The sequence below is a fragment of the Streptomyces sp. NPDC052496 genome (genome assembly GCF_040679095.1).
Classification (GTDB): Bacteria; Actinomycetota; Actinomycetes; order Streptomycetales; family Streptomycetaceae; genus Streptomyces.
On the sequence record NZ_JBFAUH010000046.1, the window covers coordinates 1 to 44,005 of the forward strand.

Annotated in this window: 39 protein-coding genes and 5 pseudogenes; 25 read left to right on the forward strand and 19 right to left on the reverse strand. The window is 70.3% G+C overall.

What is annotated here, in order from left to right; translation table 11 throughout:
* The 11 genes from AB0L45_RS37240 to AB0L45_RS37290 all read left to right on the forward strand — a co-directional run.
* Nucleotides 1-431: aminotransferase class III-fold pyridoxal phosphate-dependent enzyme (locus AB0L45_RS37240; protein WP_365848180.1), on the forward strand; the 431-nt coding region annotated here is incomplete at its 5' end.
* Nucleotides 432-463: 32 nt separating this feature from the next.
* Nucleotides 464-736 (forward strand): hypothetical protein, encoded by a 273-nt coding sequence (locus tag AB0L45_RS37245; protein ID WP_365848182.1) that lies wholly within the window; start codon nucleotides 464-466, stop codon nucleotides 734-736.
* Between the two features lies 1 nt (nucleotide 737).
* Nucleotides 738-2,234: a class I adenylate-forming enzyme family protein gene (locus AB0L45_RS37250; RefSeq protein ID WP_365848184.1), complete on the forward strand. Its 1,497-nt coding sequence runs from the start codon at nucleotides 738-740 to the stop codon at nucleotides 2,232-2,234.
* Complete coding sequence (locus tag AB0L45_RS37255; RefSeq protein WP_365848186.1) at nucleotides 2,227-3,468, forward strand: type III PLP-dependent enzyme; 1,242 nt, start codon at nucleotides 2,227-2,229, stop codon at nucleotides 3,466-3,468. Before AB0L45_RS37250 ends, AB0L45_RS37255 begins: the two co-directional genes overlap by 8 nt.
* Nucleotides 3,469-3,491: 23 nt before the next feature.
* On the forward strand, nucleotides 3,492-3,740 hold the full coding sequence (locus tag AB0L45_RS37260) for a phosphopantetheine-binding protein (RefSeq protein WP_365848188.1): 249 nt from the start codon (nucleotides 3,492-3,494) through the stop codon (nucleotides 3,738-3,740).
* Nucleotides 3,737-4,948 carry an acyl-CoA dehydrogenase family protein gene (locus AB0L45_RS37265; protein WP_365848190.1) on the forward strand — a complete coding sequence of 404 codons (1,212 nt, stop codon included), beginning with the start codon at nucleotides 3,737-3,739 and terminating at the stop codon, nucleotides 4,946-4,948. The genes AB0L45_RS37260 and AB0L45_RS37265 overlap by 4 nt, the downstream gene beginning before the upstream one ends.
* Nucleotides 4,941-6,086, forward strand: a complete 1,146-nt coding sequence (locus AB0L45_RS37270) for an acyl-CoA dehydrogenase family protein (RefSeq protein WP_365848192.1) — start codon at nucleotides 4,941-4,943, stop codon at nucleotides 6,084-6,086. Before AB0L45_RS37265 ends, AB0L45_RS37270 begins: the two co-directional genes overlap by 8 nt.
* The gene (locus tag AB0L45_RS37275) at nucleotides 6,083-6,769 is read left to right on the forward strand and encodes a 4'-phosphopantetheinyl transferase superfamily protein (protein WP_365848194.1); all 687 of its coding nucleotides are present in this window, start codon (nucleotides 6,083-6,085) and stop codon (nucleotides 6,767-6,769) included. The genes AB0L45_RS37270 and AB0L45_RS37275 overlap by 4 nt, the downstream gene beginning before the upstream one ends.
* Nucleotides 6,712-7,806, forward strand: coding sequence for a hypothetical protein (locus AB0L45_RS37280; RefSeq protein WP_365848196.1), 1,095 nt, complete (start codon nucleotides 6,712-6,714; stop codon nucleotides 7,804-7,806). Before AB0L45_RS37275 ends, AB0L45_RS37280 begins: the two co-directional genes overlap by 58 nt.
* Nucleotides 7,713-9,284, forward strand: a complete 1,572-nt coding sequence (locus tag AB0L45_RS37285) for an amino acid adenylation domain-containing protein (RefSeq protein WP_365848198.1) — start codon at nucleotides 7,713-7,715, stop codon at nucleotides 9,282-9,284. Before AB0L45_RS37280 ends, AB0L45_RS37285 begins: the two co-directional genes overlap by 94 nt.
* Nucleotides 9,262-9,768: a flavin reductase family protein gene (locus tag AB0L45_RS37290; protein ID WP_365848200.1), complete on the forward strand. Its 507-nt coding sequence runs from the start codon at nucleotides 9,262-9,264 to the stop codon at nucleotides 9,766-9,768. The genes AB0L45_RS37285 and AB0L45_RS37290 overlap by 23 nt, the downstream gene beginning before the upstream one ends.
* Nucleotides 9,769-9,782: 14 nt before the next feature.
* Here the strand turns inward: AB0L45_RS37290 and AB0L45_RS37295 are convergent, their stop codons facing one another.
* Nucleotides 9,783-10,715 carry a LysR family transcriptional regulator gene (locus tag AB0L45_RS37295; RefSeq protein ID WP_365848202.1) on the reverse strand — a complete coding sequence of 311 codons (933 nt, stop codon included), beginning with the start codon at nucleotides 10,713-10,715 and terminating at the stop codon, nucleotides 9,783-9,785.
* Nucleotides 10,716-10,780: 65 nt separating this feature from the next.
* Here AB0L45_RS37295 and thpD point away from each other — a divergent pair, with 65 nt between their 5' ends.
* Complete coding sequence (gene thpD, locus AB0L45_RS37300) at nucleotides 10,781-11,686, forward strand: ectoine hydroxylase (protein ID WP_365848204.1); 906 nt, start codon at nucleotides 10,781-10,783, stop codon at nucleotides 11,684-11,686.
* Nucleotides 11,687-11,733: 47 nt separating this feature from the next.
* On the opposite strand, the gene AB0L45_RS37305 is transcribed toward thpD, so the two are convergent.
* Nucleotides 11,734-12,651 (reverse strand): EamA family transporter, encoded by a 918-nt coding sequence (locus tag AB0L45_RS37305; protein WP_365848206.1) that lies wholly within the window; start codon nucleotides 12,649-12,651, stop codon nucleotides 11,734-11,736.
* A 575-nt stretch (nucleotides 12,652-13,226) separates the two neighbouring features.
* Between AB0L45_RS37305 and AB0L45_RS37310 the strand changes: the two genes are divergently transcribed.
* On the forward strand, nucleotides 13,227-13,397 hold the full coding sequence (locus AB0L45_RS37310; protein ID WP_365848208.1) for a hypothetical protein: 171 nt from the start codon (nucleotides 13,227-13,229) through the stop codon (nucleotides 13,395-13,397).
* A 185-nt stretch (nucleotides 13,398-13,582) separates the two neighbouring features.
* Here the strand turns inward: AB0L45_RS37310 and AB0L45_RS37315 are convergent, their stop codons facing one another.
* Nucleotides 13,583-14,389 carry an SDR family NAD(P)-dependent oxidoreductase gene (locus AB0L45_RS37315; protein ID WP_365848210.1) on the reverse strand — a complete coding sequence of 269 codons (807 nt, stop codon included), beginning with the start codon at nucleotides 14,387-14,389 and terminating at the stop codon, nucleotides 13,583-13,585.
* 63 nt (nucleotides 14,390-14,452) lie between these two features.
* On the opposite strand from AB0L45_RS37315, the gene AB0L45_RS37320 reads away from it, so the two are divergent.
* The gene (locus AB0L45_RS37320; RefSeq protein WP_365848212.1) at nucleotides 14,453-15,238 is read left to right on the forward strand and encodes a helix-turn-helix transcriptional regulator; all 786 of its coding nucleotides are present in this window, start codon (nucleotides 14,453-14,455) and stop codon (nucleotides 15,236-15,238) included.
* A 176-nt stretch (nucleotides 15,239-15,414) separates the two neighbouring features.
* On the opposite strand, the gene AB0L45_RS37325 is transcribed toward AB0L45_RS37320, so the two are convergent.
* Complete coding sequence (locus AB0L45_RS37325) at nucleotides 15,415-15,582, reverse strand: hypothetical protein (protein WP_365848214.1); 168 nt, start codon at nucleotides 15,580-15,582, stop codon at nucleotides 15,415-15,417.
* A gap of 697 nt (nucleotides 15,583-16,279) precedes the next feature.
* On the reverse strand, nucleotides 16,280-16,582 hold the full coding sequence (locus AB0L45_RS37330) for a helix-turn-helix transcriptional regulator (protein ID WP_365848216.1): 303 nt from the start codon (nucleotides 16,580-16,582) through the stop codon (nucleotides 16,280-16,282).
* Between the two features lie 65 nt (nucleotides 16,583-16,647).
* Between AB0L45_RS37330 and map the strand changes: the two genes are divergently transcribed.
* The gene (gene map / locus AB0L45_RS37335) at nucleotides 16,648-17,430 is read left to right on the forward strand and encodes a type I methionyl aminopeptidase (protein WP_365848218.1); all 783 of its coding nucleotides are present in this window, start codon (nucleotides 16,648-16,650) and stop codon (nucleotides 17,428-17,430) included.
* 761 nt (nucleotides 17,431-18,191) lie between these two features.
* Here the strand turns inward: map and AB0L45_RS37340 are convergent.
* The gene (locus AB0L45_RS37340; RefSeq protein WP_365848220.1) at nucleotides 18,192-18,761 is read right to left on the reverse strand and encodes a helix-turn-helix domain-containing protein; all 570 of its coding nucleotides are present in this window, start codon (nucleotides 18,759-18,761) and stop codon (nucleotides 18,192-18,194) included.
* 83 nt (nucleotides 18,762-18,844) lie between these two features.
* Here AB0L45_RS37340 and AB0L45_RS37345 point away from each other — a divergent pair, with 83 nt between their 5' ends.
* Nucleotides 18,845-19,765: an NADP-dependent oxidoreductase gene (locus tag AB0L45_RS37345; RefSeq protein ID WP_365848222.1), complete on the forward strand. Its 921-nt coding sequence runs from the start codon at nucleotides 18,845-18,847 to the stop codon at nucleotides 19,763-19,765.
* Nucleotides 19,766-20,383: 618 nt separating this feature from the next.
* Here the strand turns inward: AB0L45_RS37345 and AB0L45_RS37350 are convergent.
* Together AB0L45_RS37350 and AB0L45_RS37355 are read right to left on the reverse strand one after the other, a co-directional pair.
* Nucleotides 20,384-20,536 (reverse strand): annotated as a pseudogene (locus AB0L45_RS37350) (IS5/IS1182 family transposase); the annotation flags it as partial.
* Nucleotides 20,537-21,050: 514 nt separating this feature from the next.
* Nucleotides 21,051-21,983, reverse strand: a complete 933-nt coding sequence (locus AB0L45_RS37355) for a DMT family transporter (RefSeq protein ID WP_365848224.1) — start codon at nucleotides 21,981-21,983, stop codon at nucleotides 21,051-21,053.
* Between the two features lie 102 nt (nucleotides 21,984-22,085).
* Between AB0L45_RS37355 and AB0L45_RS37360 the strand changes: the two genes are divergently transcribed.
* The 6 genes and pseudogenes from AB0L45_RS37360 (at nucleotide 22,086) to AB0L45_RS37385 (ending at nucleotide 24,766) form a co-directional block, all read left to right on the forward strand.
* Nucleotides 22,086-22,661: a helix-turn-helix domain-containing protein gene (locus AB0L45_RS37360; RefSeq protein WP_365848225.1), complete on the forward strand. Its 576-nt coding sequence runs from the start codon at nucleotides 22,086-22,088 to the stop codon at nucleotides 22,659-22,661.
* 314 nt (nucleotides 22,662-22,975) lie between these two features.
* Nucleotides 22,976-23,212: pseudogene (locus AB0L45_RS37365) on the forward strand (DJ-1/PfpI family protein); the annotation flags it as partial.
* A gap of 64 nt (nucleotides 23,213-23,276) precedes the next feature.
* A pseudogene (locus AB0L45_RS37370) lies at nucleotides 23,277-23,589 on the forward strand (hypothetical protein).
* A complete protein-coding gene (locus AB0L45_RS37375; RefSeq protein WP_365848227.1) occupies nucleotides 23,586-24,062 on the forward strand; it encodes a hypothetical protein in 477 nt (158 codons plus the stop codon). The pseudogene AB0L45_RS37370 and the gene AB0L45_RS37375 overlap by 4 nt, the downstream one beginning before the upstream one ends.
* On the forward strand, nucleotides 24,059-24,361 hold the full coding sequence (locus AB0L45_RS37380) for a DUF3817 domain-containing protein (RefSeq protein WP_365848229.1): 303 nt from the start codon (nucleotides 24,059-24,061) through the stop codon (nucleotides 24,359-24,361). Before AB0L45_RS37375 ends, AB0L45_RS37380 begins: the two co-directional genes overlap by 4 nt.
* Nucleotides 24,358-24,766: pseudogene (locus AB0L45_RS37385) on the forward strand (DUF6010 family protein). Before AB0L45_RS37380 ends, AB0L45_RS37385 begins: the two are co-directional and overlap by 4 nt.
* A gap of 332 nt (nucleotides 24,767-25,098) precedes the next feature.
* On the opposite strand, the pseudogene AB0L45_RS37390 reads toward AB0L45_RS37385, so the two are convergent.
* The 3 genes and pseudogenes from AB0L45_RS37390 to AB0L45_RS37400 all read right to left on the reverse strand — a co-directional run.
* A pseudogene (locus AB0L45_RS37390) lies at nucleotides 25,099-25,763 on the reverse strand (Tn3 family transposase); the annotation flags it as partial.
* A gap of 174 nt (nucleotides 25,764-25,937) precedes the next feature.
* The gene (locus tag AB0L45_RS37395) at nucleotides 25,938-26,600 is read right to left on the reverse strand and encodes a rhodanese-like domain-containing protein (RefSeq protein WP_365848231.1); all 663 of its coding nucleotides are present in this window, start codon (nucleotides 26,598-26,600) and stop codon (nucleotides 25,938-25,940) included.
* A 1,046-nt stretch (nucleotides 26,601-27,646) separates the two neighbouring features.
* Nucleotides 27,647-28,129, reverse strand: coding sequence for a DUF2283 domain-containing protein (locus AB0L45_RS37400; RefSeq protein ID WP_365848233.1), 483 nt, complete (start codon nucleotides 28,127-28,129; stop codon nucleotides 27,647-27,649).
* Between the two features lie 1,293 nt (nucleotides 28,130-29,422).
* Here AB0L45_RS37400 and AB0L45_RS37405 point away from each other — a divergent pair.
* The 3 genes from AB0L45_RS37405 to AB0L45_RS37415 all read left to right on the forward strand — a co-directional run bounded on the left by AB0L45_RS37405 (nucleotide 29,423) and on the right by AB0L45_RS37415 (nucleotide 32,634).
* Nucleotides 29,423-30,343 carry a hypothetical protein gene (locus AB0L45_RS37405; protein WP_365848235.1) on the forward strand — a complete coding sequence of 307 codons (921 nt, stop codon included), beginning with the start codon at nucleotides 29,423-29,425 and terminating at the stop codon, nucleotides 30,341-30,343.
* A 767-nt stretch (nucleotides 30,344-31,110) separates the two neighbouring features.
* Nucleotides 31,111-32,106 (forward strand): ATP-binding protein, encoded by a 996-nt coding sequence (locus tag AB0L45_RS37410; protein ID WP_365848237.1) that lies wholly within the window; start codon nucleotides 31,111-31,113, stop codon nucleotides 32,104-32,106.
* A gap of 36 nt (nucleotides 32,107-32,142) precedes the next feature.
* Nucleotides 32,143-32,634, forward strand: a complete 492-nt coding sequence (locus AB0L45_RS37415) for a hypothetical protein (protein WP_365848238.1) — start codon at nucleotides 32,143-32,145, stop codon at nucleotides 32,632-32,634.
* A gap of 768 nt (nucleotides 32,635-33,402) precedes the next feature.
* Here AB0L45_RS37415 and AB0L45_RS37420 read toward each other — a convergent pair.
* From AB0L45_RS37420 to AB0L45_RS37455, 8 genes are all read right to left on the reverse strand, one after another.
* Nucleotides 33,403-34,356, reverse strand: a complete 954-nt coding sequence (locus AB0L45_RS37420; RefSeq protein WP_365848239.1) for a TniQ family protein — start codon at nucleotides 34,354-34,356, stop codon at nucleotides 33,403-33,405.
* Nucleotides 34,353-35,339 (reverse strand): ATP-binding protein, encoded by a 987-nt coding sequence (locus tag AB0L45_RS37425; protein ID WP_365848240.1) that lies wholly within the window; start codon nucleotides 35,337-35,339, stop codon nucleotides 34,353-34,355. Before AB0L45_RS37425 ends, AB0L45_RS37420 begins: the two co-directional genes overlap by 4 nt.
* A gap of 116 nt (nucleotides 35,340-35,455) precedes the next feature.
* Entirely contained in the window at nucleotides 35,456-37,612 is a 2,157-nt protein-coding gene (locus AB0L45_RS37430; protein WP_365848241.1) for a transposase, read from the reverse strand.
* A gap of 5 nt (nucleotides 37,613-37,617) precedes the next feature.
* On the reverse strand, nucleotides 37,618-38,424 hold the full coding sequence (locus tag AB0L45_RS37435) for a TnsA-like heteromeric transposase endonuclease subunit (protein ID WP_365848242.1): 807 nt from the start codon (nucleotides 38,422-38,424) through the stop codon (nucleotides 37,618-37,620).
* Between the two features lie 358 nt (nucleotides 38,425-38,782).
* The gene (locus tag AB0L45_RS37440; RefSeq protein WP_365848243.1) at nucleotides 38,783-41,620 is read right to left on the reverse strand and encodes a Helicase associated domain protein; all 2,838 of its coding nucleotides are present in this window, start codon (nucleotides 41,618-41,620) and stop codon (nucleotides 38,783-38,785) included.
* 96 nt (nucleotides 41,621-41,716) lie between these two features.
* Nucleotides 41,717-42,406, reverse strand: a complete 690-nt coding sequence (locus AB0L45_RS37445; protein WP_365848244.1) for a hypothetical protein — start codon at nucleotides 42,404-42,406, stop codon at nucleotides 41,717-41,719.
* Entirely contained in the window at nucleotides 42,403-42,771 is a 369-nt protein-coding gene (locus AB0L45_RS37450) for a hypothetical protein (RefSeq protein WP_365848245.1), read from the reverse strand. The genes AB0L45_RS37445 and AB0L45_RS37450 overlap by 4 nt, the downstream gene beginning before the upstream one ends.
* On the reverse strand, nucleotides 42,756-43,205 hold the full coding sequence (locus tag AB0L45_RS37455) for a hypothetical protein (protein ID WP_365848246.1): 450 nt from the start codon (nucleotides 43,203-43,205) through the stop codon (nucleotides 42,756-42,758). Before AB0L45_RS37455 ends, AB0L45_RS37450 begins: the two co-directional genes overlap by 16 nt.
* Nucleotides 43,206-44,005: the final 800 nt, after the last annotated feature.

Sequence of the window (44,005 nt, forward strand, 5' to 3'; positions counted from 1 at the left end):
TCGCGCTCACCCTGTTCAAGCCGGAGCTGGACGTGTGGGAGCCGGGCGAGCACAACGGCACCTTCCGCGGCAACAACCCCGCCTTCGTCACCGCCACCGCCGCGCTCAAGGCGTACTGGGCCGACGACCAGCTGGAGAAGCAGGTCAAGGTCCGCGGCGAGCAGATCGAACAGGCCCTGCTGGCCCTCTGCGACGAGAGCGCCGCCGAAGGAGCGCGTCACCGCGGCCGCGGGATGGTCTGGGGCTTGGAGTTCGCCCGTGCGGAGCGAGCCACCGAAGTCTGCCGGCGCGCCTTCGAACTGGGACTGCTGCTCGAATCGTCGGGCCCCCGCAGCAAAGTCGTCAAACTGCTGCCACCTCTCACCATCACCTCCGGCGAAGTGAACGACGGACTGCGCACGCTCGCCCGTGCCGTCCGCGAGACCGCCTGAAGCACGATCCACCCACCCCTTGAGGGAGTTTCATGCCTGACCATGCACGGGTGCGCGACGTCGTACTCGATCACACGGCACGCGTCCTCGAAGTGGAACCGGAAGATCTGCGTGACCAGCCCGCCCTGGACGCCCACCCCACCTTCAGCTCCTTTCGCATGGTCGACCTCGTCGAAGAGCTCGAACACCACCTGGGCGTCTGCTTCGACGCGGCCGACCTCACCATCGACAACCTGCGTCACCTCGACCGCCTGACGGACCTCGCCGCACGCGCCGTCGCGGCCCGCACGACGCAGGCGGCCTGACATGGAGCCGACACTGCTGCACCACCTGCTGGACCACCCGCGGACGGCCGCTGTCCGGCCGGCGCTGACAGCGGGCAGGACCACACTCACCCACGAGCAGCTCGTCGCGGCCAGTCACCGCATGAGCCATGTCCTGCACGACCGCGGCCTGCGCCGCGGGGACCGCCTCGTCGTGACCGGCACCTGCGACGTACATCTGCCGGCCCTTCTGTTCGCGGCCTCCCGCCTGGGAGTCATCTTCTCGGTGATCCACGAGGAGGTGCGCGGTGAGATCCTGGCCCACATCCTGAACGACAGCGGACCGCGGCTGTTCGTCACCGGCGACACCCACGTCAACGGCGCGGACGCAGCGCACGGAGTCCCCACCGTCCGCCTAGGCCGCCTGACGCACGCGGCAACGACCGCCCCCGAGTCGCCGGTCGGGGCGGAACAGCCCCTGCCCGTGGACCCGGCCTGTCTGATCTACACCTCGGGCACCACGGCCATGCCGAAAGCCGTCGTCTCCACGCACGGCCAGAGCGTCTTCGCGACCCGCGCCATCGCACGGCGACTCCGCTACACCTCGGACGACGTCATCTACAGCCCGTTGCCCTTGTCCTTCGACTACGGCCTCTACCAGGTGTTCCTCGCCGCGGAAGCCGGCGCCCACCTGCAGCTCGCCCCGGCCGAGGCAGCCGGTCCGAGTCTCCTGAAGAACCTGAACGCGGCAGGCGCCACGGTGCTGCCGGCCGTGCCGCCCGTAGCCGCGGGACTGCTGCGCCTCCTCCAGCGCCAGGCCCGTGAACGGCCTGCTCTGCGCCTGATGACCAACACCGGGGCAGCGATGCCGGCGGAGGTGCTGACCGGTCTCCGGCAGCTCCTGCCGAGCCTGAGAGTGCAGTTGATGTACGGCCTGACCGAGTGCAAACGTGTCTCCATCCTCGAACCCGACGAGGACCTGCGGAAACCCGAGACCGTCGGCCGCCCCTTGGACGGGACGGAAGTCTTCACCGTCGACGCGGACGGGGCACGCCTGCCCGCCGGCTGTCCGGGAGAGATCACCGTGCGGGGCCCCCACGTGATGGCCGGCTACTGGAGGCGTCCCGACCTGACCGCCGAGCGCTTCGTCCGCCGCGACGGCCTCTTCCCCGAGCTGCGCACCGGTGACTACGGCTTCGTCGACGCGGACGGCCACCTGCACTTCGACGGACGCCGCGACGACGTCTACAAGCAACAGGGTTTCCGGGTGAGCGCCATCGAGGTGGAGGCGGCGGCCCGCCGGATTCCCGGCGTCGACACGGCGGCCGTCCTGGTGCCCACGGCCGAGCGGCCCGAAGCCCTGCTGGTCATCAGCGGTACGGCCGAACCGCACGACGTACTGCAACGGCTCGGTGAGCGCATCGAGACCTACAAGGTGCCCGCACGGTGCCACCGGATGGCGCTCCTGCCGACGAACGCGAACGGAAAGATCGACAAGAAGCGCCTCGCCGAGCTGGCCGGGGAGTCCGTCCATGTCTGATCTGCGCGACGCGGCCGGCTACCAGGGGCCCACCCCCGCCTACGTCTACGACATGGCGTCCGTACGGACCGCCTGCGACCAGCTGCGGGCCCAGCTGCCCGCCCCCAGCGACCTCTACTACTCCCTCAAGGCCAACCCCCACCCGGCCGTGGTCGCCGCCCTGCACGCGCGCGGCTGCCGCGCGGAGATCAGCTCCGTGGGGGAACTCGAAGCCGCGCTGGCCGCCGGCGTCCCACCGCGGGACATCCTGTACTCCGGACCCGGCAAGCGCGACAGCGACCTGGACGCGGCCCTGGCCGCGGGGGTGCGGGGCTTCTCCCTCGACTCGGCGCACGCGGCGTACCAGCTGGACGCGGCCGCCCGGCGCAACAACACGGTGGCACGTTTCCTGCTGCGGGTGAACACCGATCTGGCCGCTCCCGGAGCGGGACTGGCGATGACCGGCCTGCCCTCACCCTTCGGCGCCGAAGTGGCGGCCGTCGAGGCGGACCCCGCCGCTTTCACCCAGCGGTCCTGTGCCCGCTTCGAGGGGCTGCACCTCTACCTCGCCACCAACCTCATGGGCGAGGCCGCCCTGGTGAAGCAGTTCACCGTGGCCATCGACACCGCCGAGCACGTCCAACGCCTGCTGGACACACCACTGCGGGTGCTGGACCTCGGCGGCGGCTTCGGCGCCCCCTACGCGCGCGAGGGCCGACTGCCCCTCTTCCCGGACCTGGCCGACCAGCTCGCCGGAAGACTCGACAGTGCCTTTCCCGGCTGGCGCCAAGGGCAGCCCGCCGTCGCCTTCGAGTCGGGGCGCCACCTCGCTGCCACGTGCGGCCGCCTGTACACCCGCGTCCTCGACGTCAAACAGGCCCACGGCCGGCGAGTGGTCGTCCTGGACACCGGCATCCACCACCTCGGCGGCATGTCGGGACTGCGCCGCGTCCCGGCCATCCGGCCGCAGCTGCACCGACACCCGGCCACTCCGGAAACGGCGGAGCAGACACCCACGATGGTGTGCGGGCCCCTCTGCACCCCCCTGGACACCTGGGCCCAGTCCGCGCCCATGGCCGCTGTCGCCCCCGGCGACCTGCTGAGCGTTCCCAACGTCGGCGCCTACGGCCTGCACGCCAGCCTCGTCCTGTTCCTGGGGCATCCGCTCCCGGTCGAAGTCGTCGTGGACGGCCCGGCCCCCGCGGACAGCAGTCAGCTGCGCCTCCACCGCACCGCCGTCAGCCCATCCGCCTGACCCACAGGGAAAGGGTTCCTCCCATGGACAGCTCCTTCACCGACCTGCTCCGCCGCCACCTGCGGTTCCTGCCCGCCGATCAGCCCCTTGAGACGACCGCCCCGTTGCGCGACCTCGGCCTGACCTCCATGCAGGCCATCGAGGTGATGTTCGACATCGAGGACCTTTACGGGGTCAGTCTGGACGACGACCAGCTCAACGACACCACCTTCTCCACGGCCGGACACCTCTGGCAGGCCGTCGACGACGCGCGCAGCCGGGCGGCGGCATGAGCGCGACGACCACCGGCGACCGCACCGGCCTCCTGCCCCGGAACGCTCCCGCGCAGCCCACCACGGCGGCGTCCCTGGAAACGGTCCTGGCCACGGTGCGCCGGCACGCCGCCCGCACCGACCACGAGGCGGCCTTCCCCGCCGCGGCCCTGGCCGAAATCCGGCGCAGCCGCCTGCTGGGGCTCCTCGTCCCCACCACCTACGGCGGCTCGGGCGGAACCCTGCCGGACATGCTGGACGTCGCCTCCCGCCTCTCGCGTGAGTGCATGTCCGTCGGCATGGTCTTCGCCATGCACTGCCAGCAGGTCGCCGCCGTCGTCCACCACGGTGGCGACCGCCTGCGCGACGAGCTGCTGCCCGCCGTCGCGCGCGGCGACCTGTACCTGGCCTCCGTCACCACGGAAGCCGGCACCGGCGGCCACCTCCTGACCTCCGAGACCGCCCTCACCGGTGGCCCCGAGCACCTCCACATCGACCGGACCGCGCCGGTCGTCACGGGAGGATCACACGCCGACGGCTTCCTCATCACCACTCAGGCCCCCGACGCCACCTCGCCCCACCAGGTCTCCCTCATCTACGCCCACCGGTCCCAGATCGACGTGACGCCCACCGGGAACTGGAACCCACTCGGCATGCGCGGCACCGACAGCCGGCCCCTGCGCCTGGTGGGCTCCGTACCGGCCCATCAGGTCGTCGGGAAGCACGGCGGCTTCCGCGACATCACGGTGCGCACCTTCGCCCCGCTCGCCCACCTGGGCTGGTCCTCCTGCTGGCTGGGAACGGCGACCGGCGCCCTGTCCCGTACGCTGGCCTGGCTGCGCAGCCCCGGCGAACGCCGTCGGCGGGACCTGCGGAGCGAACTGCTGCTCGGCCGGCTCGCCACCGTACGGCAGCGGCTGGAGACCACCCACGCCCTGATCCGGCACGCCGCCGACGTCTACCGGGCGGGCGACCGCGACCCGACGACGCCTGCCGTGCAGACACTGCTGAACACCGTCAAGGTGACGGCCTCCGAACAGTGCTTCGCCGCGGTCGACGAACTCGTCGAACTCGCCGGCCTGCGCCACGGATACCAGCGCGACGCACCCCTGGCGCTGGAACGGGCCTGGCGCGACCTGCGCTCGGCCTCGCTCAACTACAGCAACGACAGGCTCCGGCTGGCCAACGGCACCCTCACCCTCATGGACCAGGAAGTCAGCTATGCCTGAGACGCTGACCGCCGACCCCGCCGCCCCCGATCTCGACGCGGTCCTGGCCCGCCTGCGCACGGAACCGGCCCCGTCCGCACGGACGGTCTGGCACACGCTCGCCGCCTCCGGCACCGTCGGCGCCCTCTACGACGACCCGGCCCCGGACACCCGCTGGGGGCTCGACCCACGGCGCCTGCGGACCGTGCTGACCGCTCTCGACACGGCGTTCCCCCTGGGCACCACGCTCAGCTTCTGCGTCCAGGCCGCCACCGCCCTGCCCCTGCTGCGGGACGCGCCGCCCGACAGCCCGGCCGGGCACACCGCGGCACAGGCGCTGGCCGGCCACGCCACCCTGGCCCTGGCCGTCACCGACACCGCTGCCGCCGGCTCGGACCTGACCGCCATGGACACCCGCATCGAGCAGGAGGGCGGCACGCTCGTCCTCACCGGAGGCAAACGCTGGATCGTCAACGCCACCACGGCCGACCACGCCCTGGTCCTGGCACGCCGCCGGCCGGGGGACCACTTCAGCCACTTCTGCCTGCTGCTCGTACCGCTCACCGCTCCCGGTGTGCGTGCGGAGCCGGCCGACACCCTGTGGTTCGACGGCGCCGGCATCGGCTCCCTGCACTTCGACGGGGTACGGCTGCCCGCCGACCACCTCATCGGCTCCCCGTCACGGGGGCTCGCCGCCTTCGCCCGCCGTATCAGCACCGAGCGCCTGGCCAGCGGCCTGTGGGCCGACGCCCTGACCTCCCGTGTCCTCACCCGGACACACCGCGCGCTCACCCGGCGCCGCATCGCCGGAGCCCCGCAGTGGGACAACGCCGCGGTGCGCCAGGAGTTCGCCGCGGCCCTGATCGACCAGCAGCGGCTGCGCGCCCTGTGCGACACGGTGTGCGCACCGGCACCGGACGGCCCGCCGCCCGCGGTTGCCGCCGCCCTGCTCAAAGCGGCCGGGGCCGACACCCTCGAACGGGTCCTGACCCTCTGCGCGCGTCTACAGGGGGCCGAAGCCTTCGAACGTGGCGGCCTGCACCAACTGCGGACGGAAGCCGCGATGTTCGGCATCGCCGGCGGCACCGGCCACACCCTGCGGGACGTGGTCGCCGACCACACCGAAGTCCTGCTGGACGCCCGCCGTACCGCCTCATGATCAGGCCCGTCGCCCCGCATCCGGGCCTGCGTCTCGCCGTGGCGTCCGTGGACGAGGCCCTCACCGCCCTGCGGCCGGGCGACATCGGCCCGGCCGCACGCACCATGCCGGCCTGGCGGGCCCGCGAACACCTGGCGGGCCGCGCCCTCGCGCGCACCCTCCTGACCGGGCTGGGGCTCGACCCGGCCACCCCCGTGTGCACCCGCGACACCGGTCAGCCCCACCTGCCCGGCCACCCCCACCTCTGGCTCAGCATCTCCCACAGCGAGGAGACGGTCGCCGCGGCCGTCGCCGACCATCCGGTGGGCATCGACGTACAGGTCCCCGTCCCACCGAGCGCGGCCCTGCTGCGCCGGTGCTGCTCTCCCGCGACCGCCGCGGCACTGCGCCGGCTGCCGCCGGCCGAGCAGGCCCGGCACTTCGCGTACATCTGGACGGCGCAGGAGGCGTGCAGCAAGGCCGCCGGCACCGGGCTGGCCGGCGCACCGTGGCGTATCCGCGTCGATGTCCACGCACGGGAGGGCCGCTGGCGCGACTACACCTGGCGCCACCTCACCGGCACGGCCAGCCCTTACCCGCTCTGCCTGGCCCGCACCAGCCTGCCCGCCGACAGGAAGGAGACGACATGGCCGACCCGTACGACGCCCCCGCACCGGTCACGACCGCGGCCGGCGCAGGTCTGAGCTGCTACACCAGCGCCGTCCTCGCGTACCTGGCCCGAGAGGACGCCACCGCCCACGCCCGTGTCGCACACGCCACACGCCTGGCGATCCGGCCCGCCGCCCCGCCCGGCCCGCCCGCCTTCCGCCACCACGACACCGCCCTGGACCGGCTGCCCGACGGCACCGCACTGCGGCCGAGGGGCGCGCGACAGCTCGGGCCGGCACTGGAAGCGCTCGCCGAAGAGATCGAGGCGTACGGCCAGGTCCTGTTCACCGCCGACGCGGCCCGGCTGCCCTGGGCCCCGCCGGGCCGGCCGCCGGCCCCCCACTTCCTGGTGGCGACCGGTCACCGCGGCGGGCAGTGGTACCTCGACGACCACTTCAGCGGCCTGTTCCCCGACGGACACGAGCAGGTTCCCTTCAGCGGCTGGGTGTCGTCCGCCGACATGGCGGCGCTGTTCACCACGGACGACTCCTTCACCCCGGTGCAGCGCCGACGCGGCCGTGAGGTGTTCGGCCGCACCGCGGCCGCCCCGCCGGAGGGAAGCCGCCAGTGGTTCATCCGGGTGCCGGCCCACGGCACCGATGACGGGCCGGACGACGATGGGTGGATCACCGCCCCGGACCGTGTCGGCAACCGCCTCAAGGAGCATCTGGACGCCGTCTGCGCGCAAGAAGGTGAGCCCGCGGTCCTGGAGGACCTCTGGGCCGCTGCCCGCCACCACCGCTACAAATACCGCTATTTCCTGGCCGCACCCGGCCAGGACCCGCCCCCGGAACGGGAACATGCCCTGCGCCGCGCCGAGTCCTGCTGGTCCGGCCTCCCCAAAACCATGCGCTTCGCCGTCAACTCGGCCCGCCGCGGCCGCCCACGGACGTCCCTCGTCGACACCACCCTGCGCGACCTCGCAGCGGCCGAAACCGAGGCCCGCGGCTTCCTCGGCCAGGAGAACAAGGAGCACCTGTGGTCAGTCACCACCTCGTCCCCGACCACTTCCGACGAACAGCGCACACCCACCCGCACCACGAGGCCCTGCGCACCGGCCCGTACCGCCTGACCTACGCCCGGCTGCTGGCCGCCGCGGAACACATCGCCCGCACCTTGCTGGCCGAAGGGGCAGCCGCCGGGGCGAGGGTCGGGCTGCCCGCCGACCGGACCGTCACCAGCTACGCGGGTTACCTGGGCATCCAGATGGCCGGCGCCACGGTCGTTCCCCTCAACCCGTCCTTCCCGGCGGCACGCAACACCGCCATCGCCGCCGCTGCCGGCCTCACCGCCGTCGTCGCGGACGAGACAGCGGGCGACGAAGCGCGCTTCGGGGTGCCCGTCCTGCGCTTCGCCGGGGAGTTCCTGTCCTCCGCCGCGCCCGACGGCCCGTCCACCCCCGCGCCGGTGAGTCCGGACGGCCTCGCGTACCTCCTCTTCACCTCGGGCTCCACCGGCACACCGAAAGGCGTGCCGGTCACCCACCGCAATGTCGCCGCCTACGTCCGGCACATACGGGACCGTTACGGCATCGGGCCCGGCAGCCGGATCTCCCAGACTTTCGACCTGACCTTCGACCCGTCGGTCTTCGACATGTTCAGTGCCTGGACCACGGGAGCGACGCTCGTCGTGCCCAGCCGCACCGAGGTACTGGACCCTGTCCGCTTCGTCAACGCCCACGCCCTCAGCCACTGGTTCTCCGTGCCGTCGCTGATCTCCCTCGCCGCGCGCCTGCGCACCCTGTCCCCGTCGGCCATGCCGTCCCTGCGCCACAGCCTGTTCGCTGGCGAGGCCCTGACGCTCGGCCAGGCACGTGCCTGGCAGGACGCCGCACCGCACAGCGGGATCGTGAACCTGTACGGCCCCACCGAGATGACCGTCACCTGTACGGAATACCGCCTGCCGGCCGACCCGGCCGACTGGCCGGCCACGCCCAACGGCACGGTGCCCATCGGGAGGCCACACCCGGACCACGACATCGCCGTACTCGGCGGGGACCTGCGGCCCGCGGACGAAGGCGAACTCGTCATCCGCGGCCCGCAGCGTTTCCCCGGCTATCTCGACCCGGCAGCCGACACCGGGCGCTTCGCCGACCCCGGCCGGGCCCGCCTCTTCCGAGGCGACGGGGCGCCTGGAGAAGACTGGTACTACCGCACCGGGGACCGCGTCCGGTGGCACGACGGCGCCCTCCTGCACCTGGGCCGTCTCGACGAGCAGGTGAAGATCCACGGCTACCGGGTCGAACTCGGGGAGATCGAGGCGGCCCTCCGCGAGCAGCCAGGCATCCACGACGCCATCGTGGTGAGCGTGCAAGGCACCGCCGCGCGCACCGAGCTGCGGGCAGCGTACGTCGGAGAGGCCGACTCCCGCGCCGCCCGCGAGCGGCTACGGCAGCGACTGCCCGCGTACATGGTGCCGTCGGCCGTGACACGGCTCGACACCCTCCCGCTCAACGCCAACGGCAAGGTCGACCGCCGGGCGATCGCCACCACCCTGAACCCCGGCGCCCAGACGAGGAAGGCCACGTGTGACCGCTCCACTTCGCACTGACCCATCGGCCCCGGCCGCGCACGAGTTCCGCCGCGCCATGGCCCATCTGCCCACCTCCGTGACCGTCGTCACCACCAGGGACACCGAACCGGTCGGCTGCACCGCCAGCGCCGTACTGTCCCTGTCGACGGACCCGCCCGGCATGCTGGTCTCCCTGGCCGCCACCAGCCACACGGCCCAGCGCATCAGACACCGGGGCGCCTTCGCCGTCAACGCCCTGAGCTGGCAACAGCGCAAGCTGACACAGCAGTTCGCGAGCGGCGACCCGCACCGGCGCTTCCACGGTGTGGCGCACACACTGCGCCACGGACAGCCCGTGCTGGCCGACGCCGCCGTAGGCGTGGTCTGCACGCTCGAAACCGTCCACCACGCACTCGACCACCTCCTGCTGGTCGGCCGTGTCATCTGGTGCAGCCACCGGACCGAGTGCACCCCGCTCGTCTACCACCAGCACCGCACACACCCCGGACCCGCGGCCTCATGACCACCGCACAGCACTCACCCGGAGCACAGCACGGTGATGTCACTGCGCGAGGCGGCTGCCCGGCGCAGTGCCGCCAGGCCGCGTGCCACCGCCGGCTGCCCGTGACTGCCCTTGCGGATACAGGTCACCAGGCGCCTGACCGGCACAGGAGAACCGCGCAACGCGACGCGGACGACCGGCACACCAGGGGGAATGGGGGCCAGCCGGGGCAGCAGACTCACCCCGAAGCCGTGCGCGACCAGCGACAGGATGGCGTTCCACTCCTGCGCGCGGTGCTCGATGTGCGGCGAGAAGCCGGCTGCCTGGCACGCGGCCAGGATCAGCTGGTGCTGGTCGATACTGCCCGGAGCGGCGATGAAGGACTCGGTCGCCGCCTGCGACAGCTCGACCGGGCCCCGGCCCGCCAGACGGTGCCCCTCGGGCACGATGAGGTCCTGCGGGTCATCGGCGAGCGGCTGCTGGTCGAAGCGCTGATCCATCGGCGTCGGGCTGCCGGGCAGCGGCACCACCACCGCGATGTCGATACGGTCGCCCAGCAGCAGATCGAAGCACTGCGACGACTCCGCTTCGCTCATCTCGACGCGCATCGCCGGAAACTCCTCGCGGATGGACCGCGTGGCCGGCACCAGCAAGGCCGACAACGCCGTCGCGAAGGCGCTCACCCGTACCAGGCCGCCCGAGCCCCGCCCGTAATCGGCGAGTTCGGCGGTGGCTTCCTCCCACTTGGCATACAGGACATCGGCATGTCCCAGCAGCGCGTGCGCGGCCTGCGTCAACCGCACCCGCCGCCCGTCGCGCTCCAGCAACCCGACCTGGAGATCCCTGGAGAGCGCCTGGATCTGCTGCGAGACGGCCGACGGCGTCAGATGCAGTGCCCCCGCCGCGTCCGTGACCGTGCCGTGCTGGTGAACAGCCCGCAGAACCTGCAGTCGCCGTAAATCGATCATGACTCAACTAGTACACGACGCCGGGCCCGGTCTCCAGACCGCGACGCCCGCCCATGGAGGACGACGTGACCACGACCACCCCGCGACGGCCCGACCTCTATCCCACGCGTACCGTCTCCGAGCCCCGGCCCCAGCGCCGCGAGGACCCGACCGTGTGGTCCACCGCCCCCGGCCCGCTCGACCCGGACCAGCTCAGCCGCTACGACCGGGACGGCTACCTCGTCCTGGACGCCCTCCTGACTCCCGAGGAAGTGGAGCACTACCGCGCCGAACTGCGGCGCCTGGGCCAGGACCCGCAGCTCCGCGCGACCGACCGCGTCATACGGGAACCCGACTCCGACGAGATCCGGTCGGTGTTCGAAGCGCAGAAGGTCAGCGCCGTCTTCGCCGAACTCATCCACTCACCCAGGCTGGCCGACATCGCCCGACAGGTCCTCGGCTCGGACGTGTACGTGCACCAGAGCCGGGTGAACTACAAGCCGGCGTTCGGCGGAGCCGAGTTCGACTGGCACTCGGACTTCGAGACGTGGCACTCCGAGGACGGCATGCCCCGGCCCAGGGCCTTCAGCATCTCCGTCGGGCTGACGGACAACCACCCCTTCAACGGACCTCTCATGGTCATGCCCGGCTCGCACAAGACCTTCATCCCGTCCGTCGGCGAGACCCCGCCCGACTACCACAAGGAGTCCTTGCAGGTCCACCGACTCACCGTGGGCTCCGTCGACCACGACAGCCTGACCCGCATGGCGAACGAGCACGGTATCCACCAGGTGACCGGTCCGGCGGGCTCGGCCGTCATGTTCGACTGCAACATCCTGCACGGCTCCAACGGCAACATCACGCCGTACCCCCGTTCCAACATCTTCATCGTCTACAACAGCACCGAGAACACCCTGGAGGAGCCGTACGCCGCTCCGCGGCCCCGGCCGCTGTACCTCGGCAACCGTGACTTCACCCCCATCCCGCGATAGACGAGCGGCAGGCGTGCCGTCCCGGCACGCCTGCCGCCGCGGCATGCTCACCGCTTCGGTTTCTGCTTCCGCGGCGTGTACACGGCACCGACCGACGCGGCGACCACACAGCCGATGGCCAGCCACTGCACCCCGGTGAGGATCTCGCCCAGCACCACCATGGCGGCCAGGCCCGCGACCGCCGGTTCCAGGCTCTCCAGCACGGCCACGGTCCGCGGTGGCAGACGGCGCAGGGCAGCCATGTCCAGGGTGTAGGGAATGGCGGCCGACAGCAGCGCGACGCCGAGCCCCGCCGCCAGCACCCATGGGTCGAGCAGCGCCGTACCGCCCTCCCAGACACCGGTCGGCAACGAAAGAACCGCCGCCCATGCGACGGCGTACGCCAGATAGCTGCCGTCGGACGTCTTCGCCCCGGCCCGCTTGTTCAGCACGACATAGGTCGCCATCGAAGCGCCGGACACCAGGGCGAAGACCGTCCCGGCCAGGGTGAGCCCGCCTCCGCCGCCGGGGTTCGCGAACAGGAACACCCCGACCCAGGCCAGCACGGCCCACAGGAAGTCCAGGAGCCGCCGGGAGCCGATCAGGGCCAGGACCAACGGCCCCAGGAACTGCAACGTGACGGCCACGCCCACGTCGAGCCGCTCCAGCGCCAGGTAGATGACGTTCATACCGGCGATCGCGGTGCCCAGCGCCATGATCAGCCCCCGGTCCCGCCAGCTCTTGGGCAAGGACGGACGCCACACCAGACCCAGCACCACCGCGGTCAGGGCCAGCCTGAGGAAGACGACCCCCAAAGCCCCCACGGCCCCGAACAGGTGCTTGCCGAATGCCTGCCCGACCTGGATGCTCACCACACTGCCCACCACGAGGAGCGGGGCGGGAACCCGTGCGGTGACGGGCTGTTTCTGCCGTGCTGCCTGCGCCGGGTGTTCGCGATGGTGGTCAGGTGCCGTATGTGTGCCCATACCGGGCGCTTCCCCGGCGGGCGGCCTGAGCAATCTCTGAAGTCTATGCATGGAATCGTTTAGTTCTGGCTGAATGATCCTGCTGGAACGGTCTCCGTTCGGCTGTACGGAGCTGGAGCCGGAGTTGCCGGATGACGGCGGCCACCCTGCTGGGCACTGGGCCGAGAGGGGGAGGGGACCGGTACGTACGCACGGAGCGACGGGAAGCTCCCCGGCCGGAGTGGTCGTGGTGACGGGAAGTTCGGACCGGGTCGGAACGGCCCCGCCCGCGGCCGGCCGACGGGTCCGCGGTGTGGGCCGGGCGTCCGGACGTTGGAAGGATCTCGTGGGGCCCTGCGCGACCGGTCCGTGCCGCTGGCCGCACTGCCGTCGGCCGACGTCCTGACCCATGCCGCCGCGCTGCACGCCCCGCACATCGGGCGCCAGGCCGAGCAGATGTCTCGCGCCGTGAACGTCGACGCGACGGCGGCCCCGCTCGCCGACGCCGTCCGCCGCGGCGTCCGGAGGGTCGTCCACGTGCGCAGTACGAGTGTCTACGGGCACGCGCTGGTCCCCACGAACCGCGCGGTGTTTCGATGGTCACTCGCCCGACTTCGGCGGCGGCACCAGCGGTCAACGGACCGCCCCCTGACCAGGCCCTGCTGGTGCAGCAGCCCCAGGCGCTCGGCCTCCTGGTGGACGTCCACGGCATCGTCCCTCAAGAACGCCAGCAGCCGGGCCAGGGACCGTTCGCCGTCAGGTTCTGAGCCGAAGCGCGGCAGCTGTCACATGGGCGGGCTTGTTGTCACCGAGCTGTACGGCGCCCTGTTCCTGTCACGTCGGCGCGGGCGGGTCCACCGGCTGCCGTCGAAGCGTCCCGTACTCGATGCCGGTGGCACGTGCAGCAGGTGACGCGCAAAGGCCCGGGACGCCGCGGGGTGCTCCGTACCGCTCACGCGCGGGAGGCGAGGGGCCGCCATTGGTTCCACATGTCGAGCCGCTTGCGATAGGCCGCCTCGACAACCGGGTAGGGGTAGGTGCCGAGGAAGAGCCGCAGGGGTGGTTCGTCGGTGTCGACGAGTTCGAGGACAACGGCGGCGGTGTCTCGCGCGTCCTGGGGCGTGCGGGCGGACGCACCGGCCCGGCGCGCGGCGCGGACGGGTTCGTAGGCGGAAAGCGGCTCGGTGTGCACCGCGGAGGCGCCCGACCAGTCGGTGCCGTAGGGGCCGGGTTCAACGAGGGTCACGTTGATCCCGAACGGAGCGACCTCCTGGGCCAGGGCCTCGCTCATCCCCTCCAGGGCCCACTTGGAGGCGTTGTACAGCCCGAGCGTGGGGAAGGCGGCGAGGCCGCCGAGGCTGGAAACCTGCAGGATGTGGCCGCTGCCTTGGGCCCGCAGGTACGGCAGGGCCGCCTGCGTCACCCACAGCGGGCCGAACAGGTTGGTGTCGAGCTGCGCGCGGGCTTCTTCCTCGGTGGTCTCCTCGACCATGCCGAACAGGCCGTATCCCGCGTTGTTGACGATCACGTCGAGGTGGCCGAAGGCCTCGGCGGCCCGCTGCACCGCGGCGTTCGCGGCGGTGCGATCGGTCACGTCGAGGCGGAGCGGAAGGGCGTCGTCTCCGTAGGCGTCAAGGAGAGGGCGCAGGGTCTGGGGATCGCGTGCGGTGGCGGCGACGCGGTCGCCGCGTTCGAGAGCGGCTTCGGCCCAGATACGGCCGAAGCCGCGGGACGCGCCGGTGATGAACCAGGTCTTCATGGCATCGAGCCTGCGGCCTCTGCGCCTGGGCAGCCAGCACCCTTGCAGGGTTACCCTCGCATGATGGCGGCCGACAATCTTCTGGGAGATTTCCTCAAGGCCCGGCGCGCACGGGTCGATCCGGCGGACGTGGCGGTACCCGCCGGCGGACGTCGCCGGGTGGCAGGGCTGCGCCGGGAAGAACTGGCCCGGCTCGCCGGAATCAGTGAGCCGTACCTGGTCCGGCTCGAACAGGGCATCGACCGGCACCCTTCGCCCCAGGTGCTGCGCTCCCTCGCGCGCGCCCTGGAGCTGGACGCTGACGCCTTCGCTCACCTGCACGCCCTCGTCGATCCCGCTCCTGTGCCGCCGTCGCGGACCGAGGTCTCCGCGGACGTGCACCGGCTGCTCGACGCGTGGACGGACCGCCCTGCCTACGTCCGCGACCGGTGCTTCGACGTGCTGGCGGCGAACAAGCAGGCCCGTGCGCTCGCCCCGATGTACGAGCCCGGGAGCAACCTGGTCCGAGCGGTGTTCCTCGACCCGACGTCCCGCCGGCTCTTCCCCGACTGGGCGGAGGTAGCCGCACAGACCGCAGCGGCCCTGCGCGCCGAAGCCGACCCACGCGACCCCAGAACCGTCCGCCTGGTCGCCGAGCTGGACAGGGACGAGGAGTTCCGACGTCTGTGGACGCGGCACGAGACGCGGCCCGCCCGTGACGAACTCAAGCGCTTCGCGCATCCGGTCGTCGGCAGCCTCGCTCTGCGCAGGCAGGCGCTCACCGTCGGCGGCGCCGAGCAACAGGTGATCATCGTGTACCAGGCGATCGCCGGGAGTCCGTCCGAAGCGGCTCTGGCGCGTCTTTTGTGACGCCCCGGGCATCCGCCGTCGGCCAGCAAGTCCCGACCGACGGTGCGGTGACAGAGGGCTTGCTGAGAGAGGTCTCGTGACAAGTCGGGTGCCTCGTTCGTGACAACCGGACCGCTTCGGTCGTTCCCATACGCCGGCTCACCCGGCTCTACCGATGACAACTCCTGTGCTTCGGCTCAGAAGTCCTCGTCGTCCTCACCGTCGCCGGTAACAGGGTCGTTGCGGTCGGCTGCGTCCTGGGCGTGGTCGTCGAATCCGGAGGTGGCGGTGGCGCTGTCCGGGGGCTCGGCGGCGTCGGCGATCCGGTCGGCGGATTCGTGGTCCATCGGTGCGGAGCGTCCCATGGCTCCAGCGTCGGGCAACCCGTCTGAGCCGCAACCGGAGTCGGCGACCTGTCATCGTCGGCACCCCTGCCGGTCCTACGGGCCGACGGGCTCCGGACGGATCCTCCCTGGCCTGACCGTGACTGCTGCGGCGCAGGGGAGCGGTCGTGGCGGGCGGGCGGCTGCGTACCGCACGTAATGCGCTGTGCACGGCTGATGCCGAGCTCAAGGCGGCGTGACGGCGCCTTGATGAGGCTCGGCGGCATCTGCGGAGCCCGGGCTCGGTGCGGCGGGCGCCGCCGGTACGGTCGTCGTCACGGCGCTGTGTACGGTGCGCGCAACCGGGCCAAGAAGGCTCATGGGCATGGAGAACGGGTCGCAGCACACCACGTGGGGCGAGTGACGACGGCACGGCCGGTCCGGGAGCGAAGTGCAGCGTGTGCGCGACCGGTAGCGCCCCAGCGAGTGCCCCACGTGCCAGGCAGCCACGGGGCGCGCCTGCCGCACGGGCAACGGCCGCCCGACCGGCCACCACCGTGCCCTCCGCGACGCTGCCGGAATGCCCGCGTACGAACAGCAGGTGTAGGGCGAAGCCGCTGAGGACGGGCGGCTGGCCGGCGTCGACTGCATCGATCCCGGCAGCGAGGGTGACGCCGAGGCGGCCGGTGAGGATTCCGCCGGCCCGTCCGGTCTCCCTGTGCGGTGGTGGGACGGAGGCTTACGCGGTCAGCTGCTCACGTGCGCGGTGATCAGCGTTGGCCGGCGCCACGGCACGGCCGCACTGGCTGATCTCGGCCCACACCGCGTCGAGGGAGAGGCCGAGGACGTCGGCGATCGCCGCGATGGTCGGGAAGGCGGGGGTGGCCACCCGGCCCGACTCGATCTTCCGGAGGGTCTCGGGCGAGACCCCCGCGTCGAGCGCGACGTCGAGCATGGAGCGCTCCCCTCTGGCCAGGCGCAGGAGGGCGCCGAGGCGCTGTCCGCGTTCGATCTCTTCGGGTGTGAGCGGCAACCTGACCATGACGACGATTCTAGTACCGGTATAGTAATGCCGGTATAGTTATTGGAGTGCGAGAAGGGCACCGCGTGATCGAGATCCTGAACCCCACCCTGCTGGCCCGGGCGAAAGACTCCGGCGCCCTGGTCGCCGACATCCTGCAGACACTGAAGAGCCGCAGCACGGTCGGCACGAACCTGCTGGAGATCGACCGGTGGGCCGAGAAAATGATCGTCGAGGCGGGAGCACAGTCCTGTTACGTCGACTACGCGCCGTCCTTCGGACGCGGCCCGTTCGGCCACTACATATGCACGGCCGTCAACGACGCCGTACTTCACGGGCGGCCGTACGACTACACGCTGGCCGACGGCGATCTGCTGACGCTCGACCTCGCCGTTTCCAGGGCCGGTATCGCCGCGGACGCCGCCATCAGCTTCATCGTGGGTGACACGCGGCCTCCGGAGAGCGTCGCGATGATCGCTGCGACCGAACGCGCACTGGCTGCGGGGATCGCCGCCGCCGGGCCCGGGGCCCGCGTCGGCGACATCTCCCACGCCATCGGCACGGTCCTCAGCGAGGCCGGGTACCCCATCAACACCGAGTTCGGGGGCCATGGCATCGGATCGACGATGCACCAGGACCCGCACGTGGCGAACACCGGGCGGCCCGGCCGCGGATACACACTGCGCCCCGGACTGCTGCTGGCCCTGGAGCCGTGGATCATGGCGGACACCGCCGAACTCGTCACCGATGCCGACGGGTGGACGCTGCGGAGCGCGACGGGCTGCCGGACGGCACACAGCGAGCACACGATCGCCATCACCGAGGACGGGGCCGACATCCTCACGCTGCCCAAGCCGTCGCAGCCGTAAGGCTTGAAGCCCCGTGCTCGTCTTCCCGCTGAGGTGGGCGCCTCCGGCAGGGGAGCGGCCCGCACCCGTCGCGCTCCGATGGTGTGCAGGGGGCCTGGCCGTCAGACCGTGCGCGTGAGCAGTTCGAGAGCTGTTTGCAGCAGCAGGGAGCGGCTGCCGAGCCGAAGGCGAGGTAGTTGCGTTGTCTGGTTCCCGTGCGCGGCGGTGGTCAAGAGGGCGTCGTGTGGCGCTGTCTGTGGCGATCGGAACCGAAGTCGCCGGGCCGGCCTGCGGCCCGGTTCTCCTTCTTCCGGTTGGCCAACTGGTCGGCTTTCTCCGGGACTGCCGCACTGATGCGGTGCCGGCGCAGGCGGAAGGGTTCGTACGGGGGAGTGGGCCTGGTCTGCGGCCGCGGCGTCCGGCCGGGTGCGGGGGGAGCCGGCCGACCGGTTCGGAGACGCGCATCTCGTCCAGCACGGTCGGCCGGGCGCTGGGCGCCGCCGGCCCAGGCTTTGCCCATCGAATGCTCTCCTCAGCCAGGGCTGCGAAGACAGGCGGGGTACGGGTCAGCCTCAGCACCACCTGTCACTGGGGCGCGTATTGAGTCGTGATCGGCGGGCACCTCGGGGGAGGCCCTTGAGCCGGATCATCGAGGTGCGAAGGCGGAGGCCGGCAAGGTGGCTCGCGGGGCATTGCCGTGCCTGTGCCGCGCGCAGCGGTCTACCGGATCAGGCCTTGGCGCACGGGCAGACGCACAGAACGATCGTGACGCGATACGCGCCTCAGCTCACGGCTGAGGCCGCGCGTACTTCGGCGAGCGCTTGCCGTGCCAGCGGGCCGAAGCCCTCGCTGTCGTCGGTGCCGACCCACCGGTCGAAGGCGATCTCCCAGACCAGCGTGCCCAGTTTCGCGGCCACGCGCGCGGTCAGGCCCGGGACTCCGCGGCGGTTGAGGGCCTCGATCATCGAGGCGGTGAGGTCGATCCTTTTCAGGGCTTCGCGTTCCCGCAGTTCCGTGTGGGCGTTCAGCACGGCCTGGCGCCGGGCGCTGAACTCGCGGCGGTCGGCGGTGAAGAACGTCCGGCCGAGCGCGTCGAGGGCGTCCGCCACCGCGTCGAGCGGCCCGGCCTCCGGCGGCGCCGAGGCGATCCCTTCGACGAGCAGACCGGTCACCGTGCCCCCGCCGAAGAGCACCTCGCGCTTGTCCGGGAAGTGCCGGAAGAACGTGCTCTTGGTGAGCCCCGCCCGTTCCGCGATCTCGATCACGGTCGTGTTCTCGTAGCCGTTCTCCTCGAAGAGGTCGAGGGCGGCGGCGGCGAGTCGTCCGGGTGCGTCGGGTTGCCAGCGAGCCATGGGAGCAGTGTACGGGACTTGGTCCCATCGCTGATGTAGGGTCGATGAGACCAAGTCCCATCACTGGTCAGGAGAGGTCACCGATGAGTAGAGCTGTCCGTTACCGGCGCTTCGGCGGTCCCGAAGTCCTCGAACTGCAGGAGATACCCGAGCCGCACGCCGCACCGGACGAGGTGCGCGTCCGGGTCACGGCCGCCGGGCTGAACCCGATGGACTGGCAGATCACCACACAGCCCGACATGGCGGCGCGGTTCGGCATCACCTTGCCGGCCGGGTTCGGCAGCGACTTCGCCGGCGTGGTGGACGAGGTGGGCCCCGAAGCCACGGGATTCGCGGCCGGCGACCGGGTCTACGGGGCGGCGATCGGCCGGTCCGTCGCCGATTTCGTGCTGGTCAAGTCACCTGCGGCAACACTGTGGCCCACCCCGGAGGGCATCGGCGACCAGGTGGCGAGCGTGCTTCCGGTGTCCGGTCTGACGGCCTCCGCCGCGCTCGCCGCGATCGGGCTCCGCGCCGGGGACACCGTCCTGATCGGTGGGGCGGCGGGTGGCGTGGGCATCTTCGCCGTACAGCTGGCGAAGCTCGCGGGTGCCCGGGTGCTCGGCACCGCCTCCGAGGGCACGTTCGGATTCCTGCGCGGGCTCGGCGCCGAACCCGTGGCCTACGGCCCCGGCCTGGCGGACCGGGTGCGGGCCCTGGCGCCCGAGGGGATCACTGCCGCGACCGACCTGTTCGCAAGGGAGGCGGCCGAGACCGCGCTCAAGCTCGGCGTGGCACCCGAGCGGATCTCCGTCGTGGCTGACGGCCCCGCCCCGCCGCCCGGTGTGCGCAAGACGGGCGCCCTCGATGCGGGCCCGGGCGCCCTGGAACGGATCGCCGACGCGATCCGTTCCGGCCGGATCACGGTACCGATCGCGGCGACCTTCCCGGTCGAGCAGATTCGCGAAGCCGTCACGACACAGGCCGAGAGGCATGTTCACGGCAAAATCGTGATCGCGCTGTGAACCGGCACGAGGTGGACCCGGTGACCAGGGCGAGGGCGTGTAGCGCGTCGTGAACGTTCTGTGGGTTCGTCTGCGCTCCGCGGCCTGATCCGGTAGACCGCTGGGCGTGACACGAGTACATCGGTGGCCCTGCGTCGGGTGAACACTGCTCGAAGTCCGGCTTCGACGTCCAGGGGGTGGAGGCCGACCACGTTCCCTGGTGATGCTCTGCGAGCCAGCTGTTCACCCTTGACCGCGGTCCCCGCTCCTCCGTCCCTGGACTTCTTCACGGACGCGGCGTCCCCACAGGCCAGCGCCGGGGCGTTCCGCGTTGTCCCAGCCAGGCGGTGCTTACGGAGCGCCGCGAACCCGACCAGGCCATGTCGGTGCCGCCATCACCGAGGGGCACGGGACGGAGGTGCGACGTCTGTCTGTCTCCTGTCCGGGACGGAAGTCGCGCCATGATCGCAATGAAGCGGCCGGCGCTTTCGGCGGCGGAGAACATGACGCTCTTCGCATATGTGCTGGTTACCGGCTGTGCGTGAGAATTTGGCCGCCGACGAGCTCCCCGCCGTTCCCTGAAGGGTGCCGAAGAAGGTCGTGATGTCGCAGGTCGGGGCGGTGTGCGGGGCTGTGCGGTCATACGGCGAGGGCGAGGTTGTGCATGCGGGCGACGGCTTGGGCGGCGTGGTGGAGGCCGTCGCCACACTGCCGGCAGCCGCGGAGGAGCTTGCAGTTCTTCATCCGGGAGAAGGCGCGCTCGATCCGGGCGCGGACCGTGCGGTGGCGGCGCTGTCCTCCTCCTCGCCCTTCAGCAGCGGACCGAGACGAGGAGGCCGTCCACTCGGCCCGTAACCGAACGGCTTTGCCATCTGATGCCCGAGTACCTCGAGTTCTGCGGCAAGCGCGCCCACCTGGTCCTGGGCGGCCGTGCTGTGCTGTCGCCTCCACGGCTCGCCGAGCTCTTTCGGCGCCTCGCCGGACAGCCCCAGCTGCGGCCGCAGTTCTCGCAAGCTCCCCAGGACATCGGCGGCTCTTTCCGGGCATGGTCGCGGGTAAGCCGACGTCGACGCACGGCATGACGTAGAAGCTGAGCCGTCACGGTATTCCGGCTCGCGCCGCGCAACGCGGCGCTGGCCGCGCTCGCTGCTGATCCTTCCGGTCCGATCCTCGCCGACGTGACCGGGAGGCGCCGCCACACCGCGCTCCGCCGGGTGGCCTACGCCCAGGCGCGACGGGGCCGAGTACCTGGCGGCCCGGGCCGCGGACGACGAGGAAGCTCCTCCTCTCCGACGCGGCAGGGGTGTCAGGCGCCGTACTTGGCTGGCCTCGCGGGCTCGCCCGTGCCCGTATCCCGCGCGCACACCTTGGTGGATGAGGTGTCGCCACGATGGACGATGACGACTGCTGCGAGACCGACGGCCAGGCCGACAGCGGTATGCGGACCGAACGGTTCGCCGAACATGAGGGTTCCCCAGACTGCCGTGACCGGGGCCATGAGGAACATGAGCGTGTTGACCTTGGTGACTCCCGAGCGCCTCAGGATGAGCCAGTACAGCCCGTATCCGCCGAAGGTCGACAAGGCTACGAGCCAGGTGATCGCTGCCCAGAATGAGAGCTCAGCGGGTGGCTTCGCGGCTCCGGCGCTGACGGCGAGTGCCGTGAAGATGACGGCGCTGGTGGCGCAGTGGACGGTCAGCGACACTGCGGGTGCGACCCGTACGTGGGAGCGGCTTTCGAGGAACGTGGCCGCCACCAGCGAGAACATGCCCAGGAAGGGGATGAGATAGGCCCACCAAGCCGCACCGGTGCCGGCCGCGGCATCGGCCATGGTGACGATGGTGGCGCCGCTCACCCCCAGGCACAGGCCGATCCACTGCTTGCGCGAGACGTATTGACGCAACAACGGTCCGGCAAGCGCTCCGGCGACGAGGGGCTGGACGCCGTCGATCAGAGCTGTGGTGCCGCTGGAGACCCCGAGTTGGATCGCGTAGTAGACGGTGAGCAGGTAGCCACTCTGCGACAGTACGCCGATCATGGCCTGCCGGGCCACATCCCGCACCGTGAGGCCCCGCCACGCCGTTCCGGAGACGGTGGCAACGACGATCAGGATGACGGCCAGCGGCAGGAACCGCCACATCAGGATCGTGATCGCAGACGCACTGCCCGCACCGAGCTTGGCTCCGATGAACCCGGAACTCCAGCAGATCACGAAGGCGATCGAGAGCAGTAATTTCACGCCTCACCCTCCACTAAACAGATCGGTATACCTGTCGGCTCACTATACAGATCGGTATACTTCAGAGGTATGGGCCCTACCGAGAGACCGCGACGGATCACGATGACGCCTGCCGCACGGCGCGTCCTGGAAGCCGCCGCGAGGCTGTTCTACGAGCGCGGCATCCATGCCGTCGGGGTGGACCTGATCGCCGCCGAGGCCGGGGTGACGAAGAAGACCCTCTACGACCGGTTCGGCTCCAAGGAGCAGATCGTCGTGGAGTACCTCGCGGACCGTGATGAACGCTGGCGGGCCTTCCTCGCCCAGTGCCTCGACGCCGCGCAGCCGGTGCCGGCGGCGCGCGTCCTGGCCGTCTTCGATGCCTCACGCGCGTGGTCGGCGAAGAACAGCTCCAAGGGGTGCGGCATGGTCAACGCTCACGCCGAGATCAGCGATCCGTCCCACCCGGCCTACCCGGTCATCACCGGGCAAAAGCAGTGGATGCTCGCCCTGTTCACCGACCTCGCCAGGGACATCACCCCGGACGGGGCCGGCCATCTTGGCCGGACACTCATGCTGCTGCACGAAGGAGCGCTCGTCGCCCACGGCCTGCACATCTTCGCGGACCCCCTCAGCCATGCCCGCAATCAGGCCCAAGCTCTCCTTGCCGCCACCGGGGACACCGTAGCGAAATGGTGAGGCGACACCTGAAAGATCACTGCGAGCCACAAAGAGCGGGAATGGCGCACGGTCGGAACAAGCCCCTCCCGTTCGTCCGCCACCAGGGGGCCGCCTGTGATGCTGCCGGACGGGCAGACGGTTCGGGCGGTGGTCACCCGGCGCCGCCGCGACCGCTCCGGCACCTGCTGGTACGGCTACCAGCTCACGCTGCCCGGCCAGGTGACGCCGCACCCGACCCGATCCAGCAGCCGCACGTCGTCGAGCTCAGTACTGCACCCCCGCCGAGGCGCGGCCCTACTCCGCGAAACGGGCCTCGCACACGATGAGGACACCATCACCTGGGCCTCGACATGCTCAACGCCACCGGCGCCCACGCGGTCCGCGCCGGCATCGTGGACGACGGCGATCTGATCACCGGCGCGGGCGTCACCTCCGGGCTCGATCTGGCCCTGTATCTGCTGGAGCGCGAGATCGGCCCCCGCGTCGCGCACGCCGTCGAAGAGCTCTTCTGCCACGAGCGGCGCGGCACCGTCTGGCGCGCCCAGGGCCCGACGCCTACCCCCCTCTGAGCACTCGGCCCTTCGCAGGTCCGTCGCTCACCATCCCCCTTGCACAGTCAGGAAGAGCACCAGCATGTCCGTCCAAGGCACCCGGAACCTGTCCGTCACCACCCCCATCGGCAAGATCAGGCCGTGGCTGAACTCCGTGAGCAGGACGGCACCCTGACCGGCGTCGCCCACGCACCCGGCGAGCACCACTCGGCGACATCACCCTCGACGGCGACCGGCTCACCTGGAAGCAGGCCGTCACCAAGCCCCTGCCGCTGAACCTGGCGTTCGACGTGACAGTCGACGGCGACACCGTCCAGGGCATCTCCAAGGCGGGCCGCCTTCCGTCTTCGAAAGCCACCGGCGAGCGTCAGACCGCCCCGGAGTACCGGGCGTGACCAAGCTCCTTCTGCCCTTGCATGTCCTGGCCGCCGCCGTCGCCGTCGGCCCGGTCACGGTCGCCGCGAGCATGCTCCCTGCGACGCTGCGCCGCGCCCTCGGCGACTTTGGCGACGGCGACGCCCGCACGACCCTGCGGACACCGCACCGCATCTGCCGGGTCTACGCGGGCATCGGCCTCGCCGTTCCCCTCTTCGGCTTCGCCACGGCCGGCAGTCTCGGCGTCCTCGGCGACACCTGGCTGATCACCTCGATCCTGCTGACGGCGGCGGCCGCCGGCGTCCTGGCCCTGCTGACCCTGCCCGCGCAGGACCGTGCGCTGGCCAAGACAACGCGTTCCGCCTCGCCGTTGCCGGTGCCGACCCCCTTGGCACCGGGCCGTCTCGCCCTGCTCACCGGCATCTTCAACCTGCTCTGGACCGCGGTCACCGTACTGGTGATCATCCGGCCCGGCTCCACCACAAGGGTGTGACCACATACCTCCGATCTCCGCGCCACCTGCGCATCGCGGCTCACGCCGAGCTGATCTCCCTGATCGTGATGCCGGCCAACGTGTTCACCGTCCACCTCAAGCCCATTTCATCCTTGATGGGCCCCGCCCATGGCTGCGCCTACCCTGTTCGTCGTGATCGCGACCTGGCGCCTCGAGCAGCCCCGGCCGCTGCCAAGACCCTGGCCGTCGTTCCGGGCATCGGCGGACTGCTCGCGCTGCGACAGCTCGACCGCGTCGATACGGCCCGCGCCCAGCCGGAAGAAGTCATGCCCTCATGAACCTGGTGCCACCGGTGATCGTCGGCATCGTCTACTGCCTGCTGATGTCCCTGATCAAAGAACCGCACCGACGCCGCTTCAACGCGATGATGGTGGCCGGAGCCGGAGCCGGAGCCGCATAGCTGAGCGGGGGCGGATTGGCCCGTGGGAGCTCCCGTTCGTCGCGCTCATGGCCTACGTTGCCTACCGCGGACTGGAGCCGGGGCCTTCATCGGCATCGGCTGGCTGCTCCACACCGCATGGGGCATGGCCCACCACCTCAAGGGCAATCCGATCCTGCCGTCCTCCCACGACTTGTCCCTGGCATGCGCCACCTGCGATCCGGTCATCGCCCTGTGGTGCTCCCGCGGAGGACCTTCCCTGATCGCGCTCGTCCGCCGCTGGTTAGGCCCAGCCGGACAGTAGACCATGCGCACGATCACGCCTCGGTCCTTCCTGTCCAGCCTGACCAGAGTGCACCGGCACCTGACGATCGATGAGATCGCGGTAGGCGCGGGCGTAGACGCACGCCCGCCCGGGCGAAGTCCTCGAGCACCTAAGACTGGGTGCCCAGGTAGCCCTCGATCGTGGCGCCCCGGATCCGCTCCGCAGCTCCTGGCCAATGCCCTTGGCCTCCACTTCCCCGTAACAGGGTTGCCGAACTCGTCCAGACCCTCGTCCAGCCGCTCGGGAGCACGGACCCGGTCGGTCCACACCAGCGCCTCCTGGTGCGCCAGGTCGGCGGGCATCGGACCGTGTCACCGCTCGTTGTCCTCATCCTCATCCTCATCCTCATCCGCGTCCTTATCATCCGCGTCCGCGTCCGCGCCGCCGGCGGTCGCGTCGCGCGGTAGGCGCAGGCCGCCACCTGCCGGAACGGATGCGCGGAAGCCGTAACGGCCCAGGTAGTTGAGGTTCGCGTGGCGCAGCAGAGACAGGCGGGCGGCGTCCTCGTCTGGGACGTCGCCCGCCTGCTCCTCGGCGGGCAAAGGCCGCAGCTGGATGACGGCGGCATCCGGGCGGCGGGTCGTCCGTAGCGCCGCGGCGTTCAGGATGAGGCCGAGTGCGCCAAGCTGATCCTCCTCCTGCCTCTCCCGGTGCGCTTGCATGATCTGCTCGCGCTTTCCGTGGCAGGTGGCCCTCGTTGGCTTGTGGCGGGGTCCTTGCACTGTGAGCTGCTGGTTCATCTGCCTGCGGTAGGTACTGTCGTCCGGGTCGGCCACCCTCGGCAGGTGCAGCGTGTTGGCGATCCGCCCGTGCTCGGCGGGCGCCTGCCCTCTCGGCCTCGGGCGTCCTTCGCGTCCGAACATTGCAGCAGGCCGCAGGCGTGGAGTTGCCCGCACGCCGGGGAGCCGGCCATCCGCAGCATGGCCGGCCAGTGCGTGAACGACTTGTCCGGGTTCACCCGGTTGCGCGCCAGGTCTCCAGGGCCCCGGCGACTTTGCGGCCCGGCCGTGACGCGGGTGCCGGCTGCGGCACCTTCAGCGTCCCTTTGTACTGACTCAGTTGCAGGTGGCGGGCAGGGAGTCGCGGGACACGTCTGTGCGCCGGCAGTACGCGGCGATCAGCATGCGCACCATAGGGGCCCGTTGCCAGGTCAGCACTGCGCCCGGTCACCGTTGGCCGCCGCGTCCTCGCGGCCGGGGAGGGTGATCGGCAGCCCCGTCGCTTCCCATGCTCCCAGGCCGCCCGCCACGGTGTAGACGCAAGTCCGTCCCGCGCGGATCGCCTGCGTACCGCCTTGCACGCTGCGGGTGCCCGTACGGCATAGGAAGGCCAGTGGGCCGTCAGGCAGGTCCGACAGCGAAGCCGCCAACGTGCTGAGCGGGGCGTGGACGGCGCCGGTCGGGTGACGTGCTGCCCATTCAGCAGCTTCGCGGACATCGATCAGCGTGAGCTTCCCGTCGGCGGCGCGGCGATGGGCCTCGGCAGGAGACAGTTCGGCGAGAGTGTGGCCGTCACCGGAGCCGGAGCTGTGCTGTGCGGCGGGCAGGACCGTCCGGATCGCCTCGTAGTTCGAGGCGTGGACAACGGCTATCTGCTGTCCCATCATCGGACAGACGTTCATCGCCTCTTCCCAGTGAGCGGTGGACTCCCACTCCGCCACGTTGACGAGAGGGAACTTGCTCCCCGGAACGGTCGTGCGGAACATGTACGTACGAAGGAAACCGGGTTGTGCAGCCATCACTTCCGCAGCGCTCTGCCAGGCGTCGAGATACGAGCTTTCCATTTCCTCGTCGATCTCGATCGGAATGATCACGACATGACGGTTTTCCACCTGCTGCCCCTCTGCTCTGTAAAGCGGGTTCGGCCCTCGGCGCGCTGCTCGGACCGGAGAAGTTCCCGGCGTAAAAAGGAACACGCCCGAAATCGAGAGACGCCGACTGCCAGTGGTGAACGCCGGCGTTTTTCTGGACACAGCCTGCCCGCACGTGGCCATGAGTGGCAAGGACGCTTGCCAAGGCGGCAAAACGGTCGGTGCGGTCCGGCAGGCCGTCGGCGGATCAGGTGATCAACGCCGGCGGCCGGAAGCGCAGGGGCGAGCGGCGGACAAGGCCATGACGCGGCCTCCTCATCGGAACGCCGCCCCGACTCTCTTCCAAGCGAGGACGGTCAGGCGGACGCCTGGTCATGGCCCTGCTGATGGCGTTGGGCCCGGTCGGAGACCGGCCGTGTCAGGTGGCGCACGAAAATGTCGAAGCTGTCAAGGGTGTCGCCGGGGACGAGGTTGTTCGCCGGAGTGTGGAAGGCCGCGCGGCGGCTGGTCCGGTCGACCGTCGACGACGCGTCGTGCGGCCGCCCTGTCCGAAGAGACGGACGCCGTGCTAGGGACTGGGCTCGGCAGACCGGCCCCGGCGGTCTGAGCCTGTACGCCGTGCTCCGGCGGGCTGAGGGCGATGTCGTGATCGTCGCGATGGAGGTCACCTCCGCCCGACAGGGTGTACGCGGACTCGTACGCGTAGGCGGCCCGTTCACTGATTCTGGTGCCCGCCTTGGCGCATACCCCCGTGGTCGAGCCTTCGGTGACCAGCAGCTGCTCGATGACGCGGCCGGCACGGTGGTTCCGGCCGGGGTGGTGGGGGCGTCCGTGCTTGCTCAACTCCGGGTCCGGCTGGGCGTCACGCTGGTGCCCGTCGCCGAGCAGCAGTCGGCCGGCGTTGCCGGACGCAGGGGCCAGTGTGCGGTGACGAGCCGACGTGCGCCCGCTTTCTGGAGCTCTTCCCGGGGGCCAAGCCACGAGAGGCCACGTGAGCGAGCCCCCCTTGCTCTGTGAATCGAGCCGGGGGCACGCAAGATTTACCTAGATCAGTCGGACGTAACCTCCGGAATGCCCTGAAGCAAATTTCCCACTGGAAAAAGCGTCCAAGAGCGGAGCACGCCCGTATTACTGTCGAACCTCAGCGTGGCAAGGGCCGAGGGTGACGATCTGGCCCGTACTGTGATTTCGTACTCGCCTCCGTCGACAGAGGCGTCGACAAGATCGAAGCGAACCGCTCCTTGCTCGTCAACCACCGTCATGTGCACGTTCGCCACACCTCGACAACAGTCCCGCACTCCCGGCGGCGGCGCGTTCAATCCCGTCACGAATTGAGGGATTGCACGTCTTGCTCCCAGAAGTTCCAGGTAGTCAAACTCTCCTCCTGTGCCAAGACGAAGAAGACCCGCCAACCCGGAATCGTCATCGAAGTCCAGTGCGACGCCGCCCGGACGGGATGATTCCGTGAAGGAAAGCACAGCCACGTCAACTTGTGGGTCGTAACGAATATGGCAGCCCATGCGGCGTGTCATGTAATTCCCTCTTGGCTGCGGAGTGGTGGTTTCAGAGGCGACAGGCCGTCACGCAGTAGCCGCTGTTGTCGAGTACGACAACGATCGTACGTCCGGTGTACTTCCAGGTCGCCGTTCCCTGTTGCACCTGGCTGACGAGTACTTAGTGGCCACTAGGTTCTGAGCCTCGGGGCCCGTGATGCTGTCTTTGGCCATCTCCTCGGAGCAGTGGAGACTGTAGCCCGAGATGGCTCACGGTGCGGAAGCAAGAATTCCGAACTCAGCCGTCTGCGTCGAGCCGCTCTGTGCACCGGTCGCGGCGTGGGAGGCGCTCCCGGCGGTCAGCACAGCCGCAAGCGCAAGTCCGGCCGAAGCGCCAGCCTGGAGCACCCTGCTGCGGAGAAGCATCATTTCAGCCATCAGCCTGGTTGGCCTTTCTGTAGGTGAGTACGGGTGACGGATAATTGCCTGGCATGAGCCGCACCTGGGCACGGCGTCCTCCTGGCCCTCGTGCTGCCGTTCGCGCGCGCGGAGAAGCTGGAGTGTCATGTTGATCAAGCGGCCGTAGCGGCCGTCCTCGCGCAGCAGGTGAGCGTATTGCGGGTCCACCCAGCCCATGGCGGTCTCCCGGTGGTGTGGTGCGGTGCGCTTTCAGCGTCCTCCGCTGCCGGCTCCTGGTCCAGGAGCCCCTCGGCAGCCTTCCCCGGCGCTGATCGCCCGCGCCGACCGGGGCTACGCCTGCTTCCTCGCCGTCCAGGCCCCGGGCGCCGGCACCGGCGACCACGACCAGGACGGCGACGCGGCGGGCGCACGAGGAGCGACACCCACGCCGTGCTCTACGATCCGGACGATCTGATCGAGGCCGCCCGCCTCCAGGACCGCGCCCGGCACGAGGCACTCGTCACCGCCGTCCTCGCGTGGAAGAACCCGGACCTCCGCCCCGCGACTACGAGCAGATCGCCCACCAGCTCACCGGGCACGCCCGCGCCGTGGCCGCCGACGTACGCCGCCACGCCGCCTCCCTGCCCAAAAGCGACGGCTGCGGCGTCCTCACCCACGTCGTCCTCCGCGAAGCCGACCAACGCCTGTCCGCCCCGCTGGAAGGCACTGCCCGCTGCGCCCAGAACCGCGCCCGCCTCGTACGGGCCCTCTGCGCGGCTGGTCCGCTTGCCCCAGGCAGCGACAGATCCCGCGCCGTACAGCGCCCAAGGGCTGCTGGTCTGCGACACCCCGCGTCCCGTCGTAGCGTGTCCATGCCGATCTCATTGCCGTACCTGCCCTCTAACATGCCTCTTCAACGTGAAGGAGCTGTAGATGGCCAACGAGTTCAGTGCTCTGTACGAGCCGCTTCTGGACTGGGTATACGAGCGATCCGAAGGCCGCCCCGACAGGGGAGTGGAACTCGGGCCGTTCGCCACGGAGCACGGTCTGACTGGTCGCGCGGATTTCGAACTCCTCGGGTACGCGATGAGCAAGGGCGGCCTGGACAACCACTTCTCCAACCTGGGGACAGCCATCGCCAACCTGACGCCTGAAGGTCTGGAGACGGCTGAGCAGCGGCGCATACGCCGTGAGTCCCCGGTGGAGCGGAGCAAGGCTGCGCGTCGCGCGGTACTGCACTGGCTCTGGCTGCAGGACGAGGACTGCGTGCACTGGCCGGTGGTCGAGAACTTCGCCGGAACAGCCGCCGCATCCTTCGAAGGCTCTCTCTTGACTATGGACGAGATCGACTGTGCCGCCGGATACCTCAAAAGTCACGGACTGATCAACGGCCAGGGCGCGTGGGGGCGCAAGGGCCCCCTCCGAGCCGAAATCACTGCGGAAGGACGAGACTGCGTGGAGAACTACGACGGCGACCCGCGCGCCTACATCCGACGAGGCGTTGGGGGCACCACTTACAACAACTTCCTGCCGAACGCCCAGGGCGTCATCATCGGCGAGCAGCAGAACGTCACCCAGAACAACACCGCCGGCGTCGACCCGACACTGTTTGTCCAACTGGCTGGCTACGTGGGCCAAGTCAGCGGCACCCTGGGCATGGACGAGCCGGACCGCGAGGCCATGGAGCGCGTAGCCCAGGACCTCCATGCCGAAGCGACCTCACCGGTCCCTGAGCCGGGCCGGATGCGGCAGCTCACGACCCAGCTCAAGGACAAGCTGCTGGAGGCCGGGACCACCGTGGCCGCCACAATGGGCGTCCAGATGGCCGAGCAGGCGCTCGGGTCGCTCATGTAACAGCGCTCGCGAAGGGGCCACACCGTTCTGGCCGGCTGTTCTGGCAGCCGGCCTCAACGCAACGGAACGGCACCGCCGCCGCGCCAGAAGGCGCTGGCCTCCTGTTGCAACGCTGATCGTCCGCCTGCTCGGGTGCGACCCCGACTGCATCCAGGGCCTGAAACATCTTGAAACGCATGCTCACAGCCTCGTGCTGGTGTGAATGTTCGGGGTTGTAGCAGTGGGTTGGTCGGCAGCGGGTTCTGATGTGGTGGATGGCTTGTTTACCGGCATCTTCGTCGGTGGGGCATGCTGGTTCTGGCTGTCATGAGGTGACCAATTAGCTGCGATGGGACGAGAGTTCGGCATAGCACACCCCGTTTCTGGCTGTCGTGACAATGAGCATTCCTGTGCTCGGGGTCTGGGCGGCGGGTGTGTGCTGAGGGGCATGGCTGTTGAGCCGTCTCTCTTGCTGTCACCGGACAGGCAGCGCACCGCGTCGCGTTCGCGGCAGCGTCCTCTGTCGCGGCAGGCGGTGGTGCGTCGTCCTCTTGCGCTGGGTGAGGCAGGAACGCTTCAGACGGTGCATGTGCGGATCGCCGCGCAGTCGGCGGGGGTCCATGTGCGGACGGTGCGGCGTTGGCTGGCTGTGGCGAAGGAGTCGGGCCGGGTCGAGCCTGCCCGGCGGCGTGGGGCGTTCACGCTGACGGATGGGTTGTGGGCCCGGCTGGGGGAGCTGGGCGGGAATGTGATGGCTTTGCACCGCTGGATGGCCGTACGCCGATGAGGTGATTCCCGCTTTGGAGCGGGACCGACTGCCGTCGTTGTCGACGCTGCATCATGCGGTGAACCGGGAACGGCGCGCGGGGCGTGTCCTTGACCTTGCCCGCCCTTCGCACGTCCGGGGCGATGCGGCCGCCTATGACCGGGCGTTGGCCGAGTTGGCATTGCCGGGCACGGTCGACGAGACCGGCCGGGCAACCACCGACCCCGCCGCAAAGGCCGAGGCTGAATGCGCTGATACGGCCAGCCCGTCACCGTTCAGCACCGGCGTGCGCTTGTACGTGCCGGGCGCGCACGTCGTTGCCACGGGGCAGCTCGGCCAGGTCACCGAGGCGATCGCGCACACCATCGCGGTGTGGGGAATCGTGTGCGTGTACGGGGATCCCGGGCACGGCAAGACGGTCGCGGTGCATCCGGCGCTGCGCCTGCTGCCGCGCCGGATCCCGGTGCATCGTGCGCTGGTGGCGGTGAAGCCGGCGCTGCCGCAGCTGCGGGCCGCGCTGCTGACTGCGTTCGGCCTGCCCGCCACAGCGTTGACGAACCGCACGGACGCCGCCGACCGCGCGCTGCTTCAGGCATTCCAGGCCCCCGGCGTGCTGGTCATCGATGATGTGCAGCGTATTGCCACCCCCGAGCTGGACTACCTGCGCCTGCTGGTCGACGCACCCACCACGCGGACCTCCCTCGTCCTGTGCGGGGCCGGAGCCGAGCGCACCCTCGCGCGTGCTCCCGCGCTGGCCTCCAGGGTGCTGACCTGGCAGCAGGTGCCCCGCCTGGACACCGACCAGATTCCCGCCGTGCTGCGCCTGTTCCACCCGCTGTGGGACGCCGCGACAGACGCTGACCTGCTGCATGCCGATGCCACCTGGGCGAAGGGGAACTTTCGCACCTGGGCGAAGATCACCTCCCACGCGTACGCGGCTCTGGCCCGCACCCCCGGGGCCGCGGTGGACCGCGCCCTGCTGTCCGGGGCCTGTTCCCGCCTCGGTCCCACCCCCTGACTGACTCCACCCACGGGCCCAAGGACTTCCATGACCATGATCACTCCTGACGACGACGCCCCGAGGCTGTCACTACCCCTGTCCGAGCCCGTGCTGGACCCCACTTCGATGGCCGCTCTGCGGGCCCCGGCCGTACGCCGTCTGCTCGCGCTGCGTGCCCAGCGCCGGCTCACTTGCTGCCATGTGCACACCACTGCTCAGTGCCTGAACGTCTCGGACCGCACCGTGTGGCGCTGGCTCGCCGAAGCCACCACCACACCCGCCTCGGCCGCCCAGCCGGGAGCCCGCCGCACCGTCCGGTTCGAGATCACTCCCGAGATCCGGGTGCTGCTGGCGTACTGGCACGGCAACGCCTCCGCAGTCCACCGCGAACTTCACGCCCGCGCCCGTACCGCCGCCGATACCGATCCGTCCGAAACGACCGACACCCCGCCGAACATCTCCCCCTGTGACGGAGTGGTGATCTTCAGAGGGCTGGGCTGCTGTGGTCTGGTGTCCCGTCTTTGGAGTGGGACTTGGGACGGCTGAAGCGGTTGCGTTGGGGTGTGATGAGGGTGGGTTGGGATCGTGTTCGATTTGGTTGTTCGGGTGCTTGGTCTGCGGTCCGATAGTTGTGTGGGATTGATCTTGGGTTTCCTGTAGGTGTGGTGGTGCGTCTGTAGGAGGCTGCGCTCTCCGGGAGTTCGGGGTTCCGGGTGGTGCTGATCAGCATGTGTGGGTGAGGAAGGCCCGAAGGGGATCGTTGGCGCTGCCGGCCAGGCGGGGCAGCCCGGAACGAAAGGGCGGAGGAGTCCGACGAGGTTGCGGCGTACTGGGGCCACGGGCCCTGGTCGAGGCGACGCTGCCGGACGGGCAGGGCTGCCGGGTGGTCGTAGTCCGGCGTCAGCGCGACCGGCCCGGGGGCAGCCTCAAGTTGCCTCTGCCAGGCCGGGCGAATACCCCGCACGGCCCGTCCAGCGACTTCTGTCGGAGGACCGCATTCTGCTGGCCACGGCCACTGACGCACCAATACGGCATGCTCGGCGCCTCCAAGTCGGCTGGTGTGACGGAGCGGTGATCTTCAGAGGGCTGGGCTGCTGTGGTCTGGTGTCCTGTCTTTGGGGTGGGACTTGGGGCGGCTGAAGTGGTTGCGTTCGGGTGTGGTGGGTGTGGTGGGTGTGGGCTGGGGGCGTGTTCGGTTTGGTTGTTCGGGTGGTTGGTCTGCGGTCCGGTGGTTGTGTGGGATTGATCTTGGTTTTCTCGTAGGTGTGGTGGTGCGTCTGTGGGCGGTTGCGCACTCTGGGGCGGTGGTGCTGGTCAGCGTGTGGGGGTGAGGAGGGCCCGGAGGGGACCGTTGGCGTTGCTGGCCAGGCGGGGCAGTCCGAGTCGGTGGGCGATGAGGCTGAGGGTGTGGCCGACGCTGGGGTGTTGCTGTCGGGGCAGGGTGGTGAGTGTGCGGGCGAAGGTGATGGTTTCGGGGTAGGTGACCAGGTCGCGCGCCAGGAGTGTGGGGGAGGCGCTGTGCGTGGTGGTCAGGTGGGGGTTGGTCGCGCAGAGCCGGGTCAGGCGGGTGTGCCAGCGGTGGGTGAGGTGTTGCTGGTGGTCGTACCAGCGGGTGGTGATGGCGCGCGCTGCGGTCCAGGCGGTGGTGGCCCGGGGGTGTCGTAGGAGGCGCTGGTGGGTGTGGTGCGCGGTGACAAGCTCCGGCACGGCCCAGGTGCGGACGGTGGAGGTGAGCCGCGGGTCGGGGGCTGCTTGCTGATGGCGCGGGCACATCAGCCGGTGTGGTGCCGGGTGGACCCAGGCGGTGTCGGTGGCGTTCTGGCTGCGGTGGCGGGTGCACAGGGTGCAGGCGCGGACGGGCTGCTGCCCGGCCTCGAGCCGTTTCCAGCGCGCGATGGCAGCGGTGTGGTGGGTGTCGTCGTCGGTGACGAGCCGGGGCAGGGCGCGCGTCAGGTGGGGCAGTGGTGTGCGGGTCAGGCCGGCGAGGTGCTGGGCCGCGTTGTGGTTGAGGTGGAGTTCGGCTGCTGGCAGGTTGCCGTGGCCGGTCAGGGCGATGCCGGCGCCGTGCAGGAGTTGGGGCAGCGTCAGCCGGTAGGCGGTGGCCAGGCGCTGCACATAGGAGGCGGTCGCTTCGCCGGTCAGCGGCCGTACGCGGAGCACGCCCGGTGCGGCTGACGGGACCTGCAGCCATGCCTGCGTGGTGAGGACGCCGCGCTGCGCGGGGACGGCTGCGGCCGCGGCACGGTCGGTGATGTCTGTCCGGCTCACGGGGTGCTGGTATTCCGGCTCCGGGGCCGGGTGCGGGGTTGGTAGTGCTGTTCGGCGAGGTGGTCGAGGCGGATGGCGTCGAGGGTGGTCCTGGTGATGCGTTCGGTGCCGTCGACCAGGGCGGTGATGGCGGCCTGGCGGATGAGGCGGGCAAGGCTGCCGATGCGGCCGGCGGTGCGCTCGTGCAAATAGGGGGCGAGCCGGGGGAGGGTTCCGGGCCGGTGGTGGCGCAGGTCGAGCGCGCTTTCCATGGCGGTGATGAGGTCGCGGAAGGGCTCTTGGTCGCCGAGGCGGGCGGGGAAGGCGGCGCAGTCGATGAGGCAGGCGCGGCCGGCGAGCTGCGCGCCGCGTACCCCGCTGAACAGGGGGGTGGTGGTGACGTCGATGCCGGCGTAGACGAAGGTGGCGCCGATGCGTTCGCTGAGGTCTTTGAGCAGGTCGGCGCTCTGGGCGCCGGTGGTGGTGCGGGGGTTGAGCCGGTGGATCTCGTCGATCATCACCAGCTGCACGCCCGCGGCGGTGTAGGTGTGGCAGACGGCGCCTGTGATCTGGGCCTGGGACATGCCGGCGGTGACGGGGATGCCGAGGTAGCGGGCGAACTCGATGGCCAGGGTCTTGGCGCTGGCGGCGGGCGGGACCAGGACGTAGGCGACCGGGGCCTGTCCGGCCGCTGCCGCAGCGCCGTGTCGGCGGGTGTGGGCGAGGTGGCAGGCGCGCCCGACCTGGAGCAGGGCGGTGGTTTTCCCGGCACCGGCGGGGCCGGTGACGATCAGGGACGGCCGTGCGGTGACCGTCTGGTGGCGACCGAGGATCATCAGGGTGCGCACGTTCTTGGCGAGCGCGTCGATGGCGGGGGTGCGCACGGTGACGAACCGCGAGTGGTAGGCCAGGCGTTCGGCGAGGCTGCGAGGCGGCGCGCCGGGTGGGGGAGGAGCGGCCACGGGAGTGGTGACGAAGGCCTGGAAGCCGTCCCAGGTGGTCACCGATCGCTGCTGCGGATCAGGGGTGTCATCGGTGGTGCTTGCCGCGCCCCCGGGAGACCGGTCCGCCGCCCGTGGGGACCTGCGGGCCGGTGCATCGCTCGTGCCCGGCGAGGCGTTCACCACTGCTCGGCTTCCGCTTCGGCGTCCCACAGCCCGTAGCCGCCTGTCTCGGCCGGTGCCGCGCTTGTGCCCTCCGGATCGCCAGTGCCCGGCTCCGTGGCCGGGTCGGTGCCGATGAGGTCGTCCAGGCTCTCGCTCCAGTCCGGTTCCGGGGCCGGTGCGGTCTCTGCTGCGAGGGGGCGCCGCTGCCCGGGCAGGTCGGGCAGCGGCACGGCCGTACCGCGGGCGCGAGGTCGTTTGCGAGGGCTGGTTTCGTGTGCCGTACCGGGGGTGCTGCGGGTGCGGCGCAGGAGCTGGTCGAGGGCGTCGGCGAGGTCGGCTTCGTGCGCCTGGCGGTCCCCGCGTTGCTCGACCTCGGCTTGGACGTGGCGCCAGACGGCGTCGTTGAACGGCTGGTGGACGTGGTCGCGGTGGACCCAGGGGATTTCGTGGAGCTGGCCGTCGGTGAGGCGGACGAAGATCTGGCGGGCGTCGTGGGGGTTGTGGTGGACCTCCCATTTGCCGTCCCTGGCCGTGACGGGGGAGCGCTGGCTGCGGTGGGGGTCGAGGATGTCGTGGTTGTAGGTGCGGTAGTCGAGGCGGATGCCGCGTTCGGTGATGGGCTGCCAGCGCACGGGCAGCAGTTCGAGGTAGTCGGCCCCGCTCAGCGGCGCCGACACGTAGCCGCTGATGGTGATCAGTGCGGCCCACATCTGGTTCGGGGTGAGGGCGGTTTTGGGCAGGACGGGGTGGCGCAGTCCGTCGTGGGGCCGGTTCTGCCAGCCGCAGGTGATCCATTCGTCGAGGAAGTCCTGCAGCTGAGGGACCGTCCATCGGGCTTCGGCCGATGTCTTGGAGCCGCGGCGCTGGGGGTGGGAGCCGGTGTGGCCGGCGACGTGCTGGCAGAACAGGTCGTTGATCGAGCCGAAGGTCCGCTCCACCACGGCTTTGGCCTGCGGACGCCTCGGTGGAGCAGGCTGCACGTTCACCCCGAGCGTCTCGCAGGCGGCGACGAAGCCCTGCGAAAGGTAGATCTTGCCGCGGTCGACGACGATCGTCTCGGGCACGATCACCGGCCGTGCGGCTGCGCCTTCCAGGCGTTCGTCCAGCGACAGCATCCGCTGATACGGCACCTCGGCCCGCGACAGGTGAAGCGCTGAGGGCCAGGCGGGGCGGGCAGGATGCGGAACAGCCATCTCGGCCAGGAGCAGCGCTGCGTCGACGGCTTTGGTGCTGTGCGGGCGCAGGACGGCGGCCAGGATGGAGCGGGTGGCGACGTCGACGGCGATGGTCAGCTCCGGCCGGCCCAGGCTGCCGTCCTCCAGGACGGCCATGATGTCCAGACGGGTGGTGTCGATCTGCACCTGCTCCCCTGGCCGCAGCACCACCGGCGCCGCCAAGGCGCGGGCGGGTGCGGTGGCGGTACGCGCCGGGCGTCCCGGACGGTCGGCCGGGTCGGCCAGCACGCTCACCAGCCGGTAGAACGTCGAGCGTGACGGCATCTCCACCACCCCGCGCCCGTGCGTATCCTCCAGGACCTGCCCGACCAGCACCTGCAGTCCCTTCACCGTCCCCTTCGACCGGCCACGCTGGCGCCGCAGCGCCTCCAGCACCGCGGCCACGACCCGCTCGTCGGCATACCCCGTCGGATGTCGTCCGCGGGCCGGCACCGCACGCTTGTCGACCAGCCCCCATAAGCCCTGCTTGCGGTAGGCGTGCCGCATCCGCTCCACCGTCGTACGCGTCACCCGCGCGAAGCCGAGCGCCGCCAGCTCCTTCGCCTTGGCCGCATCCCGCTGTGCCAGCGTCCACCGCTCCGGGTCATACTCCGGCCGCATCACCTGCCCCTCGCGGCTGCCTTCAGGGTGCGGCCACCCGGTCTCCACCTCACGAATATGGGGCAGCCACGCCAAAGCCCGCTGCTGGGCCGCCAGCGGAACGGTCTCGAACAACCCCCACTGCGGCACCGCGTCCGGCGCCCGTGCGCCGACCACTTCGAAGCCCGGATCGGCGAACAACCGCCCCAGCAGCAGGCTCATTTCGGCACCGTCCTCCTGCAGCAGGCAGACCCGCTGGCCCTGCAGCGCGGCCACCTGCCAGGTCTGCCCCCGGTAGACGACGTGCGCGCCGACCTCCACCACCGGCCGCCGGCTCTTACCGCGTGTGCCGCCCACTGGGCTCAACCCCTCTCCGGATCGCTGCCGACATTGCTCAGCGGTCCTTCGAGGCCCTGTCCACGGTCTGCGTCAGCGCAGATCAGCGCCCGCTCGTGCAGCGGCTCATCGAGAGATGCTGTCAGATACCCGCACCACAGCGCGTGATAGGCGGCTGGTAGGACCTGCAAGGAATCGCCCACCGCGGCTACGCCGTCGGTGAGCGGTCGGGGCCCGGCGAACGCTTCGGCCAGCGCGGCCCGCATCCCGGGCGGTCCCTGATAGCGGGGGTGGCGGTAGCCGGCCAGCCATCGCAGGTTCGCCGCCACCACCGCCGGAGGTGGCACGAGGCGCCGGTAGGCCCAGCCCACCCGCGCGCACGCCGCCCCCAGGACCATCCGTGCCCGCTGCGTCCTGTCCCCGCCGGCGCTCGGGCTGGAGGGGCAGTCGGCGAGCAGGCCGGTTCCGTCCGCGTACCGGGCAAACACCTCAGGCACCCACGAGCGCACCCGCCCGTTGGCCGTGTCCCGCCACAGCAGCCGTACCGGGCGAGCGGACAAGCCGGTCACGTCCGGATTCCGGTCCAGGAGCATCAGCTGGGTGCGCATCGCTGCCGAACCGTGTACGACGTGCCGTCCGGTGGTCGCCGACCACCACCAGCCCGGTCCCCACCGGCGGCCCGGAACGACCGGAAACGCGGATACCGGCGCGAGGTCCTCCAACCGCACCGACGCCGCCGCCTGCTCCCACGGCAACTGCGTCACCTGCCCGGCGGCTGTGACGAACGCGGCTTCGATTCCCGCACCGGCGCCCCCTGCGGCAGCCTGCTGCACCCGCCTGCTGTGCTCGTGCCCCTCCACACTCGACAGCCAAGTCCATGGGAGGCTGCTGAACACCGGGATCCGGATCCGCCACCCGAACGGGTGAACGGCGGCCGCGACGCCGAGCTCCTATGCCCGTAACCAGACAGTTGCGCCGCCCACGGCACTTCCGCTACTGAGCCTGCCTGACCGCTCACACCCAGACGGCCTTGGAACGCACCGGCCGGACCCGCGTCGACCAAGAGGTACTCCGCTGGGCTTTCAGCCACCTCGGATCGGGCGCATGATCCCCACTAGCGTCCCGCTGTCGGCACACCCCACCCCGTACCGAGCGTTTCCACTCTGCACGAAGCCACGGTGGCCGCGCTGCTCATGCCGTTGCCCATTCGAGTCCGAGGTCGGCCAGCACCGCGCGTTGCTGGTCGGTGAGTTTGGTGCGCCGGGTGCGGGTGTTGGATAGCCATACGCCCAGCCGCACTGTCACCTCCTCACCACCGTCTTCACTACCCGCGTCGGCTTCTGCGGGCCGCAGGGTTTCGGTGTGTTTGCGGGGGACGGTGAGGGTGTTCTCGCGTGCCTGGTACTGGGTCAGCGCGGCGACCCCACGTTCGAAGGTGTTCATGTCGGCGAGTCCGGGGACGCCGTTGGGGAACGCCTCGGTTCCCGCCGCATCCTCCACCACAGCCCCCTCGGCCTCCTCGCCACCGCTGGTGGGGCTGATGCCGAGGGCGGTCAGGCGTTCGCGTTGCCCGTCGTGCAGCTGCTCCCAGCCCTGGCGCTGCGCCTTGAGCCAGCGTCCGATGTCCTCGCCGTCCACGACAACCCCCGGGTGGATCTCGCTCGGTGTGGCACCGTCGTCTTGCACCAGGCGCCGTACGAGAACGTAGCGGCGCTGCCAGTCGATGGGCCAGGCCGGATTCCAGTCCGCATCGAGGGCCTCCAGGAGCCGGCGGCGTTCGGTGGCCCGTTCCTCGTTGGCACCCAGGCCGCCGGCCTTGCGGCAGTTGGCGAGCCACTGCCCCACCGCCACGTCGTCGGCGACCGCGTCCTTCGGAGCGGCGAGTGTCCCGTGGACCGCGTAGTAGGTTCGGGCCGCGGACAGGTTCTTCATGAACTTCGAGTCGGCGACCGACCAGACCATGCCGAGTTCGTTCAGCAGCTCGGCGCGCCACGCCTTGAGCGTGCCCGCCCGAGCTGCCCGGCGCTGCTCGCTGACCCACGCCCCCAGACGGTAGGTGCGCTCGCCGTCTTCGCCGAGTTCCACGGTGCCGTCCAGCGGCACCTGCGCGTTGCCGTTCTCCTTCACCCAGATGCGCAGGGCGTTCAGGCCGGTCAGCCACACCTCCGAGTCCGGCTGCAGCACCCGGGTGCGCAGGAAGGCGGCGATGACGTCGGGGTTCTTCGGCAGCGAGAACCGCAGCAACGGCGTCTTTGTCTTCTTGCGTGCCTGTTGCCCGCCGGCGTCGGCCCCACCGTCCTCCAGACCGCCGTGGGCATCATCCTCCGGCCCCGGGGCCTGCCCGTCAGCGGCCTGCGACTCCGCGGCGCCCGGGCCCGCACCGTCACCTGCGCTGTCCGCGCTGACACCGTCTTCGCCTGCCTCGGCGGATTCCTCATCGACGTCGGCGTCGGGGTCGAGGCCGATGACGCTGGTGGCGCGGCCGCGGGCGGTGCGGGTGGTGAGCAGCAGCCGCTGCGCGATACGGGAGTCATGTGCCCGTAGTCCTTGGAGGACGGCGACCAGAGGCCGGTACGAGGCCGACGCCATCATGTCCTGCGGATCTTCCCCCGGCTCCAGGAAGATTGGCACGATCAGCCGGGCGACCTTGCCCTCGCCCGGGTTCTGGCGCAGGCCGCGTCCGGTGATCTGCACGATCTGCACCGGCGAGCTCCGCGTGTCCGCGAAGATCACCCCGTCCACACCCCGCCGGCCGCGGATGTCGACGCCTTCGCTGAGCACCTGACAGCTGTGCAGGATCTGCACGTCGTTGACCCAGCCATCAGGATCAAGGCCGTCGGCGAACCGCCCCAGCACCTGACGCCGGTAGACGGCCGGATGCTCCCCGCACAGCCACTCCGAACCCACCCTCTTCGGATAGACCGCGGGATCCATCTCGTACAGCTCCGCGGCCGTCTCCGGCAGCGCCCGCGCGGCCGCCATCGCCTCAAGGGTGCGCCAATGGAACGACAGCAGCGAGCGCGTTCCCAGAGCGTCGGTGCTCAGGTGCTTGAGCAGGGCGGCCTGGAGCGCGGCCAGGCGCCGGCCGCGCACCTCTTCAACCGGAGCGCCTTCTCCAGGCATCTCCGGGTCGCGGATCTCCAGCACATCGATCTCGAACGACGCGAGGACGCCGCGCTCGATGGCCTCCATCAGCCCGAACTCGAACAGCACCGGCCCGTAGAGCGCTTCGTCATCCATCGAGGCGACCAGCCGCCCCACACCACCCGCAGCATCGTCCTCCGCAGCCCCTGGACGCCCCCCGGAGCCCTTCTCACCCGATCCACGGCCACGGGTGTCACCAGAACCCGGCTGGACCTGCCACAGGCGTGGTGTGGCTGTCATGAACAGGCGACGCTTCGCGGGGATGCGCTCGTTGTCCAGCACCGCCGCCCACTTCTTGCCCAGGTCACCGGACGTGCGGTGCGCCTCGTCGATGATCAGCAGGTCGAAGGCGCCGAGGCGCTGTCCGTAGGAGCCGCGCATCGCCCGCTCCAGCACCCCCGGCGCCGAGTCGCCGGCCTGGCCCGGCCCGCCGTCCTCGACTTCAGTGTCGGCGCCTTCGTCCTCCAGGCCCTGCGGCACCAGCGACGCGTAGGTGGCGAAGATGGTCACCGGCCCGCCTTCCGACGCCCACAGAGCCAGCTGCGTCGGATTCGTCGTACACCGCACCCCCAACGCCGCCAGCAGCGGATCGGCGGACCCCAGCGAGCACACGGCAATCATCGACTCCTCATGCCCCATGGCGCGCCAGGTCTCGACGGTCTGCGCGAGCAACTCCTTCGTCGGCACCATCACCCCCACCAGACCCCGGGGCACCAGGCGCCGGGCGGAGACCGCGGCCAGGCGCGTCTTACCAGCGCCGGTGGCCATGACCACCGTCCCCCGCAACCCTCCGGCGGGCACCACCCCGTCCGGGGGCACGGAAAGACCCCGGAAAACCGCATCATCGGCTTCAATCTGATGCCGCCAAAGACCGTTATCACTCACTGACCTACTCCTATGCCGAAGATCCGGGTAACGCGGTAATACCTTGTGAAGCCCAGCGCAGCAGCGCGCTTTTCTCGCGAGGCTCTTTTGCCGCTTTCAGATAGACACGTGCGGAATGCAGGCCGCGCCCAGGTCGTTCCAGATCGCCCCACCCGTCTTGTGCCAGCCGCCGGGCTTTCCGTCCTTGAAGGGCGGCTTGTCGTCCGGGTCGTAGTGCCCGGCCTCGAGCGTGCAGACGATGACGTCCCCGTCGCTGTTCCTCGTCCGCGCGGTGCACAGGCCGCCGGCCTCACCGAGCGCCTCCAGCACCCGGCGCCGCTCGGTGGTGTACGGGTGGGTGCGCGGCAGGACGGTCTCCCGGACGAACGCCTCCAGGCGCACGAGGGCGGCTCGCTCACGCTGCCGTGCGTACGCGAGATGTACGGCCAGCTCGGCGGATCCGGCCAACCGGTCGCCGCGTCGTGCCCAGTGCCGGTCCGCGATGCTCACCAGGGCCTCGCTCACGGCCGTCACGCCGTCATCCCAGCTGTCCGCGAACGCCTCGCCCCGGGAGGCTGGCACCATGCCGTCCAGCTCCACGACCTCGCTGTGCGCCCCGGCGACCGCTCCGGCTTCCAGTGCGGCGACCAGGTCGTCCGCCTCGTTCGCGGGCACACCCTGGGCGGCCAGGAGCGCGAACACTCGCAGCCGGGCGTTGGTGCCCGCCGTCTGGTACTGGCTCACCCGCCGCACGGGATCCTCGCTCAGGTCGCCGGCAGGCGCGGGAGTGTCCTGGTGCCCGTTCACTGCTCGCTCCTCGGGCTCGTGACGGCCAGGCCGTGGTGGTCGAGGTAGGCCAGGAGGAACAGGGCCAGGGCCCGGCCGGGGTCACTGGCGTGTTCGATCCCGGGCGGCTCGCTGGTCCAGCCGAACGTGGCCTGGTGGAGCCGGGGGTGAACGCCGCCGGTGTGCGGGTCGGGGAAGACGACGGCGCGGGTGAAGAAGTCGTCCAGGCGGCTGAGGAGTTCCGCATCCGGATTGTCCGGCTCACGGCCGCGCACGGTGGTGGTGGCGTTCTCCAGGATGGTAGTGAGGCACCGCTGGCGCGCCTCCTCCTGCTGTTCCAGCTCGCTGGACGGGCTCTCCTCGACCACCTTCACCACCCGGTACATGCCCTGGCCCCGTACAGGCCATCCGGCCTCTCCAGCGCCCGGCGGACCTTGGTGACGGCCTCCTCGACCGACCGCCCGTAGGCATAGTTCGTCACCACGGCGGCACCGGGGTGCTCCGAATCGGTGCGCTGCGCCACGATCCGGTAGCGGATCAGACCAGTGGGCTCCCCACCGTCCTGCGGGAGATTACTGTCAGGCCCGGGCTCTGCCCGTGCCGCGGGCGCGTGCCCTTCCAGAGTGCTGGCGCCGTCCAGTTCGGCCTGCCACCGGTCGAAGGTCTCGCCTTCCTCCTCGTCCAGCTGGTAGTCGAGGTCGTACTTGTCCTCGCTCAGCAGACGGGCGGTTTCGACGGCTGACTCGGTCTCCCGGGCCCGCTCCCACAGGTCGTCCGTGGCGCGCAGCAACTGGTGCCGACCACGCCAGAGTGCGGGCATCACCCCGACGATCGCAGTGGGAGCCGCCAGCATAGGGACGGGTAGCAGGCCGGTGTCCGTGCGCCCGGACTCGCTGACCACTGTGTACGACCAGCCGCCCGAAGGCCCCTGGCGCGACGACCACGACAAGGTGACACCCGGCTGATTCTCCGACGGGCCAGCAAAGAAATGCGCCGGCTTCACCCAGGACCAGGAAGCGGTACAGGCTTCATCGTTGTCCGGACCGCGCTGCGCCGAAAATGACGCTCCAGAAAATTCACTCGCGCGAAATTCCTTCTCGACCGCTTCCGCGTAACGCTTCCAGAATCGGAAAGTGTGCACGTGTCATACCAACCTTCTGAAGATCGTACGGGGCTGACCACTCCGGGGGTGAGCTGTTTTCCCAGACTCTACCCGGCCTTGTATCAAGCTGCATCAGTTTCGGGAAAACGTAGACACAGAGGAGTGGCGTCCCGTAGCATGGGTCCATGCAGTGTTGAGACGTGGAGGCTGACGGCCCCTCAGCGGAACACGGTGGACCTGTTCCCGGATCGTTCAGCAGCAGGAAGGTCAGGATGGCACCGCTGATGCAAGCTCCAGTCGCATCAAACACCCGCTCACCCCCAATGAGTAGCCTGCCAATCTTTGACCTACCCCACAGAGGAAGGAGGTGGGCGCCATGAACACTGCACCACAGAAAAGCGGCCCGCATTGAATTGCGGAGCAATTCAATGGCAATTCCGGAGGAATTGCATAAACCCGGAGGGTTTATCGTCTTTGCGGCCCGTAGGGCCGCGCGCGTCCTGCTCCGCAGGAACGAC

Excerpts from the sequence above, each read along its gene's own strand:
- AB0L45_RS37250 (WP_365848184.1), top strand. The coding sequence starts at position 738 with ATGGAGCCGACACTGCTGCACCACCTGCTGGACCACCCGCGGACGGCC.
- AB0L45_RS37265 (WP_365848190.1), top strand. The coding sequence starts at position 3,737 with ATGAGCGCGACGACCACCGGCGACCGCACCGGCCTCCTGCCCCGGAAC.
- AB0L45_RS37310 (WP_365848208.1), top strand. The coding sequence starts at position 13,227 with ATGGTCACTCGCCCGACTTCGGCGGCGGCACCAGCGGTCAACGGACCG.
- AB0L45_RS37320 (WP_365848212.1), top strand. The coding sequence starts at position 14,453 with ATGGCGGCCGACAATCTTCTGGGAGATTTCCTCAAGGCCCGGCGCGCA.
- AB0L45_RS37270 (WP_365848192.1), top strand. The coding sequence starts at position 4,941 with ATGCCTGAGACGCTGACCGCCGACCCCGCCGCCCCCGATCTCGACGCG.
- AB0L45_RS37280 (WP_365848196.1), top strand. The coding sequence starts at position 6,712 with ATGGCCGACCCGTACGACGCCCCCGCACCGGTCACGACCGCGGCCGGC.
- AB0L45_RS37255 (WP_365848186.1), top strand. The coding sequence starts at position 2,227 with ATGTCTGATCTGCGCGACGCGGCCGGCTACCAGGGGCCCACCCCCGCC.
- AB0L45_RS37360 (WP_365848225.1), top strand. The coding sequence starts at position 22,086 with ATGACGCCTGCCGCACGGCGCGTCCTGGAAGCCGCCGCGAGGCTGTTC.
- AB0L45_RS37260 (WP_365848188.1), top strand. The coding sequence starts at position 3,492 with ATGGACAGCTCCTTCACCGACCTGCTCCGCCGCCACCTGCGGTTCCTG.
- AB0L45_RS37450 (WP_365848245.1), bottom strand. The coding sequence starts at position 42,771 with ATGTACCGGGTGGTGAAGGTGGTCGAGGAGAGCCCGTCCAGCGAGCTG.
- AB0L45_RS37340 (WP_365848220.1), bottom strand. The coding sequence starts at position 18,761 with ATGGCTCGCTGGCAACCCGACGCACCCGGACGACTCGCCGCCGCCGCC.
- AB0L45_RS37330 (WP_365848216.1), bottom strand. The coding sequence starts at position 16,582 with ATGGTCAGGTTGCCGCTCACACCCGAAGAGATCGAACGCGGACAGCGC.
- AB0L45_RS37400 (WP_365848233.1), bottom strand. The coding sequence starts at position 28,129 with ATGACACGCCGCATGGGCTGCCATATTCGTTACGACCCACAAGTTGAC.
- AB0L45_RS37275 (WP_365848194.1), top strand. The coding sequence starts at position 6,083 with ATGATCAGGCCCGTCGCCCCGCATCCGGGCCTGCGTCTCGCCGTGGCG.
- AB0L45_RS37345 (WP_365848222.1), top strand. The coding sequence starts at position 18,845 with ATGAGTAGAGCTGTCCGTTACCGGCGCTTCGGCGGTCCCGAAGTCCTC.
- AB0L45_RS37325 (WP_365848214.1), bottom strand. The coding sequence starts at position 15,582 with ATGGGACGCTCCGCACCGATGGACCACGAATCCGCCGACCGGATCGCC.
- AB0L45_RS37415 (WP_365848238.1), top strand. The coding sequence starts at position 32,143 with ATGATCACTCCTGACGACGACGCCCCGAGGCTGTCACTACCCCTGTCC.
- AB0L45_RS37305 (WP_365848206.1), bottom strand. The coding sequence starts at position 12,651 with ATGGGCACACATACGGCACCTGACCACCATCGCGAACACCCGGCGCAG.
- AB0L45_RS37455 (WP_365848246.1), bottom strand. The coding sequence starts at position 43,205 with ATGCCCGCACTCTGGCGTGGTCGGCACCAGTTGCTGCGCGCCACGGAC.
- AB0L45_RS37315 (WP_365848210.1), bottom strand. The coding sequence starts at position 14,389 with ATGAAGACCTGGTTCATCACCGGCGCGTCCCGCGGCTTCGGCCGTATC.
- AB0L45_RS37245 (WP_365848182.1), top strand. The coding sequence starts at position 464 with ATGCCTGACCATGCACGGGTGCGCGACGTCGTACTCGATCACACGGCA.
- AB0L45_RS37295 (WP_365848202.1), bottom strand. The coding sequence starts at position 10,715 with ATGATCGATTTACGGCGACTGCAGGTTCTGCGGGCTGTTCACCAGCAC.
- AB0L45_RS37405 (WP_365848235.1), top strand. The coding sequence starts at position 29,423 with ATGGCCAACGAGTTCAGTGCTCTGTACGAGCCGCTTCTGGACTGGGTA.